The sequence below is a fragment of the Streptomyces sp. A0642 genome (assembly GCF_004795105.1).
Lineage (GTDB): Bacteria > Actinomycetota > Actinomycetes > Streptomycetales > Streptomycetaceae > Streptomyces.
Window position 1 is genome coordinate 56,293 of sequence record NZ_SSBL01000017.1, and the last position, 56,658, is coordinate 112,950.

Consider the following 56,658-nt stretch of genomic DNA (forward strand, 5'->3'; position numbering starts at 1 on the left):
GTTCGGCGGGCAGACCGGTGAGCTGGAGGAACTCCACCGCCCAGCTGATCACCAGCCCCGAGCCGGCCACGGCGAGCGGCCGGGCGCGGGGTGCGCACAGGACGACGAGGGCGCAGACCAGGACGGTGTAGAGCGCGTCCCCCGCGTACTTGGCGACAGCGCCGTCCGCCACGGTACGCACCCCGAGCCCGGCGACGACGGTGAGAAGAGCCGCGACCACCGCCAGTGCGCGCGTGCGGAGGGGATTCCGGCCGCGCCCGTTCACCCGATCCGCTCCAGTCGCCGGATCGGCCGGGCCGCCAGCAGCACCCCCACCGCCAGCATGTTGATCACCGCACCGGCGAGCAGCACTTCCGGGGCGCCCACCCGGTCCGCGACCGGGCCCGCCAGCGCGCGGCCCGCCGCCAGCATCAGCAGGGAGCCGGCCACGTCGTACGCGTGCAGCCGGTTCAGCGCCTCCGGCGGCACGTGCGTCTGAACGGTCGTCGACCACATCACCAGCCAGAACGCGAACGCCGCACCGGCCACGAACTGCCCGGCGCCCAGAGCGGCCACCGGCAGCCCGAGCCCCAGCACCACCAGGTTCACGCACACCCCGGCCAGGGCGAGGGCCCCCGCCGCCAGCGGGCGGTACGGCCGCAGCCGCAGGGCCAGCAGGCCGCCGGCGACGCTGCCCGCACCGTTCACCGCCATCATCGCGCCGTACGTCCCCGAACCGTGCGCCTCGGTGACCTCGACCGCGGTCAGCGGGAGCATGGGGCCGAGCACGGTGAAGCCGTACACCGTCCAGACCGCGATCACCCCCCACAGCCAGCTGCGCGCCCTGAACTCGCGCCAGCCGTCTGCCAGTTCCGCGACGAACGTCCCGCGCGGCGCCTCGTCCGACGGGGCGGGGGCGAGCCTCAGCAGGAAGAGGCAGACACCGGACACGAGGAACGTCGACGCGTTCGCCGCATAGACCGCCCCGGCGCTCGCCAGCCCGACGAGCGCACCCGCGAAGGCCGGGCCCGCCATCGTCATCAGCGCCTCGGACACCCGCAGCACGGCGTTGGCGCGCTGCACGTCCGTCGCCACCCTGGGCGTCGTCGACGCGACCCCCGGCTGGAAGAGCGCCGCCCCCACCCCGGCCACCGCGCTCAGCGCGTACACCGCCCACAGCGGAGGGTTGCCGGTGGCGAAGGAGACCGCGAGCACCGAGGCGCCGATCAGCCGCAGCGCATCGGCGATGATCATCATCCGGCGCGGGGTGAAACGGTCAGCCAGGACCCCGCCGAAGAGCACGAACAGAGCCAGAGGGCCCATCCAGGCCGCCAGCGCGAACCCCACCGAGGAGTGCGGCCGCCCGGCGCCCAGCAGCCCCGCGGTGAGCGCCACGGGGATCATGCCGTCGCCGAAGAGTGCCGCGGTCCGCGCGACGAAGAAGAGCCGGAAGTTGCGGTTCCAGAGCCGGTCCGGTCCGACTGGCAGACGCGGCAACGAGGGCGCGTCCACTCCGAGCGGCAGCCGCGGCGACGACGGCGCGTCCCCTCCCGTTGGCAGGCGCGGCGACGACGGCGCCCCGCACGCGACGGCTGTGTGGTCCGCGGCGGGAATGCCCGCGAGGTCTGCTGACTTTTCCTTCACACCGAGGACGTCTATCAGCTTATGGTCTACACCAGCTAGTGCGAAAGGAGTCCGTACCGTGGCGCACCGGGTCGTCGTTCTCGCCCTCGACGGGCTGCTCCCCTTCGAACTGGGCATCCCGCAGAGGATCTTCGGCCGCTCGATCGGCACCGAGCCGCTCAACCGGGGCCGCAAACTGTACGACGTCGTGACCTGCTCGATCCGCCCGCCGGGTCCGGTCAGCACCGACGCGGACTTCACGATCACCGTCGAGAACGGCCCGGAGATACTCGCCACGGCCGACACCGTGGTGATCCCCGCCAGCTACGAACTCGGGCCCGTCTACACCGAGGGCCGGCTGACCGACGAACTCGCCGCGGCGTTCGCGCACATCCGGCCGGGCACGCGCATGGTCTCCATCTGCACCGGCAGCTACGTTCTCGCCGCAGCCGGATTTCTCGACGGGCGGCCGGCCACCACCCACTGGTCCTCCGCCGACCACTTCCAGCAGCTGTTCCCCGCCGTCCGGGTCGACCCCGACGTCCTGTTCATCGACGACGGCGACGTTCTGACGTCCGCCGGGGTCGCCGCCGGCATCGACCTCTGCCTGCACATCGTGCGCCGCGACCACGGCGCCGCCGTCGCGAACGACGTCGCGCGGCGCACCGTCGTACCGCCGCACCGCGACGGGGGCCAGGCCCAGTACATCCAGCGGCCGGTCCCCGACCCGGGGACCTCCGCCACGGCCACCGCCCGCGCCTGGGCGCTCGGACGGCTGGAATCCCCGATCCAGCTGCGCGACATGGCGCAGCAGGAGTCGATGAGCGTACGGACGTTCACCCGGCGGTTCCGCGAGGAGGCCGGGATCAGCCCGGTCCAGTGGCTGACCCAGCAGCGGGTGGAGCTGGCCCGCCGGCTGCTGGAATCGACCGACCTGTCGGTCGACCGCATCGCGCGGGACGCCGGCTTCGGCACCGCCACGTCACTCCGGCAGCATCTTCAGGCGGCCCTGGGGGTGTCGCCGACCATGTACCGGCGAACGTTCCGGTCGACGTCGGCCGGGGTCCCGGGACGCTAGAAGACCAGCACCCCCCGGGCCACCCGCCCGTGGTGCGCGTCGTCCGCCGCCTTGGCGAAGTCCTCCACCGGGTAGGTCTCGGTGACCAGTTCGTCCAGCAGCAGCCGGCCCTCCCGGTACAGATCGGCGTACAGCGCGATGTCGCGCTGCGGGCGCGAGGAGCCGTAGCGGCAGCCGAGGATCGACTTGTCCAGGTACATCGACGAGACGAGGAACGACGCCTCGGCCGTCGCCGCCGGCACCCCCAGCAGGATCGCCTGGCCGTGCCGGTCGAGCAGGTCGATCGCGGTACGGATCAGCTCGGTGCGGCCCACGCACTCGAAGGCGTGGTCGGCGCCGTGCGGCAGGACCTCCCTGACCCCCTTCGCCGAGGTCAGGAAGTGCGTGGCGCCGAACTGCCGCGCCACGGCCTCCTTGCCGGGGTTGGAGTCGACCGCGACGATCGTCAGCGCACCGGCGATCCGCGCGCCCTGGATCACGTTGAGCCCGATGCCGCCGGTGCCGATCACGACGACGCTCTCGCCGCGGTCGACCTTGGCGCGGTTCAGTACGGCCCCCACTCCCGTCAGCACCCCGCAGCCGATCAGGGCGGCCGAGGTCAGGGGCAGGTCTGCGGGGATCCTGACCGCCTGCACGGCCTTGACCAGGGTCCGTTCGGCGAAGGCCGAGTTGGATGCGAACTGGTACAGCGGTGTGCCGCCGCGCGAGAACGGCTGACCGGGCATCCCGATCGCCTTGCGGCACATCGTGGGCCGGCCCCGGTCGCACTGTGCGCAGGCGCCGCAGCTGGCGAGGGTGGACAGGGCCACGTGGTCGCCCGGCGCGACATGGCTCACGCCGGCGCCTACGGCTTCGACCACGCCCGCGCCCTCGTGGCCGAGCACGACCGGCAGGGGGAAGGGGATCGTGCCGTCGATCACCGACAGATCGCTGTGGCAGAGCCCCGCGGCGGCGATGGCGACCAGCACCTCGCCGGGGCCGGGGCCGCGTATCTCCAGGTCGTCGACGACCTCGGTCCGTTTGCCGTCGAAGACGACGCCTCTCATCCGGGCTCCCTCGCTAGGCCGAGCGACGCGCTCGGCGGTGGTGTTCCGTACTCCTGGGGCCGGAGGCCCCGTCAAGCCGCTCCACGCCCGGGACGAACGCCCACCCCGAACCCGTCCACACCCGGGACGGACGCCCCTTTTAAGCCCGTCCGGCGATTGAGGACCGGGGTTCCGGGGCAGCGCCCCGGCAACGCGCCCGCGCCCGGAAACCGGGGCGCGGCCCGCCGTAAGGGCGGAGGGCCGCAGGCCCACACAGCCCGCAAGCCACAGGACCGCAGGGCCACCGGGCCGCGGCCCGTCCGCAGGGGCGGAGGCGGGCCTGCGCGAGACAACGCCAGCCCGCCCGCGGCGACGCGGGCTACGCGTTGGGCCGCGCCGCTGCCTTCGCCGCCGCCGCCATCTCCTCCAGACGCGCCAGCATCGGCATCGGGTCCGTGCCCACCGTCCCCGGCAGGAAGTCCGCGATCCGTTCCGGTGTCCACGCCGCCCCCTCCGCGTACCCCGCGCGCAGTTCCCTCGGCTGGGCCCAGACCGCGATCTTCGGGCCCGCGATCGTGTACACCTGGCCGGTGATCTTCTCCGCGCGGGCCCGCTCGCTCAGGAGGTAGACGACGAGCGCCGCCACGTCCTCCGGCTCGCCGATCTCCTTGAGCTCCATGGGGACGTTCGCGGACATCCGGGTACGCGCCACCGGCGCGACCGCGTTCGCCGTGACGCCGTACTTGTGGAGGCCGAGCGCCGCGCTGCGGACCAGCGAGATGATGCCGCCCTTGGCCGCGCTGTAGTTCGCCTGGGCGACGCTGCCCTGGTGGTTGCCGCTCGTGAAGCCGATCAGCGTCCCGGCGCCCTCCTGCTTGCGCATGACCGCCGAGGCCGCCCGGAAGACGGTGAACGTGCCCTTGAGATGGGTGGCGACCACGGGGTCCCACTCCGCCTCGGACATGTTGAAGAGCATGCGTTCCCGCAGGATGCCGGCCACGCAGACGACCCCGTCGACGCGGCCGAACTCCGCGAGCGCGGTGTCGACGACCCGCTGCCCTCCGGCCATGGTGGAGATGTCGTCCGCCACCGCGACCGCCTCGCCGCCCGCCGCCACGATCTCCTTGACGACGGACTCGGCTATCTCACTGGCCGGTTCGCCGCCCTCGACGGAGACGCCGTAGTCGTTGACCACGACCCGCGCCCCTTCGGCCGCCGCGGCGAGCGCGACGGCTCGCCCGATGCCGCGTCCGGCGCCCGTCACGGCCACCACCTTGCCTGCCAAGAAGTTCCCCATGCCCGGCCCCTTCCCGCGGTTTCTGACGGTCCGTTAGATTCTATGGGCCATCAGGTCCGCCGGCACAAGCCCCAGGAGGCCCCATGTCTTTGCCGGACGCGTTCCACGACCTCGCCAAGCGCGTCAACAACTGGGGCCGCTGGGGCGCCGACGACGAGATCGGCACGCTCAACCTCATCACCGACGAGGTCGTGCGCGAGGCGGCGGCCACGGTCCGGTCCGGTCTGCGCGTCCCCCTCGCCCTGCCGCTCCAGCAGGACGGCGTGCAGAACGGACTGATCCCGGGACGGGTCAACCCGCTGCACACCATGGTCCAGATCAACCAGGAGCTCTTCGGCCCCGGCACCGTGGCCACCAGCGACGACAGCGTGGTCATGAGCCTGCAGACCGCCACCCACTGGGACGCGCTCACCCACGCCTCGCACTCGGGGAAGATCTACAACGGCCGGCCCGCGGCCACGATCACCGCCCACGGCGGCGCGCGGTTCAGCGGCATCGACAAGGCGCCGCACCTCGTCTCGCGCGGGGTCCTGCTGGACGTGGCCCGCGCCCACGGCGTGGACCGGCTGCCGGGTGGCCACGCGGTCACCCCCGAGGATCTGGAGGCGGCCGAGGAGCTGGCCGGGGTCCGGGTACGGTCCGGGGACGTCGTCCTCGTGCGGACGGGTCAGGTGCAGGTGTATCTCTCCGGGGACAAGAACGCCTACGGGTATCCGTCACCGGGTCTGTCGATCCGCACGCCGGAGTGGTTCCGGGCCCGCGACGCGTCCGCGGTCGCCAATGACACGCTGACCTTCGAGATCTTCCCGCCGGAGATCGAGGACCTGTGGCTGGGCGTCCACGCCCTCGACCTGGTCGAGATGGGCATGCTCCAGGGCCAGAACTGGAACCTGGAGGGCTTGTCCACAGCCTGTGCGCAGGAGGGGCGCTACGCCTTCCTGCTCTCCGCCATGCCGGAGCCCTTCGTCGGGGCCACCGGCACCCCGGTGGCCCCGGTCGCGATCCTCTGATCCCCGCCGCGCGGTGGGGGCCCGTGCCCCACGGGCCCCCCGGTGCGCGACAGCGGCGCTACGCCCGCGTGGTGCCCGCGACGACGCCCGCGCCGTCACGCTCGGGGACGGGCTGCGCGCCCACTCCGCAGGAGCCGGGCTGCAGCTGCACCTGGATCAGCGGGACGGACCGGTCGACCTCGCACCAGATGCGCTTGCCCGCGCCCTCGGGCTGCCAGCCCCAGCGGTCGGCCAGACCGTCGACCAGTTCGAGGCCGCGGCCGCCGGTGTCCTCGCCCGCCGCGTGCCGCTGCTGCGGCGGGCGGCAGCTGGTGTCGGCCACCTCGACGCGGACGGTCCCGGCATCACCCTGGGCCCCCGCCGAGCCGAACAGCATGCGCAGCACGGCCGGACATCCGGTGTGCACCACCGCGTTCGTGACGAGCTCCGAGATGAGCAGGATGAGCGTCTCGGCCAGCGGCTCGTCGTCTCCTATCCCGGACCCGACGAGCCTCGAACGCGCCCATCTGCGGGCCCGTCCGACTTCTGCGGGGTCGGGCCCGACCTCCAACTGAACCTGAAGCACCTGCACCGCTCACACCATCCGAACCGGCGGACACATCGCCTCGCGCCTCCTCAGGGTCACGGAACGTGATTCCCTTGCGAGACAGCATGGTTGACGTACAGTCACCGCAACAAGCGCTTCGGGCATATTCCAACGCGAAGGAGTACGCGTGGTGCATACTGTGCGACGCACTCTGCGGGGAGTCGAACAGAGGCGCGTCACAGTCCGGGGAACCGCTTCCCCGGCAGGCCCGGCGCTTCTGCGTGGATCACGAGCAGGGCACCTCTCGCGGACCGGAGTCGCCGCACAGGCCACATCCGGATCGCCAGGTTCCAGAAACACTCGCATCCCACGGAGCGTACCCGAGCCCGGCGCCGACTCCGGCCCGTGACGAATGACGCAAAGGACACAAGCCGGTATCGGCCCGGACCGACTCCACTGCGTCACTCCGCAGCGTGAACCTCAGGGGTCCACGGCGTCACATGCGTGCACCCGGCACCCACCTGCCCCGGCCCGGCCCAGGTCGGCCGCCAGCGCCTCCTCCGCGTCCGCCGCCGTCAGCCACTCCCCGGCCCGCAGCCAGGCCCGCTTCAGCCGCAGGTGGACGTCCGCCTCCCAGGTGAAGCCCATGCCGCCGTGCACCTGGAGGCAGTCCCGGGCGTTCTCGACGGCGGCCTCGTCGGCGAGGAGCTTGGCGCCGGCGGCCTCCACCGGGTCCGACGTCACCGCCGCCGCGTAGACGGCACTGCGGGCCGGTTCGGTCCGCACGAGCATGCCGGCGCACAGGTGCTTGACCGCCTGGAACGACCCGATGGGCGCTCCGAACTGTTCCCGCTCACCGGCGTGTTGGACGGCCCCCTCCAGGCTGCGGGCAGCACTGCCGAGCTGCTCGGCCGCCGCCAGCAGCGCACCTTCGCAGCGCACCCGCGCCCCGTCGGGCAGCGCCTCGCCCTCGCAGGCGGACAGGTCCGGAACCCGCCACAGCGGCGTACCGGGATCGAGCGACCGGACGGGGCGGGCCGCGCACGCCAGCCGGCGCAGCGCCTCCCCCGTCACCACCCTCGCCCCGCCCCCGTCCAGGATCAGCAGCGCGTCGGCCCCCTCCAGGTGGCCCACGGGCCGCCCCGCCTCGGCCAGGGCCACCACGGCCTCGCCCTCCGCCGCCCCCTCCACCACTCCGGCGGCGAGCTGGGTGGCGGCCAGCGGCCCGGGCAGCAGGGCCCGCCCCACCTCCTCGAACAGGAGTACGGATTCGGCCAGCGCGAGACCGGCGCCCCCCGCCGCCTCCGGCAGCCGCAGCGCGAAGAACCCGGCCGCGCCGAGCTCCCTCCAGAGCGCCCGGTCCACACCCCCGCCCCGCTCGTGCGCCGCCCGCATCCGGTCCCTGTCGAACCGCCCCGCGAGCAGGTCCCGCATCCCCGTCCGCAGGGCCCGCTGATCCTCCGAGAGCTGGAAGTCCACCCTCCGCTCACCGCCCCTTCGGCAGGCCGAGGATCCGCTCGGCGACGATGTTCCGCTGGATCTGCGACGTACCGGCGGCGATCGTGTACGAGAGCGAGGACAGCCGGTCCAGCACCCACTCCCGGTCCAGGTCCAGGTCCCCGCCCGCGCCGAGCACCTCGGCCGCCGCCTCGTACAGCTCCTGGCGGGCGTGCGAGTACCGCAGCTTGAAGACCGAGCCGCCGACCCCCGGCACTCCCCCGCCGGCCTGCGCCTCGCTGACGTTCCACTGGGTGAGCCGCCACAACGCCCGGAGCTCGGCGTTGAGCCGGCCCAGCCTCCGCCGCAGCACCGCGTCGTCCCACCGTCCGCTCCTTCGCGCCTCGGCGGCCAGCGCGTCCAGCGTCCGGCGGCAGGCGACGACCTCGCCCACGAACGCCGTGCCGCGCTCGAAGGAGAGGGTGACCATGGTGACCCGCCAGCCGTCGTTCTCCGCCCCGACCCGGTGCGAGACGGGCACCCGCACCTCGTCCAGGAACATCTCGGCGAACTCGGCGGACCCGGCGAGGGTCCGCAGCGGCCGGACGGTGACGCCGGGGCTGTCCATCCGCATCGCGAGCCAGCTGATCCCCCGGTGCTTCGGCGCCATGGCGTCCGTCCGCACCAACAGCTCGCACCAGTCGGCGACCTCCGCGTGCGAGGTCCAGATCTTCTGCCCGCTCACCACGTACGCGTCACCGTCGCGCACGGCCCGGGTCCGCAGCGAGGCCAGGTCCGATCCGGCCTCCGGCTCGCTGAACCCCTGGCACCACATCTCCTCACCCCGCAGCACCGGCGGCAGCCAGCGCGCCCGCTGCCCGGCGGTGCCCTCGGCGGCGATGGTGGGCCCGGCGTGCAGCAGTCCGACGAAGTTCGCCCCGACGTAGGGCGCCCCGGCCCGCTCGGTCTCCTCCAGGAAGATCAGGTGCTGCGTGGGGGTGGCGCCCCGGCCGCCGGCGTCGGCGGGCCAGTGCAGACCCGCGTACCCGGCGTCGTACAGCAGCTTCTGCCAGCCGGCGTCGTACGCGCGCCGCCCCGGCCAGTCCCCCGGATCCGGTTTCGCCGGAAGCCCGGGCAGCACGGCGGCCAGCCACTCCCGCAGCCGGGCCCGGAAGGCTTCCTCTTCCTCCGTGTACGCGAGTTCCATGAGGCACGCGCCTACTTGTCGAGGTCGAGACCGAGCATCCGGATCGCGTTCCCGCGCATCAGTTTGTAGACGGTCTCGTCGTCCAGTCCCTTGACGTGGTCGAGGGCGACCTCCTTGGTGTGCGGGAAGGTCGAGTCGACGTGCGGATAGTCGGTCTCGAACGTGGCGTTGTCCCGTCCGACCACATCGAGCGACGCCACCCCGTGCTTGTCGCGGAAGAAGCAGCAGAACATCTGCCGGTAGTAGTACGTGGACGGCGGCTCGGGGATCAGATCGCGCACCCCGCCCCAGGCCCGGTGCTCCTCCCAGACGTCGTCGGCGCGTTCCAGTGCGTACGGAATCCAGCCCATCTGCCCTTCGCTGTAGGCCAGCTTGAGCCGGGGGAACTTCACCAGCACCCCGCTGAACAGGAAGTCCATCATCGAGGCCATCGCGTTGTTGAACGAGAGCGAGGCCTGGACGGCGGGCGGGGCGTCCGGCGAGGCCGCGGGCATCTGCGAGCTGGACCCGATGTGCATGTTCACGACCGTGCCGGTCTCCTGGCAGACGGCGAAGAACGGGTCCCAGTACCCGGTGTGGATCGAGGGCAGCCCCAGATGCGTCGGGATCTCCGAGAAGGTGACCGCCCGCACCCCCCGCGCCGCGTTCCGCCTGATCTCCGCGACCGCCAGACCGATGTCCCAGAGCGGGATGATGCACAGCGGAATCAGCCGGCCGCCGCTGTCCCCGCACCACTCCTCGACCATCCAGTCGTTGTAGGCGCGCACGCAGGCGAGGGCGACCTCCTTGTCATGCGCTTCCGCGAAGGTCTGCCCGCAGAAGCGCGGGAAGGTGGGGAAGCACAGACTCGCCTCCACATGGTTGAGGTCCATGTCCTTCAGCCGTTCGACGGGATCCCAGCACCCGCGCCGCATCTCCGCCCGGGTGATCCCCTCCAGGGTCATGTCGTCGCGGTCGAACCCCACCGCGGCGATGTTCCGCTTGTACGGGAACTTGAGGTCCTCGTAGATCCACCAATCCGTCGGCGGGCCGTCCGGATCCATCGTGATGACGTACTTCCCGCCCGTGTAGGCCAGCTCACCGATGCCCGCCGTCAGGGGCTGCGGCCCGCGTGCGCGGTATTTGGCCGGCAGCCAGGCCGAGAAGAGGTGCGGCGGCTCGATCACATGGTCGTCGACGCTGACGATCCGAGGCAGTTCCGTCATGGTGTCCCCTTCGGCGCGCATTTCTGATGACCCGTCAGATCGACACAGGCTAGCCCCGCGCCCCTGGACCGACAAGGCGCAGCGCTCTACGCTCTCCGCACGATCTGACTACCCGTCAGCTGTGAGGGGTTCGCCGTGAACGAGACCGCACACGCCCTGGGCGCATCCGGCACCTTCTGGGAGCTCATCGAACGCCGGGCCGCCCTGACGCCTGACCGCGCCTTCCTCATCCAGGACGACCGCACGCTCACCTTCGGCGACCTGCGCACCCGGGCCGAACGCGTGGCGGCCGGCCTGTACGCCGAGGGGGTGCGCCCCGGCACCGTCGTCGCCTGGCAACTGCCGACCCGGCTGGAAACCGTCCTGCTGTCCTTCGCCCTGACCCGGCTCGGCGCGGTGCAGACCCCCGTCATCCCCTTCTACCGCGACCGCGAGGTCGGCTTCGCCCTGCGCGAGGCGGGGGCCGAGCACTTCGCGGTTCCGGGCACCTGGCGCGGGTTCGACCACACGGCCATGGCCGCCCGCCTCTCGGCGGACCTCCCGCACCCGCCCCGCGTCTTCGAGGCGTACGGCACCCTCCCGGACGGCGACCCCGCGGCCCTGCCCCCGCCGCCCCCCGACGGCACCACCGTCCGCTGGATCTACTGGACCTCGGGCACCACCTCCGACCCCAAGGGGGTCCTGCACACCGACCGCAGCCTGATCGCGGGCGGCTCCTGCCTGGCCCACGCACTGCGCCTGTCGGCGGACGACGTCGGCTCCGTGGCCTTCCCGTTCGCCCACGTCGGCGGCCCGGACTACGCGGTGATGCTGCTCCTGTACGGCTTCCCCGCAGTGCTGTTCGAGCACTTCGCGATGCCGGACGCCCTCGCGGACTACCGGCGCCACAGGGTGACGGTCGCGGGCGGCTCCACCGCGTTCTACTCCATGTTCCTCACCGAACAGCGCAAGACCCCGGCCACGCCCCTCATCCCCACCCTCCGCCTCCTCGCGGGCGGCGGCGCCCCCAAACCCCCGGAGATCTACCACGCGGTCGTACGCGAGATGGGCGTCCAGCTCACCCACGGCTACGGCATGACCGAAGTCCCCATGATCACGATGGGCTCCCCCGACGACACGGTGGAACAGCTGGCCGAGACGGAGGGCCGCCCGCCCGAGGGCATGGAGATCCGGATCACCGACGAGGACGGCGCGCCTCTCCCCCACGGCACGGACGGCGAGGTCCGCCTCCGGGGCGAGGCGGTCTGCCGGGGCTACCTGGGGGCCGCCCCGCCCTTCGACGAGGACGGCTTCCTGATCACGGGCGACCTCGGGCACGTCCGGCCGAGCGGGCACCTGGTGCTCACCGGGCGGCTGAAGGACGTCATCATCCGCAAGGGCGAGAACATCTCGGCGAAGGAAATAGAGGACCTCCTGGCCCGCCACCCCCGCGTGGGCGACGCGGCGGTGATCGGCCTCCCCGACGAGTCGCGCGGCGAGCGCGTCTGCGCGGTGGTGGAACAACCCCCCGGCGCCGCCGCGCTCACCCTCCCCGAACTCACGGCATACCTGCGCGACGAGGGCCTGTCGGTCCACAAGCTTCCGGAGCAACTGGAACTGGTGGACGCGATGCCCCGGAACGAGGCGCTGCGGAAGGTCCTGAAGTACGAGTTGCGGGCCCGCTTCAGCGTGTGACCCGGTCCGGGGTGCGGGGCCCCTTGCGGGGTGCGGGTTCCCTTGGTGGTGCGGGTGCTCCGCGTTGCGCGGGGTTCCGTCCTCAATCGCCGGACGGGCTGTGGTGGTGCGGGTGCTCCGTGTTGTGCGGGCGTTCGCCTCTGTCCGGTGGGTGGGGGTGGGGTCCCTCCGGGGAGACTCCTCAGAAATGGCATGTGCGGCCCGGTGGGAAAACGACCCGAGTCGTACGCCATTTCCTGCGGGGACTCCCCTGCACGCCCCCACCCGGCCTCAGTCGCGTCTGCACACCGGCCCTGCGACTGCCGCAGACGCACGGCGGGCAGGGTTCGGGGGCGTGCAGGGGAGTCCCCGCAGGACGACGAACACCGACCCGGGTCCGCTGCGTACCGGCGGAACGTTCGTCGTTTGAGGAGACGCCCCGGAGGGACCCCGAACCCCCACCCACCGGACACGGGCGCAAAACCTCGCGGAGCACCCGCACCACCCAAGCCCGTCCGGCGCTTGAGGACGGAACCCCGAGCCCCGGACAGGGGCAACCAAAACAGGGCGCCGCGCCCCGCAACGGACCCGCACCCCGCACGGGGACCCGCACACCCCAAGCCCGTCCGGCGCTTGAGGACGGAACCCCGCGCACCGGCAAGGGGCAACCAAAACAGGGCGCCGCGCCCCGCAACGGACCCGCCCCCCGCAGGGGACCCGCACATCTCAAGCCCGTCCGGCGCTTGAGGACGGAACCCCGAGCCCCGGACAGGGGCCACCACGACAGGATGCCGCGCCCCGCACGGGACCCGCTCCCCGGCAAGGGGCAACCAAAACAAGGCGCCGCCCACCGGAAGGGCCATGCGCAACCTGCCGCCCGCCCAAGGGCTACGCGTCGGGCTCGATCACAGTGAAATACGCGGCGAACGCCGCCACCACGTCCGCCTCCGCGATGCGCCCGTCGCGGTCCGCGTCCAGGCTCTGCGCGGCGAACGCCGCCGCGTCCGGGCTGGCGCCGAGGACGCGCAGGGCCCGTTCCACCGCCGAGACCGCCGCGCCGTCGTTCTCCTGGTCGGCGACCGCGATCGCCGCCCGGAGGAAGGGGCGGGCGATCTCCGCGAAGCGTTCGGGGCTGTCGCGGAGCCGTTTCACCGCGCCGCCCACGAATTCCTCGCGGGTGACCCGCTGGTCCCCGTCCACGTCGGCGATGCCCGCCATGCCCTGCCAGAACGCCTCGGCCCCGGTGTAGAGCGCCTGGCCCTTGTCGCAGCGGGCCGTCGTACCGAATTCGGTGAGCAGACGGGCCGCGGCTGCGTTGAAATCCGCGCGATCGATGTAGCCGTTGCCGTCCTGGTCGAAGGCGGCGAAGCGGAAGGCGATCTTGCGCTCATACTCTGCGCTGTCCATGCGGGGAGCGTACGACGCCTGCGGGCGTCCCGTGTCACTTACGCGCGTCACCGGTGTGACGACTCGGCGCTCAGGCCGAGAGGGGCTGGGCCTCGTCGTCGACGGCCGAGTCCCAGTCGGGGTAGACCTCGAACAGACGGCGGACGCCGAGCGCGCCGAGCACCCGGTTGACGTGGGAGCCGTCCTCGGCGCCGCGGGAGGGCAGGATCAGGCGCAGCCGGCCGCCGCAGGAGCGCATCAGGCGGCGGGAGGCGATCAGGACGCTGACACCGCTGGAGTCGCAGAAGAAGACCTCGGAGAGGTCGAGCACGACGTCGTGGCGGCCCACGGCCACCGCGTCGTGGACGGACTGGCGGACGACGGGTGAGGTCACCAGGTCCAGTTCGCCGCGCATGTGCAGAACGGTCCACGCACCCCGTTCGGTCTCGGCCACTCTGAGTGTCACGCGACTGGGCCTCTCGTTCCGGGGATCCCAGGGGATTCCAGCGATCCGGAAGTTTGCGTTCCTCCTCGCGGCTGCCCCGGTGTACCGCCCATGAAACACCGCCTCACACAGGAAGGCCCAGAACACTTTCGGGCAGAAATGATCACTTCGGGTCCGATTCCGCTGCCGTGGGGTGCCGCATTCCCTACCATCCAGGGCGATCGTGGGGACGTACTTGCTGTAAAGGGGCGTGCTCGGTCAGCCTGGCCGACTACATTCGGTGTGACGAGGGGTACAGGGCGAGCGGCCCTGACGGCACAGGGCTGGGGGTCGGATGGCTAAAAACGCACCACCCCGCTGGGACCGCAGGATGCAGCAGCGGCTGGCGCGCGGCGAGGCGGCGGCCCTCGGCGAGCTCTACGACCGGTTCGCCTCCCTCGTGCACAGTCAGGCCAACCGGATGCTCGACGACGAGAGCGCCGCGGACCTCGTCACCCGCGCGGTGTTCGGTTACGTGTGGGAGAACCCCGACGCGTACGACCCCAAGCAGGGCTCGATGCGCTCCTGGGTCGCCCGGCTCACGCACCGCGAATCCGTGCAGCGGCTGCGCCGGGAGTACGGGGCGGACGAGGGGCACGAGGAGGCCGGCCTGGAGGAGCGGGTGCGGCGGGCCACGGCCGCGGCACGGGCCGACTACATCGTCGCGTCCATGCCCGCACCGCTGCGGGCCGCGTTGGAGCTCGCGTACATCCAGCGCCGCGACTACCGGCAGACCGCGACCGATCTCGGGGTCACCGAGGACGAGGCGCGGCGCCGGCTGCGGCTCGGGCTGCAGCTGCTGTCCACCGCGCACGCGCGTCCGCTGGAGGGCTCCCCGCCGCCCGGATACGGGCGGCCGCTGTGAGCGATGACACGGGCGGCCTCGACGAGGGCGAGGGACGGGACGACGAGGTGCGGGGCGCCCGGCGCATACCGGGCCCGCGGGCCGCCGCCGACGACCTCGACCCGAGCCGGTTCGTCCCGCCCCCGCCCGCCCGGCGACCGGAGCCCGTGCCAGAAGCCGAGCTCGCCCATGAACCCGAGCCCACCCAGGCACCCGAGCCCGCCCAGGAACCCGAGCGCGTCCAGGCACCGGAGCCGGAGGCGGCACTGGGCCGGCCGCGCGTCGACGAGGCCGGCCCGCCCGCCCTCGTGCTCCCGCACCGCGTGCTGAAGGCCCTTCTCGGCGCCTGGGCGCTGACCGCGTGCTCGGCCGCGGAGACGGAGGCCGTGGAGGCGCACCTGACGGAGTGCGCCCCCTGCGCGGACGAGGCGCTGCGGCTGCGCGACGCGGTGGGCCTCCTGCACACCGATCGCAGCCTGGACCTCGATCCGATGCTCCGGACCCGCGTGCTGGGGAACTGCCTGAAGCGCCGGCCGGCCACGATCCCGGTTCCGGAGTGGGCCGCCCCGTACGACGCGGAGACGGCCCGGCTCGACGCGCTGCTGCGCGACATCGGCGGCTCGGAGTGGCACGCGCCGGTGCGGCTGAAGTGGTTCGAGGGCGAGCGCGGGGTGAACCGCAAGACGACGGTCGCCGGTGTCATCGGTCATCTGATGGCCGTGGACGGCCTGGTCAGCGCGGCGCTCGGGCTCGAGGACCCGCTGGCCGAGAGCGTTCCCGGCGCCCCGCGCCGTAGCTCCGGACTGCCGCTCGCGCCCACCCGGCGCACCGAGACGTACTGGTCGGCCGCCCGGCGTCCGCTGACCCGCGGCATCCGCGAACCGTGGCGCGACCAGAGCCACGCCCTGATCCGCACCGTGTCCTTCGTGGGGCGCGACGTCTCGGAGCTGTCCGTCTCCTACGGTGACTTCGCCCTGCCGCTCCAGGACGCGCTGCTGGACCGCGCCTTCGAGTGCTGGGTGCACGCCGGTGACATCGCCGAGGCGGTCGACTATCCGTACGAGCCGCCCTCCGCCGCCCATCTGCACCGCATGATCGACCTGGCGGCGCGGCTGCTGCCGGCCGCGCTGGCCGTGCGCCGCCGGGCGGGACTCGCCGGTCCGGCCCGTCAGCTGGTGACGGCGGGGTCCCCGGGGCGTTCGCTCCATCTGGAGGTCGAGGGTTCGGGCGGCGGCGACTGGTACATCGCGCTGGACTCCCCCGCCGCCCTCGGCTCCGCCGAGCACACGGTGGCGCAGGTCGCGCTGGACGGCGTGGAGTTCTGCCAGCTGGTGGCGGGGCACGTCCCGCCCGTGGAGGCGGCGGCCGGCCAGCGCGGGGACCGCGAGGCGATCCGGGACGTGCTCTTCGCGGCGGCCTCGCTCAGCAGGCTCTGAGCCGCCTGCTACGCGAAGACCACCGTGCGGCGGCCGTTCAGGAGGATGCGCCGCTCCGCGTGCCACTTCACCGCACGGGCCAGGGCCTGGCACTCCACATCGCGTCCGATGGCGACCAGCTGGTCGGGCGTCACACCGTGGCCCACCCGCTCGACCTCCTGCTCGATGATCGGCCCCTCGTCGAGGTCGGCCGTGACGTAGTGCGCCGTCGCCCCGATCAGCTTCACACCGCGGGCGTGCGCCTGGTGGTACGGCTTGGCGCCCTTGAAGCTCGGCAGGAACGAGTGGTGGATGTTGATGATCCGGCCGCTGAGCTGCTTGCACAGGTCGTCCGAGAGGACCTGCATGTAGCGGGCCAGGACGACCAGCTCCACGTCCTCCTCGCGAACCAGCTCCAGCAGCTGCGCCTCCGCCTCCGCCTTGTTCTCCCTGGTCACGGGGATGTGGCGGAAGGGAATGCCGTACGAGGCGACCAGCTCGGCGAAGTCCGTGTGGTTGGAGACGACTGCCGCGATCTCGACCGGCAGGGCCCCGATGCGGGAACGGAACAGCAGGTCGTTGAGGCAGTGGCCGAACTTGCTGACCATCAGCACGATCCGCATCCGGTCCGAGGAGCGGTGGATCTGCCAGTCCATCCGGAAGGAATCGCCGATGGCCGCGAAGCTCGCCCGCAGCTTGTCGAGCGTCACCGGGCTGTCGGCCGAGAAGTGGACGCGCATGAAGAACAGGCCCGTGTCGTGGTCCCCGAACTGCTGGCTGTCCTCGATGTTGCAGCCGGTCATGAAGAGATAACTCGACACGGCGTGCACGATGCCCTGTTTGTCAGGGCACGAAAGCGTGAGGACGTACTGCTCGGGGGCGGTCTGGGCAGGCTGCGACGCGGTCATCCCCGTAGCGTGCCATACCCGTCCGCGGTTCCGCGGCGGCCTCTCAGCTCCTGGTCATGATGCGGAGCACGTCAAGGGAGCGCGGCGGGACGTCGGGCTCCTCGCCGTCGTTCGTGGCGAGCAGCACATGGGCCTCGCGGGCGGCCCGGACGGCCTCCGGCCAGCCGTGGTGCTCCAGGTAGGCGGAGACGGGGGCGTCCGCGCCGACCTGGTGCATGATGCGCAGCACCCGCAGCACGGCGACGTCGACGAGGGCGGCCTCGCCGGAGTCCCGGAAGACCGTGCCGACGTATTTCTCGGCGGACCAGTTGTCCAGCCAGGTGTCCTCGACCAGGCGGTACACGGCGTCGGTGACGTCGCCGTATCCCTCCCGGCCGGCCAGCCAGCACTCGTGGTGGAAGACGGGGTCGGAGAGCATGTGCAGCGCCGAGCGCACGTTGCTGCGCCAGCGCCACCACGGAAGGTCATTGAGCGGCATGCCGCCCATGGTGGAGGAGCGACGGCCGCGACGGGAAGAGTTCTCGGAACCTTGCTGCACGGTTGTCGATCGTACGTTCCCTTTCCGGCGTTCCGTACGGGCCCCTGCAATTCACCTGTCCGTCACCGAGCGTTGAACGGGGCACACCGCGCCGTTACCCCGGGACGGGAAGTGTCTGTGTCCATGACCGGACGGCGACGCCCCACCTCCCTCCGCCCTTTCAGGCTGCTCACCGGTGCGGTGGCGGCAGGGGCTCTGCTGATGACCGGCTGCGGCGCACTCCCTGGAGCATCGGGGGGCTCCAGGGAGCCCGTCACCGTCGTGACCTGGGCGCCCGGCGGCGCGTCGGGACCGGATGCCGCCAACATGGCCGGCATGACCGCGATGGCGCAGGCGTACGCCCGCTGGATCAACGGCGAGGGCGGGATCGACGGGCACGAGCTGCGCGTGGTCACCTGCGACGAGCAGGACACCTCGGTCGGCGCGGGCAACTGCGCCCGCCGGGCCGTCAAGGAGAAGGCCGTCGCCGTCCTCGGCTCGTACAGCCGGCACGGGCGGGCGTTCATGGCACCGCTCGAAGTCGCCGGGATTCCGTACATCGGCGGCTACGGCGCCTCCGAGGAGGAATTCCGCAGCTACATGTCCTACCCGGTCACCGGCGGCCAGTCGGCCCTCCTGGCGGGCAACGCCAAGCAGCTGGCCGCCACCTGCGAACGCGTCTCCCTGGTGCGTCCCGACACCCTGAGCGGTGACACCCAGGCATGGCTCCTCAACACCGGACTCACCGAGGCCCGCCGGCCGGCCCCGGTCGACGTCCGGGCCGCGGAGGAGACCACGTCGTACGACGAGGCGGCCGGGCGCGCGCTGACGGGGGCGGGCAGCGACGGGGGCTGTGTGACGGCGGTGCTCGGCGACCGCACGGAGACCTTCTTCGACTCCTTCCGGCGGCTGGAGCCGGCCGGCGGATCGGTGCGGATCTCCTCGGTCCTCGGCAGCATCGGCCAGCCGCTCATCGACCGCACCGGCGGCCGCGAGAGCCCGTTCGAGGGCGCGTACGTCACCGGGTGGTACCCGGCCCCCGGAGACGCCCGCTGGGACCTGATGCGGAAGGTGATCAGCGAGCACGCCTTCGCGGACAACCGCATCGACCCGGATGACACGGGGGTGCAGACGACGTGGATCGCCTACACCGCCCTCAAGTCGATCGTCGAGTCGCTGGACGAGGCGGAGATCACCTCCCGGGAGGTCACCAAAGCCCTCAACCACGGCACCCGGGTGGACACCGGCGGTCTGACCCCCGTCCTGCGCTGGCGCTTCGAGGACATGATCGGCTCGTCCGCGTATCCGCGCATCGTGAACAGCAAGGTGACGTTCCAGGTCGTCCGCGACGGCCGGCTGGTCGCCGACAGGAAGGGCTTCGTGGACGTGACGAACACGCTGTCGGACGCCAGCGCGACCGGCTGAGTCCCCGGGCGCCCGGGGACTCCCGCACCGCGCTCAGAGCGCGGTGGACGCGCGCTTCGTCAGGCCGTACTTCACCGCGATGGCGTTCCACAGCCTGGACGCCTGCTTCTTGGCGTTGGTCGCCTCGCCGCTCTGCACATTGGCCTGCTGGTAGTGCGAGGTCGGGCGGGCCTTGCCCTTCTTGCACACCTTCTTGCTCTTGGCCTGCGCCGCCCACGCCGCGTAGTGGTCGTCCGCCGAGGCGGACGCCTGCCAGGCCTTGGTGAGGGAGGCGGTCAACCCGGCGTTGTCCGGCAGCTTGTCGACCGACAGCCCCTTGAGCCGGGTCACCAGGTCGCGACGCTGCTGGGCGGCGCCCTTGAGATCGGCCACGGCCTTGTCCAGGTCGGTGCAGTTCTTGGCCTTCTCCACCGCGCCGATGACCGCGGCCCGACTGTTGTTGCTGTCCGCGAGGAGCTTGTCGAGCGCCTCCGCCTGCGGCTTCGCCGGGTCCTCGGCGGCCTGGGTGGACGGCTGCGGCGCGGTCGAACTCGCCGATGCCACCGGCTGCTTGGCGTCCTCCCCCTTGTCGTCGCCGCCGCTCATCAGGGCGCCGGCCCCGAGCCCGATCACGGCGCAGCCGACGACGACCGCGGCGATCAGCGGGATGTGCGCGGACTTCTTGCGCCGCCCGTCCCGCCCGTCCTGCGGCACCCCGTCCTCGGGCCCCGAGTACGGGGGCGCCTGCTGGTACGCCTGAGGGGGCGGCCCGCTCCGGTACGGCTGCCGGCCGCCCGGGAACTGCTGCTGGTGTTGCTGCGCCGGGTCGAACCGGGGCATCTGCTGGGTCGCGCCCGCCGGTTCGTCGCTGCGGAAGAGGTTGTCGAACTCGGCGGGGGGCTGCCGCTCACCGGGCGCCCCGGGCCGTATGCCGTACGGGGCGCCCCCGGGCACGGGCGGTATGTACTGGGTGGCGTCGGCGTCCTGGCCGCCCTGCGCGGGCGGCGGCCCGCCGTGGGAGCCGGGCTGCTGGTACGCCTGCTGCTGGGACTGGCCGAGGAACTGCGTGGACTCGGCGGGGGATTCCGGCGGCAGACCGCCCGGGCCGGGACCGGCCGGCACCGGGGCGATGTACTGCGTGGCGTCCGCGTCGCCGCCCCCGCCGGGCACCGCCTCGGGAGGCAGCGGCTGGGCGTACGGCGACGGCGGGGGCTGCTGCGCGTGCTGCTGGGCGGGCGGCTGCGGGTCCTGGCCGTACCCGGGAGTCTGCGGCCCCTGGCCGTACTGCCCGTGCTGCGCCTGCTGCCCGTACTGCTGCTGCCCCGGCCCGTACGCGTCCTGCCCGTATCCGCCCTGGTGCTGGGCCTGCTGAGCCTGCTGGGCAGGGTCCTGAGCCGGCGGCTGCGGCCCCCAGGGCTGGCCCCACGGCTGACCGCCGGCCGGGACCGCCTGGTCCGCGGGTCCCCCCGGCGTCCAGGGCTCGCCGCCGCCCGCGGGCAGCACGACGCCCTCGTGCGCGGGTCGTACAGCAGGGAGCTGCTGCTCGTCACCCTGTCCGCTCTGTGTCACCGGGACTCCTACGTGTGAACCTATGGAATCGTCGGCTCACGCTATCGGGTGGTCCCCGCCGTTCGCCAAGTGCGTGTGGTCGCGCACGCTCTCTTCACGCCGGCTGTAACGCCCGGCGCGCCCGGGACGCAGTTAAGGGGGCGCGCCCACCACGCCCCGGCCCGCGCGACGGCACCGGCCCCGGAACGCCCTCCCGTCAGGCCGCCTGCAGTTCCAGCCGGGCGCCGAACTCGCGTACCGCCGGCTCGTCCCCGTACGGCACCAGGCGCTGCTGCAGATCGTCCAGATACTCCGTCCCCCGGCTGGAGCGCACCGTGCCCAGCAGCTCCATCGCCCGCGTCCCGGTGTGGCAGGCCTGCTCCACCTCCCGCAGCTGCACCTGCGCCGCGGCCAGCAGGGCCAGCCCGATGCCCCGGCGGCGGGTCCGGGACTCCGGGAGGCCGCCGAGGGCCTCCTTCGCCCGGCGGGCGGCCGCCTCCGCCTGGCCGAGGTCGCGGTGGCAGTGCGCCAGCTCGTCGGCGAGATAGGCGTGGTCGAAGTGGGCGATCCAGTCGGGATCGTCACCGCTGTCCGGATCGGCCTGCTCCAGCGCCGCCAGCGCCCGGGCCGCCACCGCCTGCGTGGTCCGCGCGTCCCCGAGCAGCGCGTGGCCGCGGGCCTCCGCCGCGTAGAACATCGCCTCCGCACGCGGCGTGACCCGCCCGCGCGCCCCCTCCTGCGCCGCCCTGGCCAGCTGGGCGATCTCCCGGGGATTGCCGAGCTGCGCCGCGAGATGGCTCATCGAGGCGGCCAGCACATAACCGCCGTAGGCGCGGTCGCCCGCCGCCTGGGCGAGGCGCAGGGCCTGGATGTAGTAGCGCTGGGCGAGACCCGGCTGGCCGGTGTCGATCGCCATGTACCCGGCGAGCTCGGTGAGCCGCGCGACCGCGGCGAAGAGCTGGCGCCCGGTCGACTCGCGGTACGCCCCCGAGAGCAGCCCGGAGACCACGCTGTTCAGGTAGTGCACCAGCACCGGCCGCACATGACCGCTCCCGAAGCGGTGGTCCAGATCGACCAGCGCCGCCGTCGTCGCCCGCACCGCCTCGACGTCCGGCATCCCCACCCGGGCCCCGGCCGCCCGCGCCACCTGCGGGTCCGCACCGGAGATCAGCCAGTCGCGGCTGGGCTCGACCAGCGCCGAGGACGCGACCGTGGAACCGGACAGGAAGTCACGGCGGCCGGCGTCGCTGCGCCACAGCTCGCTGACCTGCTCGATCGCCCCGGTCACCGTGGGGGCGAACTGCAGACCGACCCCGGACGCCAGGTTCTTGCCGTTGGCCATGCCGATCTCGTCGATCGTGACCGTGCGTCCGAGCTTGCGGCCGAGGGCCTCGGCGATGATCCCCGGCGCCCTGCCGCGGGGTTGCTGTCCTCGCAGCCAGCGGGCGACGGAGGTCTTGTCGTAGCGGAGGTCGAGCCCGCGCTCGGCTCCGACCATGTTGACGCGGCGGGCGAGGCCCGCGTTGGAGCATCCCGCTTCCTGAATGAGCGTCTGGAGCCGTTCGTTCGGCTGGCGTGCGACGAGAGGCCTGGCTGACATGTATCTCCCCCTGAGGCCGCAGTGATCGTGGAAGGAATCACTGCCCGACATATGCCTGAGAAATTCGCTGATTTCTCGTGTTGGTCACTTTTGGCGCGTCTCCACCCCTTTCGCCCGGCACGCGCCCTAGGATGCCGAGCGAACTCTGCCGGATTTCCCGTAGGGGGCTACCCGCCACCCGCCTCCGTCCCTCCCGCGCGCCCCCGCCCGTGCATCGATGCGCCCCGTATGCGTGAGCGCCGGTCGCAACCGCGCCCGCCGCGCCCGTAACCCCAGGTGGCGGCGGGAGTTGTGCTGTGCGTGGAAGAGCCCATCGGAGTCATGGAAGCCGCACAGATCCCCCAGCAGCGTGCCGAGCACCTGCTCGACGCGGCGGTGCGGTACGCGGAGGAGCGGCACTGGGACGTGTGCCCGGGCGCCTGGCTGGAGGCGGCCGGCGGCATGGAGCGGTGCTCGTGCGGCGAGGCGGACTGCGCGGCGCCCGGCGCCCATCCGGTCCTGGCCGACTGGGCGGAGCGGGCCACCGGCAGCGGTGCGGCGGCCCGCCGGATGTGGTCGCAGCAGCCCCGGGCCTCGATCCTGCTGCCGACCGGACGCGCCTTCGACGCGATCGACGTACCGGAGTCGGCGGGCTTCCTGGCACTGGCCCGGATGGAGCGGATGAGCCTGCCGCTCGGACCGGTCACCCGCACCCCCGACCGCCGGATGCAGTTCTTCGTCCTTCCGGGCTCCGCGGCCAAGGCCGACGGTCTCGTCCGGCGGGTGGGCTGGGACGCGGCCGCCATCGGCCTGCGCGGAATCGGCGAGGGCCGCTACGTCGCCGCCCCGCCGACCCGCGTCGGCGGCGCCGGAGCGGTGCAGTGGGCCCGCAGCCCCTCCACCGCCAACCGCTGGCTCCCCGAGGTGGAGGAGCTCATCAGCCCGCTCGCCTACGCCTGCGGGCGCGAGGCCGCCGACGCCCGGAGCCGCCGTTCGTAGGCCGCCTTTCGTAAGGTGGCCCCCATACAGGGGACTTCGAAGGGCGTGGACATGCCGGACCGCACAGAGACCGACGGAGCCGACCGGACCGACCGGACCGCCGAGCCCGATGCGCCGGGGGCGGCGCCGCCCGCCGTGCGGGTGGAAGGGCTGTGGAAGCGGTTCGGCGGCCACACCGCGGTCGCCGGAATCGATCTGGTGCTGCCCGCTGGCAAGTTCATCGGCCTGGTGGGGCCCAACGGCGCCGGAAAGACCACCACGCTGTCCATGGTCACCGGTCTGCTCCGCCCCGACCTGGGCCGGATCGAGATCGGCGGCCGCGACGTCTGGCGCGACCCCGTCGAGGTGAAGGCCCGGATCGGCGTCCTGCCGGAGGGGCTGCGGCTCTTCGAACGCCTCTCGGGCCGCGAACTCCTCGCCTACACCGGCCGGTTGCGCGGCCTTCCCGGTGCCGAGGTGGACAGCAGGGCCACGCAGCTGCTGGACGTCCTGGACCTCGCGGGCGCCCAGCACAAGCTCGTCATCGACTACTCGACGGGCATGCGCAAGAAGATCGGGCTCGCCGCCGCGCTGCTCCACAACCCCGAAGTGCTCTTCCTCGACGAACCGTTCGAGGGCGTCGACCCGGTGTCGGCGCAGACCATCCGCGGGGTCCTGGAGCGCTACACCGGCTCCGGGGCCACCGTCGTCTTCTCCAGCCATGTGATGGAACTCGTCGAGTCGCTCTGCGACTGGGTGGCCGTCATGGCGGCGGGCACCATCCGCGCCCAGGGCACACTCGGCCAGGTGCGCGGCGAGGCGTCCTCGCTGCAGAACGCGTTCCTGGAACTCGTCGGCGCGGGCGACCGCGACAACGGAGCCGCTCTGGACTGGCTCGGCGGTGCGCGATGAGCGTCCTCGACGCCCCGGCCGGTCCCGGCTCCCCGGCATACCGCCCGGCAGGCGGCAGGGACCTCGTCCCCGTCCTCGTACGCCTCAAGCTCGCCCTGCTCCGCAACGGGCTGCGGCAGTCGGCCGGCCGACGGGCGGTGTACATCGCGTCCCTCGTGGGCGCCCTGCTGCTCGCCCTGGGCCAGCTGATCGGGCTGATCGCCCTGCGCGGCCACGCCCACGCGGGCTCCCTGGTCGTGCTGCTGGCCGGGGTGCTGGCGGTCGGCTGGGCCGTGATGCCGGTCTTCTTCGCCGCCGGCGACGAGACCCTCGATCCGAGCCGCCTGGTCATGCTGCCGCTGCGGCCCCGCCCCCTGGTCACGGCCCTGCTGGTGTCCTCGCTCGTCGGCATCGGTCCGCTGTTCACGCTCTGCCTGGCGGCCGGTTCGGTGGCCGCGGTGGCGCACGGGGCGGGCGCCGTCGCGTTCGCGGTGGTGGCGGCCCCGCTGACCCTGCTGGTGTGCGTCGCGCTGGCGCGGGCCGTCGCCACGGCCAACACCCGGCTGCTGACCTCGCGCAAGGGCCGTGATCTCGCGGTGCTCAGCGGGCTCGTGATCGCCGTCGGGGTCCAGGCCGTCAACTTCGGCGCGCAGCAGCTCGGCCGGGCGGGCGGCCTGTCCGCTCTCGACCCTGCGGCGGACGTGGTGCGCTGGCTGCCGCCCGCCTCGGCGGTCGGCTCGGTCGACTCCGCGTCCCAGGGGGCGTACGGACGGGCCGCCGCGCAACTCCTCCTCTCCGCGGCCGCGCTGGGCCTGCTGGTGGTGCTGTGGCGGCGCAGTCTGGAGAAGCTGATGACGGCGCCGGACGGCTCCACGCTCTCCGCCGCCGAGCCGGCCCGCACGACGTCCGGCGGCGGCGCCACCGGCCTCTGGTCCCTGTTCCCCGAGGGGCGCACCGGCACGGTGATGCAGCGCAGTCTGCGGTACGTCGCCCGGGACCCGAAGACCAAGGCCGCCTGGGTGACGGCGCTGGCGATCGGGCTGATCGTGCCGCTGTTCAACGCGCTGCAGGGCACGGGGTCGGTCTACTTCGCGTGCTTCGGGGCGGGGATGCTCGGCATCCAGATGTACAACCAGTTCGGGCAGGACACCTCCGCGTTCTGGATGGTGGCGCTGACGATCTCCTCGACCCGTGACGCGTACCTCGAACTGCGGGCCCGGGCCCTGGCTCTGCTGCTGATCACCCTGCCGTACACGGTCCTCGTGACCGTCCTGACGGCTGCGGTGATCGGGGACTGGGAGGTCCTGCCGGGGGTCATGGGACTTTCCTTCGCCCTGCTGGGCGCGATGCTGGCGACGGGCGCGGTGGCCTCGGCGAACTTCCCTTACTCGATCCCGCAGGACGGGGCGTTCAAGAACGTGGCGCCCGGGCAGGCGGGGCTCGCCTGGATCTCGGTCTTCGGCGGCATGGTCTCGGCGGCGCTGCTGTGCGCCCCTGTGATCGGTCTGACGATCTGGCTGCATCTCGCCGACGCGGAAGGCCTGCTGTGGCTGCTGCTGCCGGTGGGCGCCGTGTACGGGACGCTGATCGCCTGGGGCGGGCTGCGGGTCGCCGCGCCCCGCACGGCGGACCGCCTGCCGGAGATCCTTGCGGCGGTCAGCAAGGGGTGAGGTGCGGGACGGGCGTTGCCGGACAGGTCGCGCCGGGCGCGACGGCACGGGGCCCGGGCGTCACGGGGCCACCGGTTCCCGGTCGTCCTCGGTGTCCTCGGCGAGCTGCTCCAGGAAGGGTTCGACCGCGGCGCGCCAGCCCTCGGGCTGGTCGTAGTGGACGAGATGGCCGGCGTCGGCCACCTCCGCGTACTGCCCGCGGGGCAGCACCCGGACCATCTCCTGGGCCTCCGCCCGGCCCAGCTCGCCGTCCAAGCCGCGGAGCACCAGGGTCGGGCATCTGACCTGTGCCAGCTCCTCCCAGTGCGCGTCGTGGACCCACGTCGCGCGGGAGGTGAGCATCTGCCGGCGGGAGAACACGGGCCGCCATCCGTCGGCCCGCTCGGCCATCACCTCGGCGAAGAACTCACCGCGGGCCGGGTTGGGGCGCTCCACCCAGGGGTCGTCCTCGCCGAACCACTTCCGCACGTCGGACAAGGTGGCGAAGGGAACCGGCCAGGACCTGAACCAGTCCTCCCACTCCCGCTGCGAGGCCGCCCCCAGGGCGGAGGCCCGCATGTCGCAGATGACCACGGCCCGGACGAGGTCGGGGCGCTTCGCGGCGAGCTGCCAGGCGGTGAGCGCTCCCATCGAGTGCCCGACGAGGGTGACGGGGGCGAGGCCGAGCTGCTCGATCGCGGTCTCGGCGTCGGCGACGTACGCCTCGCGGGTGTAGGGACCCTCGGCCGGCTTCTCGCTGCGGCCGTGTCCGCGCTGGTCGAGGCCGACCGCCCGGTGCCGCTCGGCGAGCCAGCGGGCGGTGGAGGCCCAGTGCGAGGCCCGGCCCATCAGTCCGTGGAGCAGTAAGACGCCCCCGGCGCGTGCGCCCTCCGCGCGCTCCTTGGGCGGGTCGGCGAACTCCCAGGCCGCGAGGCGTACGCCGTCGGTTCCGGTCACATCGATGCGCCGCACCATCGTTTCTGGCACCCCCTTCAGGTCCCTCGATCACCCCGTGGTCGCGTCGCCCAGACTATCGAACTTGTATTCGAAAACCGGGTTCCGGCGCACAACACCGCTCGTTCGAGTGACCGCCTCCCAGGATTGACGTCCGCCACGGAGGGGAGATCTTCTCCGGGAGGCGGGCCACTCGGGGATGAGGGCTCGCGGGAACCGACCTAGAGAGCTCGGGGCTCCAGGTCGGAACAGGGGAGGACAGGCCCCGGTGCCTTGCGGCGCCGGGGCCATCCGTCGTCTCCGGGCCCCCGGCCGAACGGGACGCGAGGGCCGGGGCGGGGGCGTGCGCCGGAGCGGACCGCGACAGCGCGACCGCGGCTCCCCGGTGCGCAGGCCGGACAGCCCCGTACGACGGGCGCATTCCCTGCTCCCCTCCCCGACGGCGCGGCCAGAGGCCGGCACTCTCAGGCATCCCTCCGCCACAGACTGGCACGCGATCCGGCCGGGCGCTGCGATTCCGGACGGAAAAACGGAAAACGGACGTCAGCACCCGCTGATCGTCCGCCACCCGCACTTCGGCGCTCGCCCCACGTCCGGAGCTACGCCGTGTCCACCCCTTCTCCGGGGTCCGGTCCAGGCCGGCCCCGCCCCTCTCGCCTGCTCAGCGCTTCGCCACGAAGACGTGCGAGGCGACCTCCGAGTCCAGCTCGGCCGCCTCCCCGCTGCTGCCCACCAGCACCCCGCCGGGCGACTGGGTCACGCTGACCACGGAACCGGGCTGCACGCCCGCCCGCCGCAGTGTGTACATCAGCTGGGCGTCCGTCTGGATCGGCTCCCCGATCCGGCGGACCACCACGGTCTTGCCGTCGGCGCCCGGGTCGAGCTCCGACAGGCTGACCATGCCCTCGTCGAGGAACGGGTCGGCCTCCGCCTTCTCGCCCAGTTCCTCCAGGCCGGGGATGGGATTCCCGTACGGAGACTCCGTCGGGTGGCGCAGCAGCTCCAGCACCCGCCGCTCCACGGCCTCGCTCATCACGTGCTCCCACCGGCAGGCCTCGGCGTGGACCTGCTCCCACTCCAGGCCGATGACGTCGACCAGCAGGCACTCGGCGAGCCGGTGCTTGCGCATCACGCGGGTCGCCAGCCGGCGCCCTTCCTCCGTCAGCTCCAGGTGACGGTCCCCCGCCACCTGCACCAGGCCGTCGCGCTCCATGCGCGCCACCGTCTGGCTGACGGTCGGACCGCTCTGGTCCAGCCGTTCAGCGATCCGGGCGCGCATGGGGACCACGCCTTCCTCTTCGAGTTCGAGGATGGTGCGGAGATACATCTCCGTTGTGTCGATCAGTCCGGACATTCGTGCCCCTCGATGCAGTCGTGCGCTGGCCCTCGTCCAATTCTGACGCATAGCACCGACAACCGTGCCCCGGCGTCCGAAGGAGCTCTGCCGGCGAGGCCCGGAACGGGCCCGTGCGGTATTGACACGCCACTGGTCCAGACCGCAACGTGAGCGGCGGCAAGGACGTTCCGTGTACCTCCCCATCCCGCCGGAAAGGCCCTCCCCGATGAGCGAAAGCAAGCTGGCCGGTCAGTTCTTCGACGCAGCGATCGGCCTGCTGGAGCGCGTGCGGGACGAGGAGTCCGGCTCCATCGCGGCCGCCGGCGACGTGATCGCCGACGCCGTCGTGGCCGGTGGCCGGCTCTTCGCCTTCGGCGCGGGCCACTCCTCGCTGGCCGCCCAGGACGTCGTCTACCGCGCGGGCGGGCTCGCGCTCATGAACGTCCTGGCCGTCCCCGGCACCCTCGGCGTCGACGTCATGCCGGCGACGCTGGGCTCGGCCCTGGAACGGGTCGACGGCCTGGCCGGCGCGGTGCTCGACTCCAGCCCCGCGACGTCGGGCGACGTCCTCGTGATCATCTCCCTCTCCGGGCGCAACGCCCTCCCGGTGGAGATGGCGCTGAACGCCCGCGCGCTGGGCCTGAAGGTCATCGGCGTCACCTCCGTCGCGTACGCGGAGGGCACCCGGTCCCGGCACAGCTCGGGCGGATTCCTGCGGGACCACTGCGACATCGTGCTCGACAGCAAGATCTCCATCGGCGACGCGGAACTGGACGTCGAAGGCATCGAGGCGCCGTTCGCCCCCGCGTCGACGGTCGTCACCAGCGCGATCATGCAGGCGATGATGGCCGCCGCGGCGGAGGGCCTGCTGGAGCGCGGCGTCGAGCCGCCCCTGCTGAGGTCCGGCAACGTCGACGGGGGCCACGAGTGGAACGGCCGTGTGATGACGGAGTACGCGGACCGCATCTTCTACCGGCACTGAGCGTCCGGCCGGTGGGGACGCGGGGCCGCCGGGACCGCCCGGGACCGCCCGGTGAGCGCCCGCCCCCGGCGGGGGGTGCGTCCTCAGGCGCCGGACGGGCCGGGAGCGCCTCCCAGCGCCTGATACAGGTCCACCGACGCCGCCACCCGGTCCGCCACGCCCTCCGCGTACACCGCGTCCGGGCGCTCGAAGGCGGCACGGTGGGCCGCGCGCAGGAACGTCACCACGCCCAGCGTCCGCCCCCGGCTGCGCAGCACCACGCACAGGGCGTGCACCGCGTCGGCCGGCCACTGCCGCTCCCTGGCCCACTCCCCGGCCTGCCCCGGCCCGGCACCCGCCGAAGCCCGCACCGAGCCCGTGCGGTCCACCGCCTGCAGGGCCGGGTGCCCCGGGGCGTACCGCAGCGGGATGCCGCCCCCGGCCCCCGGCAGGCACGGGCCCGGGGCGTCGGAGGGCGTCCCCGCGGCGCGCACCAGGCGCTCACCGGCCACCAAGTCGATCAGGGCGTGGTCGGCGAAGCCCGCGAGCGCGTAGTCCAGCGACGACGTGGCCGCCTCCATCGGGTCCTCGCACTCGGCGGCCGACCGCGAGGCCCGGTGCAGCTGGCTGGAGCGGAACCGCACCCGGTCCGCGTCCTGGGCCGCCAGCTTCTCCGCCGTCACGTCCTGGAACAGCCAGCCCACGCCCAGCGGCACCGGCTCCTCCGCGAGGGGCGAGGCCAGCCGCAGGAAGCCGCTGCGCCAGCAGCGGCGCCGGTCGCCGTCGCCCGTGCGCAACGTCACCCACAGCTCGGCGCGCGCGGGCGGCGCGCCCTCGGCCAGTACGTGCTGGAGCGCGCCCTCCAGGTCCTCGACGCCCTGCACGATCAGCTCGCCGAGCGGCCGCCCGAGCAGGGTCGTCCGTCCACCGCCCAGCGCACGGGCCGCGTGGGCGTTGACGACGGTCGGCCGCAGGTCCACGTCCACGAGGACGACCCCCCACGACGCGTCCTCGAACAGGGCCTCGCTCAGCGCGATGGAGCGCTCCAGATCGATCTGCGCGTGGACCTCGCTGAACGCGCAGTAGACCCCGGCGGGCTTCCCGTCCGCGCTCCGCACCCCGGCCGACTGGGTCCGCACGAGGACCCGGCCGCCGTCCTTGCGCAGCAGCGCGAACTCGTGCACCTGGCGTCCGGGCCCGTCCATGACGGCCATCAGCCGCCCCTGCACCTCTCCGGCGTCCGCCCGCCGCACGGCCCACCCGGCGAAACCGGGCCGTCCCACGGCCTCCTCGGCGGACCAGCCGAGGATCCGCTCGGCCTCACGGTTCCAGTGGGTGACGGTCCCGTCCGCGTCGAAGGCGCACAGCGCGGCGTCCATCCCGTCGAGGAGGGCCGCCAGCAGCTCGGCCCCGGGCACCGGGCCCGGGCCGTCGGGACCGAGAGCGTCGGTCGTTCCGCTCGTCGTGGAAGCACTCATCCCGGACCCCCTGCAGGACGTGTCCGCCATTGCCGCACGTCAGACCATTGAACTCGAACGTGACCCGGCACACAGCGACTTCCGCGAATCCTGCCGGAAATCCATGACCCCGGTTATTCGGTTGTGCGGGCCCCGGGGCGGTTCCTATGGTTGTCCTACACGCTGAAAGGAGGTGATCCGAAAAGTGCAGTCTTATCGGATTCGTGAGGTGGCTGCGGGCTGACAGCCCGTCGTCGCACCCAGTGCACCTCGGCAGGCTCGTCTGCCGAAACCCAAGCAGTCACCGACCCGCAGGCTCGCCGGTAAGTCCGGCCGGCTCCTCCGCAAGGAGGGACCAGAGCCTGCGGGTTTCTGCATGCCGGGGGCCTACGGGCAGAGCCGCTCGACGCGCCACCCGGCGTCCCCGGCCTCCCTCACGTACCGCAGCCGGTCATGGAGCCGGTTCTCGTGGCCCTGCCAGAACTCGATCGCGTCGGGGACGACGCGGAAGCCGCCCCAGTGCGGGGGCGCCGGGACCTTCTCGCCCTCCGGGTAACGGGCGGCGAGGTCCTCGTAGCGGTGGGTCAGCTCCTCGCGGGAGCCGATCACCGTGGACTGGTCGCTGGCCCAGGCGCCGAGCTGGGAGCCGTGGGGGCGGGTGCGGAAGTAGGCGACCGTCTCCTCGCGGGGGACGCGGAACGCGGTGCCGGTCACGATGACCTGGCGGGCCAGCGGGTGCCAGGGGAAGAGCAGCGAGGCGTACGGGTTCGCCGTCAGTTCGCGGCCCTTGCGGGAGCCGTAGTTGGTGAAGAACACGAAACCGCGCTCGTCGTACGTCTTCAGCAGGACCGTGCGGGAGGACGGGCGGCCCTCGGGGGTCGCCGTGGACACCACCATGGCGTTCGGCTCGTGGAGCATGCCGCCGGCGGCGACCTGCCGGAACCAGCGGGCGAACTGCCGCATCGGGTCGGCGGCGAGGCTGTCCTCGGTGAAGGCCTCGGAGCGGTACTGCTCGCGCATCGCGGCGGGATCGGTGGTGGAATCGGAGGAGGAGTCTGCGGTGGGCACGGTGCCATCCTGCCGCAGCGGCCGGGCACGAAGGAGGTCCGCCCACCGTTCAGCGGTGGAACGGGGAGGCTGTGCCGGATGTCACGCTTCCCGGTCGCGTCGGAACCCGCCAGTATCTTGGGTGGGCCCTGGGCCCGCTCGCAGCCGCCGATCCGAGGGAGCCGCCTGATGTCCGACTTCGTACCCGGACTCGAGGGAGTCGTCGCGTTCGAAACGGAGATCGCCGAACCCGACAAGGAAGGCGGTTCGCTCCGCTACCGAGGCGTCGACATCGAAGACCTCGTCGGTCATGTCTCGTTCGGCCATGTGTGGGGCCTGCTGGTCGACGGCGCCTTCAACCCCGGCCTGCCGCCCGCAGAGCCGTTCCCCATCCCGGTGCACTCCGGTGACATCCGGGTCGACGTCCAGTCGGCCCTGGCGATGCTCGCGCCCGTGTGGGGCCTGAAGCCGCTGCTGGACATCGACGAGGCCACCGCGCGCGACGATCTGGCGCGGGCCGCCGTCATGGCGCTCTCGTACGTCGCGCAGTCCGCGCGCGGACAGGGCCTGCCGATGGTCCCGCAGAGCGAGATCGACAAGGCCGGATCCGTCGTGGAGCGGTTCATGATCCGCTGGCGCGGCGAGCCGGACCCCCGCCATGTGAAGGCCGTCGACGCGTACTGGACGTCGGCCGCCGAGCACGGGATGAACGCCTCGACGTTCACCGCCCGGGTCATCGCCTCCACCGGCGCCGATGTGGCGGCCGCGCTGTCCGGCGCGGTGGGCGCCATGTCGGGCCCGCTGCACGGCGGCGCCCCGTCCCGCGTCCTCGGCATGATCGAGGAGATCGAGCGCACCGGGGACGCCACCGCGTACGTGAAGCAGGCCCTGGACCGGGGCGAGCGGCTGATGGGCTTCGGCCACCGGGTCTACCGGGCCGAGGACCCGCGGGCGCGCGTCCTGCGCCGGACGGCGGAGGAGCTGGGCGCTCCCCGCTTCGAGGTGGCACAGGCGCTGGAGAAGGCCGCGCTGGAGGAGCTGCACGCGCGCCGCCCCGACCGGGTGCTGGCGACGAACGTGGAGTTCTGGGCGGCGATCATGCTGGACTTCGCGGAGGTTCCGGCGCACATGTTCACGTCGATGTTCACCTGCGCCCGTACGGCGGGCTGGTCGGCGCACATCCTGGAGCAGAAGCGGACGGGGCGCCTGGTCCGGCCGTCGGCGAAGTACGTCGGACCGGGGACGCGGAGCCCGCGGGAGATCGAGGGGTACGAGCAGCTGGCGGACCTGGGGAACTGAGGCCCGAACGCCTGGAGTCATAGGGGCCGGCGGCTCGTTTCCTGTGCGGTATCGCCGGGACGCGCAGCCGGCCCGACCCCGTCGACGGCATCCGGTCACTGCCGCGGCGCGGCCGGTGCGGGCCCCGTTGACTCGTCCGTGCCGCCCGGTAAGCATGGCCCGATGACAGACCAGGCAGGACCATCACCGTTACGGGCCATCGCCCTGCTCGCCGTCCTGGCGGGAGCAATCGGCCTCTCCGGCTGCGGCGGCGGTGACAGCGGCGACGCCGCCGCCCCGGGCGCCTCCTCGGTCACGTCCGCGAGCCGGCCGCCTTCCGGCGCGGCCGGCCCCACGACGCCTCCGTCCCCCACGCCTTCCTGTGTCCAGGGTGACAAGAGCTGGCTGGACAGCAATCTGGGCGGGCGCAGCGTGACCGCCTACCTGCCCATCGAGTTCGGCGGGCCGCCGAAGCTCTGCAAGCCCGTGACCGTCCACGTCGGATATTTCGACGTCTCGTTCACCACCGTCCTCGACGGGGCGAAGCAGAAGCAGGGCTACACGGTGGAAACGGTCGACCAGCAGAAGCTCACCATCGACGGATCGGCATTGGTCACGGCGAACCCGCCCTCCGGCGGCGGCAGTTCCACGTCCTCATGCACCGGGCGTCTGATGGTCATGTCGCTCGGCAGGCAGGTGGGGCCCGGCGACATCAAGACCATCAGCTGGTCGCAGTACGAGGGGAGCGGCGCCATCGGGAACGTGGGGATCTCGTTCAAGGAGAACGTGAGCATCGCCCGCTACGAGCTGCTGTCCCCGACCGACGCCGCAGCCTGCTGATCCGTCGGCCCCGCGCGGGGCCGACGAATCCGGAGGACCGGGACCACCTGGGCGGGGTGCCGCATCAACTGCTCCCCGGGTGACTCGGCACGCCGCGACTTCACCACCAAGGGCGCGTCGTACGAGACCTGCTCGCTCAGCGCCAAGACCGATCCCCTCGCGGTCGCCTCGTTCGGGGAGGGCGACGCGTACAGCGACAGCCCCGTCGTCTGGAGCCGCTGACCGCCCGTCCCCGTGTCCGCGCGCCGGGCGTTCCGTCCCCGACGGAACGCCCGGCCGCCGGCCCGGACCTCTACAGCTTTCCGGCGAGGAGCACGGTGCGGTGCCCGCCCAGCCTGCGGCCCACCTCACGGGTGAAGGCGGACGTGAGCTCGGCCCAGCCCCAGAACGTGAACCCGAGGTGCCCGCACGCGTAGGCGTCGTCCTCCCAGCTCCACCGGTCGATCCCCGACGGCTGGGCGCAGGACGGGCAGTGCACGATCCCCTCACCGCCCTCGGCCCAGTCGTGGAACCTCCCCTCGAAGGGCTCCCAGGCGGACTCGATGGGCTCCCACACCTCGTCGACCAGCCGGATCCCGGTCCGGCAGAGCGGGCAGGTGGCCGCACCCACGTCTCCCTGGCCGCTGTCGAAGACCGTACGGCCGGTCTGGATGTGAAGCCCGTTGGACCACAGGTCGACCGGGTCCAGGTCACCGACGGCCTTGGTGAAGTGCGGGCCGGGCGGATGGCCGTATCCGTCGCCGCCCAGGACGCAGTCGGTGCGCTCGGCGGCCACGATCCCTTCCGCGATCAGCCAGTCCAGGACCCGGGCCCCGCACTCCTGGGCCTCCCGCTCGGTGGCGTCGAGGTCGACGATCGTCTGGAAGTAGTCCCCCATGATTCCCCCTGTTCCTCTTCCTCGGCTTCAGCGGCACGCCCCCACTCCGTCCCACGGGCGGCCGTCCCGCGGCGTCGCCCGTGTCAGGGGCGGTCCAGCCCCCACGTCTGAAGGACGAACGGACGCCCCTTCTCCTGGCCCTGGATCAGGGGCACGTCGAGGAGGCGGAAGCCCGTCTTCGCCGCCACCGCGACGCTGGACGCGTTCTCGGCCTCCACTTCCAGGATCACCCGTTCCACGCCCAGCTCCTCGAAGGCGTAGGCGGCCATCCTGCGCACCGCCCGCGCGGCCAGCCCCTGACCCCGGTGGGCGGGGCCGACCGCGTAGCCGATCTCCGTGCCCTCCGGGGCGCGGCGCAGCATCACCTCACCGAGCGGTGCGCCGCCGTCGGTGGTGATGGCGAGCAGAATCGTCGTGCCCTCCGCCCGCAGCTGCCGGGCCCGGTCCAGCCGCACCCGGGCGGCCTTCTCGTCGAAGGGGGAGACGATCGGCGTCCAGTACGCGATGTCCGGGTGGTCGAACAGCTCCGGCATCGCGGCCAGGTCCTGCTCGGTCCAGTCGCGCAGCACGAGGCCGTCGCCCGTGAGCTCCATGCGAGCCGGAAAAGGTGCCGCGGTGCTGCTCATGGTGAAGGACCTCCTTGGCCTGTTCAGGACGACGAAGGATAGCCGTGGTCGCGGACGCCCCGGGGCGGGAGGTTCACCCCAGCGCCTCCTCCACCATCGCCGCCCATTGCGCCACGACCCTGCGGCGGCGGGCCGTGTCGTCGGTGAGGACGTTGGCGAGGCCGAGGCCGCGGGCCATGTCGAGGAGGCCCTGGACCGTTTCGCGTACGCCGGGGCGGGATTCGTCGGCGTTCAGGAGGCCGACGGCGATGCGGTGGGTTTCGCGGCCGACCCGGGCTTCGAGTTCGGTGACGCGGGGGCGGAGCTGGTCCTCGTTGGAGGCGGCGACCCAGAGCTGGAGTGCGGCGCGGAACAGCGGGCCCGTGTAGAGGTCGACGAGGGCGGCGACGACGGCGGCACGGTCCTGGACGGGGACGGCGCGCAGGGCGGCGGAGCGTTCCTCGGCGACGTATTCGACGGCTGCCGTGAACAGGTCCTCACGGGTGGGGAAATGGTGCTGGGCGGCGCCGCGGGAGACGCCGGCGCGTTCGGCGACGGCGGAGACGGTGGAGCCCGCCCAGCCGTGTTCGGCGAGGCAGGCGACCGCGGCTTCGAGGAGTCTCTGCCGGGTGGCACGGCTGCGGTCCTGCTTGGGCGGTGTCACAGCAGCCATGCGGGGTCCCGTCGTTCCAGGAAGGCCGTCATCCCCTCCCGTGCCTCGTCGGAGGCGAAGAGTGCCGCGGAGCGGGCGATGAGGTCTTCGGCGTACTGGTCGAAAGTCTCCCGCACAGTAGCCGTGACCAGCTCCTTCGATGCGGCCAGCCCCTGGGGCGAGGCTCTGCGCAGTCCGTCGAGCACCGGGACGAGCGCCGTGTCCACGTCGTCGGCGGCGATGCTCACGAGGCCGGCCCTGGCGGCTTCGGCCGCGTCGAAGCGTTCGCCGGTGAGGTAGTAGCGGGCCGCCGCGCGGGGATCGAGGCGGGGCAGCAGGGGCAGGGAGATCACGGCGGGGGCGAGGCCCAGCCGTGATTCGGTGAGGGCGAAGGAGGAGCCGGGGCCGGCCACCGAGATGTCGCAGCACCCGAGCAGGCCGAGGCCGCCGGCCCGGACGTGGCCGGTGACCCGGGCGACGACCGGTTTGGGGAGCGTGATGATCCGTCGCATGAGGGCGACGAAGGCGTGCGGGTCGGCCGGCGCCTTGAGGTCGGCGCCCGCGCAGAACGTGTTGCCGGTGTGGGTGAGGAGCACCGCCCGGGTGTCCTCGTCGGCCGCGCAGGCGTCCAGCGCCCCGGTCAGGGCCGCCACCAGCTCGGCGCTCAGCGCGTTGCGGTTGGCCGGGGAGTCGAGCGTGAGGGTGGTGATGCCCCGCTCGTGGGCGGGTGGGGCGAGGGTCATCGGGGCTTCTCCCTGTCACGCAGTTCGCGGCGCAGTATCTTGCCGGAGACCGCGCGCGGTACGGCGTCGACGAACTCGACGCGGCGGATCTTCTTGTACGGGGCGACGCGCTCGGCCACGTACGCCATGACGTCGTCGGCGGTGAGGCCGGGCGCGGCCGGCTGACGTACGACGAAGGCCTTCGGGATCTCGTTGCCGTCCGTGTCGTACACACCGATGACGGCCGCGTCGGCGATCGACGCGTGGGTGAGCAGGAGCGCTTCGAGTTCGGCGGGGGCGACCTGGTAACCCTTGTACTTGATCAGTTCCTTGACCCGGTCGACGACGAACAGCCAGCCGTCCGCGTCGACCCGTCCCACGTCGCCGGTGTGCACCCAGCCGTCGCCGTCGATCATGGCGTCGGTCTCTTCCGGGCGGCCTAGGTAGCCCTTCATCACCTGGGGGCCGCGGATGAGGATCTCGCCGTCGGCGCCGATGCCGAGGTCCGTTCCGGGGTCCTCCAGGGACACGATCCGCATCTCGGTGCTGGGCAGCAGCTTCCCCACGGCTCCGGGCGGCGGGTCCTCGGCGTCGAGCGGCACGACGTGGGTGCCGGGCGAGAGTTCCGTCATGCCGTACGCCTGCCGGACGGGCGGCACACCCAGGCGGGCGGAGCAGGCGGCGGCGAGGCCGGCGTCCAGGGGCGCGGCGGCGCTGACGATGTACTCCAGCGAGGACAGGTCGTAGGCGCCGACGGCCGGGTGCTTGGCGAGGGCCAGGACGATCGGCGGGGCCACGTACAGCCCGGTGATGCGGTGTTCCTGGATCACGCCCAGGAACTGCTCCAGGTCGAAGCGGGGCAGCACGACGACGGTGGCGCCGCAGCGCAGTGGCACGTTCATGAGGGCGGTGAGCCCGTAGATGTGGAAGAAGGGGAGGACGGCGAGGATGCTGTGGCCGGGCTCCATGGGGATGAAGGGGCGCAGCTGCTCCAGGTTGGTGCCGATGGAGCGGTGGGTGAGCATGACGCCCTTGGGGGCTCCGGTGGTTCCGGAGGAGTACGGGAGGGCGGCGATGTCCTCGGGGCCGAACTCGATCTCGGGTTCGGGGGCGGTGGAGCCGAGCATGTCGAGGACGGAGGTGTGGCCGTCGGCCTGGTCGCAGACGAAGATCTCCTGGATGCCGCCGGCGAGTGCGGCGGCCCGGCGCGCGACGTCGAGGAACAGGGAGACGGTGACGATCCACCGCGCCTCGCAGTCCTTGAGCTGTTTGGCGAACTCCTCGGCCGTGGCCAGCGGGTGCACGGTCGTGACGGACGCTCCGGCGCGGGTGGCCCCGTAGAAGACGGCGGGGTAGGCGATCGTGTTGGGGCTGTGCAGGGCGAGGACGTCGCCCTTGCGCAGTCCGGCCCCGGCGAGGTGGGCGGCGATGCGGCGGTGGAAGGTGTCGAGCTGGGCGTACGAGACGGTGAGCCCGTTCGTCCCGTCGATCAGGGCGGCGGTGTCACCGAAGGCCGCGGCCCCGCCGAGGACCGTTTCGTGGATGGGTGTTCCAAGGGCCGGAACGTCTGCGTACTCGCTGTGGAAGACCATGGCGGTTCCCTTCGACGCGGGTACGGCCTGCCGGGTCGCCCTGCCGTGCCCGCGCTGGGCGGTGACGGCGGGAGCGCCGGGCGGCCGTTCGGTGGTGGAGAGGGCCGGCATCGCCGCTGACGGCGGGTCGGGAGGGGTCCGTCCGGCCGGACGGACGGACCGGACGGACCGGACGGACCGGACGGACCGGACGGACCCCTAGGTCGTGCTCAGTACGACTTGGGGAGCCCCAGCGACTGGTGCGAGACGTAGTTCAGGATCATCTCGCGGCTGACCGGCGCGATCCGGGCCACCCGGGAGGCCGTGATCAGCGACCCGAGGCCGTACTCGCGGGTGAGGCCGTTGCCGCCGAGGGTGTGGACGGCCTGGTCGACCGCCTTGACGCAGGCCTCGCCGGCGGCGTACTTCGCCATGTTGGCGGCTTCGCCCGCGCCGATGTCGTCGCCGTCGTCGTAGAGCCGGGCGGCCTTCTGCATCATCAGGCGGGCCAGTTCGAGCTCGATGTGGGCCTGGGCGAGGGGGTGCGCGATGGCCTGGTGGGCACCGATGGGCTCCTTCCACACCTGGCGGGTCTTCGCGTACTCGACGGCGCGTCCCAGGGCGTAGCGCCCCATGCCGATGCCGAAGGCGGCGGTCATGATGCGTTCCGGGTTGAGTCCGGCGAAGAGCTGGAGGAGCCCCGCGTCCTCGTCCCCCACGAGTGCGTCGGCGGGCAGGCGTACGTCGTCGAGGACGAGCTCGAACTGCTTCTCCGCGGCCTGGAGTTCCATCTCGATGTGTGAGCGCTGGAAGCCGGGCGCCTCGCGCGGGACGATGAACAGGCAGGGCTTCAGCCTGCCGGTCCTGGCGTCCTCGGTCCGCCCGACGATGAGGGTGGCGTCGGCGATGTCGACGCCGGAGACGAACACCTTGCGCCCGGTGAGGACCCAGCCGTCGCCGTCGCGGCGGGCGGTGGTGGTGATCCGGTGGGAGTTGGAGCCGGCGTCGGGTTCGGTGATGCCGAAGGCCATGGTGAGGCTGCCGTCGGCGAGACCGGGGAGCCATTGCCGCTTCTGGTCGTCGGTGCCGAAGCGGGCTATCACGGTGCCGCAGATGGCGGGTGAGACGACCATCATCAGCAGCGGGGAGCCCGCCGCGCCCAACTCCTCCAGCACGATGGAGAGTTCCGCCATGCCGCTGCCTCCGCCGCCGTACTCCTCGGGGAGGTTCACGCCGAGGTAGCCGAGCTTGGCGGCTTCGGCCCACAGCTCGTGGGGGTGGGCGCCGTCGCGGACGAGGGAGGTGATGTAGTCGCGCCCGTAGCGCTTTCCGAGGGCGGCGACGGCGGCGCGCAGCGCCTGGTGCTCTTCGGTTTCGAGGACGGTGCTCATGCGTTCTCCTCAGCAGGGTGTACGGCGGGGGCCGCGGTTTCGGTGACGACGGCGAGCAGGGCGCCGACCTCCACCTGGAGGCCGGGTGCGGCGTGCAGGGCGGTGAGGGTGCCGGAGGCGGGGGCGAGGATGCGGTGCTCCATCTTCATCGCCTCCAGCCAGATCAGTGGCTGCCCGGCCTCGACGGCGGCCCCGGCCACGAGCCCCTCGGCGAGACGGACGACGGTGCCGGGCATCGGGGCGAGCAGGGAACCGGGCTGGGTGCGCTCGGCGGGGTCGGTGAAGCGGGGCAGGGCGGTGAAGGCGTACGAGCCGGTGGCGGTGTCCACGTACACCCGGTCGCTGCCTCCGGTCGTCACGGCGAAGTGCCGGGTGACGCCGCCGGTTTCGAGGGTGACGCGGTCGGGACGGGCGGCGACGAGTCCGATGCCCTCGTCCGGCACGAGGCCGTCGCGGGTGGTGCGGTAGGTGACGTCGTGCTCCCGCCCGTCCGGTTCGCTGCGGTAGCGCCTGAGCCGGGGCTGGGAGGGGAGGTTGCGCCAGGCGCCGAAGCGGGCGACGCCCCCGGCGGAGGTGCGGCGGGCGGCCTCGGCGAGAGCGGCGGCGGTGGCGGCGAGCCGCTGGTCCGCCTCGTCGGCCCCGGCGGTCAACGCGGCCAGGTGCCGGTCGTAGAAGCCGGTGTCGAGGCGGGCGGCGACGAAGTCCGGGTGGCGCAGGGAGCGTACGAGGAGCTCGCGGTTGGTGACGGGGCCGTGGACGCGAGCGCGTTCCAGGGCCCGGGCGAGGAGGCGCACGGCTTCGGTGCGGGTGGGGGCGTGGGCGATGACCTTGGCGAGCATCGGGTCGTAGTGCACGCCGACGGTGTCGCCGCCGGTGTACCCGGTGTCCAGGCGCAGCCCGGGCTCGTCCGGCACATCGAACGAGAGCAGCGCTCCGGTCTGCGGCTGCCAGTCCCGGGCGGGGTCCTCGGCGTAGAGCCGGGCCTCGACGGCGTGTCCGGCGGGCTGCGGGGGCGTGAGGGAGGGCAGGGGTTCCCCCTCCGCGACCCGTATCTGGAGTGCGACGAGGTCGATCCCGAACACGGCCTCGGTGACGGGGTGTTCGACCTGGAGGCGGGTGTTCATCTCCAGGAAGTACGGCCGCCCGTCGGCGGCGACCAGGAATTCGACGGTTCCGGCGCCCCGGTAGCCGACGGCCCGTGCGGCGGCCGTCGCGGCCTCGTGCAGCGTGTCCCGGACCGTGTCGTCGAGGCCGGGCGCGGGGGCCTCCTCGATGACCTTCTGGTGGCGGCGCTGGAGCGAGCAGTCGCGGGTGCCGAGCGCCCACACGCCGTCGTGCTCGTCGGCCATGATCTGGACCTCGACGTGCCGGCCGCGCTCCACGTACGGCTCCGCGAAGACCTCGCCGTCCCCGAAGGCGGACAGCGCCTCGGCCGCCGCCGCCGTCAACTCGCCCGGCAGGTCACCCAGTTCCCGTACGATCCGCATCCCGCGGCCGCCCCCGCCCGACGCGGCCTTGAGCAGCAGCGGCAGGTCCTCGGCGCGGGCGGCGCCCGGTTCGACGGGCGCGAGCAGCGGCACTCCGGCCGCCGCCATCAGCTCCTTGGCGCGGGTCTTCGACGCCATCAGCTCGATGGCCTTGACCGGCGGACCGACCCAGACCAGCCCCGCGTCCTGGACGGCGGCGGCGAATCCGGCGTTCTCCGAGAGGAAGCCGTACCCGGGGTGGACGGCGTCGGCGCCCGCCGCGAGGGCGGCGGCGACGACGAGGTCGCCGCGCAGATACGTGGCGGAGGGTGAGGCCCCCGGCAGCCGGACGGCGGTGTCGGCCTCCCGCACGTGCAGCGCGCCGGCGTCCGCGTCGGAGTACACGGCCACGGTGGCGATGCCGAGCGCGCGGCAGGTCCGGAAGATCCGGCAGGCGATCTCGCCCCGGTTGGCGACCAGGAGTGTGTGAATCGTGGCTGTCAAGGGAGGACTCTTTCCACTAGGACACCGCAACCGTCGATCGAGGGACCCGCCGGCGGGGAACCGCTGCCACGGGGGCGGCGGTCGAGCCGCGCAGGGAGGTGCTCCTCACATCCGGAAGACGCCGAAGCCGCCGCGGACGCCTTCGACCGGTGCGGTGTGGAGGGCGGACAGGCACAGCCCGAGGACGGTCCTGGTGTCGCGCGGGTCGATGACCCCGTCGTCGTAGAGCCGCCCGGACAGGAACATCGGCAGGGACTCGGACTCGATCTGCTGCTCGACCATGGCGCGCAGCCCGGCATCCGCCTCGTCGTCGTACGGCCGTCCCTTCGCGGCGGCCGAGGCGCGGGCGACGATCGACAGGACCCCGGCGAGCTGCTGCGGGCCCATGACCGCGGACTTGCTGCTGGGCCAGGCGAAGAGGAAGCGCGGGTCGTAGGCCCTGCCGCACATGCCGTAGTGCCCGGCGCCGTAGGAGGCGCCCATCAGGACGGACAGGTGCGGGACCCGGGAGTTCGACACCGCGTTGATCATCATCGCGCCGTGCTTGATGATGCCGCCCTGCTCGTACTCCTTGCCGACCATGTAGCCGGTGGTGTTGTGGAGGAACAGCAACGGGATGTCGCGCTGGTTGGCGAGCTGGATGAACTGGGCGGCCTTCTGCGACTCCTCGCTGAACAGCACGCCCTGCGCGTTGGCGAGGATGCCCACGGGGTAGCCGTGCAGCCGCGCCCACCCGGTGACCAGGCTGGTCCCGTACAGCGGTTTGAACGCGTCGAAGTCCGAGCCGTCGACCAGCCGGGCGATGACCTCGCGCGGGTCGAAGGGAACTTTCAGGTCACCGGGCACGATGCCGATCAGCTCGTCCTCGTCGTACTTGGGCGGCTCGGCGGGGCCCGGGTCGGGGTGCGCCTTGCGCCAGTTGAGGCGGGCGACGATGCGGCGGGCCTGGCGCAGGGCGTCGTGCTCGTCGACGGCGAAGTGGTCGGCGAGACCGGAGGTGCGGGCGTGCATCTCGGCGCCGCCCAGCGACTCGTCGTCGCTCTCCTCACCGGTGGCCATCTTCACCAGGGGCGGTCCGCCCAGGAAGACCTTGGACTGTTCCTTGATCATGACGGTGTGGTCGGACATGCCGGGGACGTACGCGCCTCCGGCGGTGGAGTTGCCGAAGACGACGGCCACGGTCGGGATGCCGGCGGCGGACAGCCGGGTGATGTCGCGGAAGAGCGCCCCGCCCGGGATGAAGATCTCCTTCTGCGACGGCAGATCGGCGCCCCCGGACTCGACCAGGCTGATGCAGGGCAGCCGGTTGGCGAAGGCGATCTCGTTGGCGCGCAGGGCCTTCTTCAGCGTCCACGGGTTGGAGGCGCCGCCGCGTACGGTCGGATCGTTGGCGGTGATCAGGCACTCGACGCCCTCCACCACGCCGATGCCGGTGACGAGCGAGGCGCCGACCGCGTAGTCACTGCCCCAGGCGGCGAGCGGCGACAGCTCCAGGAACGGGCTGTCCTCGTCCACCAGGAGCTCGATCCGCTCCCGGGCGAGCAGCTTGCCCCGCGAGCGGTGCCGCTCGACGTACTTCTCGCCGCCGCCGCCCAGGGCGGAGGTGTGTGCGGCGTCGAGTTCGGCGAGCTTGTCCAGCATGGCGGCGCGGTTCGCGCGGTATTCGGGGCTCGCGGTGTCTAGCCCGGTGGGCAGGACGGTCATGCGTGCACCTCCGGTGCGGTCGCGCTGTCGAGCAGGGACACGGGTATCTCCAGGCGGCGCGCGCGCAGCCACTCCCCCACGGCCTTGGCCTGCGGGTCGAAGCGGTGCTGGGCGGCGACGCCCTCGCCGAGGAGCCCGTGGACGGTGAAGTTCAGGGCGCGCAGGTTGGGCAGGACATGGCGTACGACGGTGAGCGCGGCGGTCTCCGGAAGGAGTTCCCGGAAGCGGTCGACGGTCAGCTCGTGGGCCAGCCACCGCCAGGCCTCGTCGCTGCGGACCCAGACCCCCACGTTGGCGTCGCCGCCCTTGTCGCCGCTGCGGGCTCCGGCGACGAGCCCGAGCGGGGCGCCGCGGGTGGGCCCGCCCTCGGGCGGCGGGGGCAGCGGCGGCTGCTCGACGTCCTCCAGGGCCCGTGTCCGGGCGGCCGGCTCCTGCGCCTCGCGCCGCCCGTCGGGGAGCACGGCCACGTGGCGCACGTCCCCGGCCGGTACGTACCGCGCCTCGAACACCCCGTAGGGCGCGCCCTTTCCGGGCGGGGCGGTGACGTGGAAGCCCGGATAGCTGCCGAGGGCCAGCTCGATGGCGGCGCCGGACAGGGCGCGCCCCACGGCGTCGGGGTCCTGGTCGCGGACGACGAGCCGCAGCAGGGCGCTCGCCGTCTCCTCGGTCGCGGCATCGGCCCGGTCGGTGCGCGCGAGCTCCCACCGCACCTCTTCCGGCTGCCGCCCGGCCCGGGCGAAGGCGTCCCCGATCTGGTCGCGGACGAGCTGTGCCTTGGCCTCGATGTCGAGCCCGGTGAGGACGAAGACGACCTCGCCCCGCCAGCCGCCGAGCCGGGTGAGCCCCGCCTTGAGCGTGGGCGGCGGGGCCTCGCCGCGCACCCCGGAGATCCTGACCCGGTCCGGGCCGTCGGGGGACAGCCGCACGGTGTCGAGCCGGGTGGTGACGTCGGGGCCCGCGTACCGGGCGCCGCCGGTCTCGTACAGCAGCTGGGCGGTGACCGTGCCGAGGTCGACGACGCCGCCGGTGCCGTCGTGCTTGGTGATGACGGAGGTTCCGTTGGCGTGGATCTCGGCGAGGGGGAAGCCGGGGCGGCGGATGTCGTGGCCCCGGAAGAAGGAGTAGTTCCCGCCGGTGGCCTGGGTGCCGCATTCCAGTACGTGCCCGGCGACGACGGCTCCGGCGAGCGCGTCGTGGTCCTTCGGCCCCCAGCCGAAGTGGGCGGCGGCGGGTCCGGTGACGAGGGCGGCGTCGGTGACCCTGCCCGTGACGACGACGTCGGCGCCGGCCCGGAGACAGGCGGCGATGCCCGCCCCGCCGAGGTAGGCGTTGGCGGTGAGGTAACCGTCGGGCACGGGGAGGCTGTCGCCCTCGACGTGCGCCACCCGCACGGGCACGCCCACCTTTCCGGCCAGGTCCCGCACGGCGTCCGCGAGTCCGGCGGGGTTGAGCCCGCCCGCGTTGGTGACGATCTTCACGCCGCGTTCGTGGGCGAGCCCGAGCCCTTCCTCCAGCTGGCGCAGGAACGTGGTGGCGTAGCCGCGCCCGGGGTCCTTGAGCCGGCTGCGGCCCAGGATGAGCATCGTCAGTTCGGCGAGGTAGTCGCCGGTGAGGACGTCGAGGGGGCCTCCGGTGAGCATCTCGCGCAGGGCGTCGAAGCGGTCGCCGTAGAACCCGGAGGCGTTGCCGATCCGCAGCGGCCCGGTCATCGGCCCGCCCGCGGCGCGCGCCCCACCCCTGCGGGCCCCGCGAAGGCCTGAGCGATGTCCAGCCAGGTGTCGGCGTCGGCCCCTTCGGCCCGGACGGCGAGGTCGTCACGGTGGGCGCGCTGCGTGACGAGCAGACAGAAGTCGTGCAGCGGGCCGGTGACGCGCTGGGCGGCGTCCTCGGGGCCGTACGCGACCGACTCACCGTCCGGGCCCTCCAGTTCCACCCGGAACTCCTCGCCGGGCGCCTGGATCCCCCGGACGAGGAAGGCGTAGTCACGGGCCCGCACCCCGATCCGCGCGACGTGCCGCAGCCGGGCGGTGGGGGCGCGGGTGACCCCGAGGGCGTCGGCGACGTCCTGGCCGTGGGCCCAGGTCTCCATGAGCCGCCCGGTCGCCATGGAGGCCACGCTCATCGGCGGCCCGTACCAGGGGAACCGCGTCCCCGCAGGCGCCGCCCGCAGGGCCTCCTGGAGCCGCTCCCGGCCGGTGCGCCAGCGGACGAGCAGCGCGTCCGGGGCGTACGCCGCGACGACCTCATCGGCGGCCCGGTCGACGAAGCCCTCGGGGTCCTTCATCGCCCTGGCGACCTCGTCGCCGAACCGGTCGGGTTCCGTCACGGAGAGCAGCGCGACCTCGTCGGTCCAGCTGAGATGGGCCACCTGGTGGGCGATGGTCCATCCTTCGGCGGGGGTCGCCCCCGCCCACTGGGCGGCGTTCAACCCGGCTACGAGCAGGTCGAGTTGATTGCTTTCGCTGCGCAGATCGTCGAGCACGGATGCGGCATCGGACACGGTGCGCTCCCCTCGGGGCGTGGCGGTGTGCCGTGGAGCCTGCCAGTGGGACGTAAAACAATCAAGCACGCTTGCATGATTTTTTCGCACGGGTCCGGCCTTAAGTGCGGGACGGCCCTTAGGCTTCCGCCGTGGACTACGAGACGGCACGTGCCATACGGATCAGGCCGGGCGGCCCGGCCGACGCGCCCGCGATTCTGGACATGCTCGACGGGGCGGTGGCCTGGATGAACGGGCGCGGCAACACCCAGCAGTGGGGCACGACACCGTATTCGCGGAAGCCCGGCGGGGTGGAGCGGATCCAGCGCTACACGACGGAGTGCGCCCCGTACATGGCGGAGCTGGACGGCGTCCCCGTCGGAACCCTGGTCCTGGGCGACGGCCCCAGCCCGCAGGTGCCCATCCCGACGTCCGAGGAGCCCGAGCGGTACGTACGGCTGCTGGTCTCCGACCGGCGGCACGCGGGCCTGGGGATCGGCGCGGCCCTGCTGGCCCATGCCGCCGAGGAGACCCGGCGGGCCGGTGTCCCGCTGCTGCGGGTCGACTGCTGGGCGGGCGGCGGGGGCGAGCTGGTCGCCTTCTACGAGCGCAACGGCTTCGCCCCCACCACTCGCTTCCTGGCCGGGGAATGGCCGGGTCAGGTACTGGCCCGGCGGATCGGCTGACCCTCACGCGCCGGACGGCGGGAGGACCGACCGTCACTCGCCCCGGTGACGGGCGGACGACGGGGGACCGAACGTCACTCGCCCCGGGACGCCGCCTCGGCCATCTTCGCCGTCGTGCTGGCGCCGTCCAGCGCCTCGCGGATGATGTCGGCGTGGCCGCTGTGGTGGGCGATCTCGCGGAAGATGTGCCAGAGGATGCGGCGGACCGACCAGACGACGGGCTCCGGGGGCGACCACGGGTACGCCGGCAGCGTGACCTCACGGTCGAGGTCGGCCTCCTCGCGCACCGTACGGTCGAACGCGGCCGCAGCGGCGTGGAAGGCCTCCAGCAGTCCGGGCAGCGTGTCGGCGTCGGTCATCCGGTTGCCGTCGGGGTCGAGGTCGGCCCACTCGACCTTGGCAGGGGCGGTGCCCGCGATCACGTCCAGCCAGCTGCGCTGCACGAGGCCGAGGTGCTTCAGCAGTCCCCCGAGCGTCAGCTCGCTGACGGTCGTGCGGGCGCGCGCCCCGGCCTCGTCGAGTTCCGCGACGGTGTAGAGGAAATTGGTGCGCTGATCGGTCACGAGTGCGAGCAGATCGTCGCGTTCGGGCATGTGTGCCTCCCGTTCGGGTGTGGCGACCACCCTAGGTTCGGCCGCCCGGTTCAGGGGCCGGTTGCCGGAAGTGGCGGGCCGTGTCGTCGTCCGCCGGGTAGTACAGCTCGATCGCGACCTCGTCCAGGGTGATGTCCATCGGCGTGCCGAACGTGGTGATGGTCGAGAACAGCCGTAGCTCTCGCCCGCCGAAGCGGAGGACCATCGGGATCACGACGTCGGCGTCGGACGCGATCGACCGGCGCGAAGGGTCCTCCGGCCCGGGACCGGCCTCCAGCAGTTCCTCGTAGAGCGCGCTGAGCCGGGCGTCGGGGGCCACGGCGAGCTGACGCCCGACCCGGGAGCGGAACAGCGTGCGCACATCCGCCAGGTTCACGACCAGAGGCGCGAATCCGCGCGGGTCCAGTCCCAGCCGCAGCAGGTTCACCGGCGGTCTGAGCAGTTCGGGGTCGACGCCGGCGAGGAACGGCTCGAGCGCGCGGTTGGCCATCACGATGTCCCACCGCCGGTCGAAGGCCACCGCCGGGTACGGCTCGTGCGCACGGAGCACCCTCGCGACGGCGTCCCGGGCGGCCGACAGCGCCTCGTCTCCGAGGGGGCGCTCGGCGTACCGGGGTGCGAAGCCGGCCGCGAGCAGCAGCCGGTTGCGCTCACGCAGGGGCACGTCCAGCTGTTCCGCGAGCCGCAGGACCATGGCGGCGCTCGGGCGGGACCTGCCCGTCTCGACCAGGCTGACGTGACGGGCCGAGACGCCGGCCGCGATCGCCAGATCGAGCTGGCTGACGCGCCTGCGGCGCCGCCACTGCCGTAGGAGCTCTCCCACCGTCCGCACGGTCAGCGATCCTAGTCGTCCCGGAGCCGCGCGCCATGACATGCGACTTCATCGACAAGCCCCCCGTTGCGGCGCGAGCATGCGTCCATGACCACGGAGAACGAGAACAAGGACATCGTCCGGCGGGCGCTGGCGACCCTGCTGGAGACCGGGAGCACCGACGGGCTCGGGACCTTGCTGAGCGACGACTTCGTCCATCACCGGCCGGACTCGGCCTCTTCGGCCAAGGCGCAGTGGCTGGCCGCCGTGGAGAGGGCCCTCGTACCCCTCGCCGGTATGCGCGTGGAGATCAGCCATCTGCTGGCCGACGGTGATCACGTGGTGGTGCACTCGCGGCGCCGGCTCCCCGGCGCCGGGCCGGAGATCGCCGTGGTCGACATCTGGCGGATCGAGGACGGGCTGATCGCGGAGGGCTGGGAGATCATCGAGCCGGTGTCCGAGGCGGCCGCCCACCTGACGTGGTGGGAGCCCGGCGCACACTGAGCGCCCCGCGGGCCCGGCGCACGAGCGTGCCGGGCGCGTCCCGTCACACCTTCCGGGCGCCCCGCACCTGGCTGCGTACCGCGCCCATGCTCGCGCCGATGACGAGCGCGATGGCCAGGGCGTCCGTCGTGGACAGGGCCTGGTCCAGGACGAGGAAGCCGGCCGTGGCCGCGATCGCCGGTTCCAGGCTCATCAGGATCGCGAAGGTGGGCGCGGGCAGCCGGCGCAGTGCCATGAGTTCGAGGGTGTAGGGGAGGACCGAGCTCAGCAGCGCGACGGCGGCGCCGAGGCCGAGCGTGGACGGGACGAGGAGTTTCGAGCCGGACTCCATGATGCCGAGCGGCAACGAGAGGACGGCCGCCACCACCATCGCCAGGGCCAGCCCGTCGGCCTGGGGGAAGCGGCGGCCGGTGCGGGCGCTGAAGACGATGTACGCCGCCCACATGGCACCGGCGCCGAGGGCGTACGCGGCGCCCACCGGATCGAGCCGGTCGAAGCCGCCGCCGCTCAGCAGCAGCACACCGCCCAGCGCGAGGCCGGCCCAGACCACGTTGACGAGGCGGCGCGAGGCGAACACCGAGAGGGCGAGCGGGCCCAGCACCTCCAGGGTCACGGCGGCGCCCAGCGGGATGCGGTCGGCGGCCTGGTAGAAGAGCGTGTTCATGCCGCCCATGGCGAGGCCGAAGGCCACCACCGTGCCCCAGTCCGCGCGGGAGTGGCCGCGCAGCTTCGGGCGGCAGACGACGAGCAGGACGAGGGCCGCGGCGGCGAGCCGCAGGGTGACGACACCGAGCGCGCCGGCCTTCGGCATCAGCAGCACCGCGACCGCGGAACCGAACTGCACGGAGAGCCCGCCCGCGACCACCAGGGCGACCGGGGCGAGCGCCGCCCGGCGCCCACCGGCGCGGGCGCCGTCCTGCTCACCGAGGGCGCTGACCGCCTCGGGGACGGCGACCGCGGCCGCGGCCGGTTCTGCGGAGGTGCCCTGGTCGTTCACCTGTGGCCTGTCCTTCTGCGTTCACGCGGTACGGGTTCGTCGGGATCATCGGGGCGGCGGTCCAGCAGACTGCACTACGAAATCGAAGATACTGCACTCGCTCCGTGCGGCGCACCCCACCACGGTAAAGCTGCGCAGCCGGCGCGCGGCGAATGGGCCGCGATCCCGCCCACCGCCGCACCCGCCACCGCTTCGGGCCGCCGGTGCGGGCGGCGGCGGACATCGAGCGGCAGGCAGCGGCGGACTCGGGCTGCCGGTGCACGCACCCGCTCAGCGAGCGCGCAGTGGCGTCCGCCCCTCCAGCCCCTCCGCCAGCACCTCCGCCAGGTGCCTCGCCCGCACGTCCCCCAGCTGGGCGAGCTGCGTCCGGCAGGAGAAGCCGTCCGCCAGGACCACCGCATCCTGGGACGCGCCCCGCACCGCGGGCAGCAGCTGGTCCTCCGCGCAGGCCGCCGACACCTCCGCGTGGCCGCGCTCGAAGCCGAAGTTGCCCGCCAGGCCGCAGCAGCCGCCCACCAGGTCCCCCTCCAGTCCGGCACGCTCCCGCAGGCGCCGGTCCGCCGCATCGCCCAGCACCGCGTGCTGGTGGCAGTGGGTCTGGCCGGTGACCGGGCGGTCCAGGCGCGGGGGCTGCCAGTCGGGGGCGTACTCCTCCAGGTACTCGGCCAGCGTGCGGACGGACGCGGCGAGTCCGGCGGCTCTCGGGTCGTCCGGGAGGAGTTCCGGGAGGTCCGTCCGGAGCGTCGCCGCACAGCTCGGCTCCAGGACGATCACGGGGCTGCCGGGCACGCCGCCCAGCCGGTCCAGGGTGCGGCGCATCACCCTGCGCGCCCGGTCCAGCTGCCCGGTCGACACGTACGTGAGGCCGCAGCACAGGCCGCTCCCGGGCGTCAGCGCCGTCCGCCCCGCCGCCTCCAGCACGCGGACCGCCGCCCGGCCCACCTCGGGTGAGAGATGTTCGGTGAAGGTGTCGGGCCACAGGAGCGCCACCGGGCCGGCGGAGGGGAGGGACGTCCCCCCGCCCTGGCGCCGCAGCAGCCACCGCGTGAACGTCTCCCGCGCCAGGACCGGGATCCCCCGCTCCGGCGCGATGCCCGCCGCCCGTCTGGCCAGGGCCGCGAGCGGGCGCATCCGGGCCAGCGCGTTCAGCGCGCCCGCGAAGGGGGACGCGAGGCGCAGCCACCGCGGCAGCCACCCCAGCGCGTAATGCGCGGCCGGGCGCAGCCGGCCGCGGTAGTGGTGGTGCAGGAATTCCGCCTTGTACGTGGCCATGTCGACGCCCACCGGACAGTCGCTGCGGCAGCCCTTGCAGGACAGGCACAGGTCGAGCGCGTCCCGTACCTCCGTCGAGCGCCAGCCGTCCGTGATCACCCCGCCCGCGGTTCCGGCGAGCATCTCGTGGAGCAGCCGTGCCCGGCCGCGGGTGGAGTGGGCCTCCTCGCCGGTCGCGCGGAAGGAGGGGCACATCACGGACGGGCCGGAGACCGTCTCCGTACGGCACTTGGCGACTCCGACGCACCTGCGCACGGCGGCGGAGAAGTCGCCGCCGTCGTGCGGGTAGCCGAAGGCGACGTCGACCGGCTTCTTCGGGAGCACCTCGAAGCGGAGGTTCTCGTCGAGGCGGGCCGGGCGGGCGAGGATGCCCGGGTTCATGCCGCCGTCGGGGTCCCAGAGGTCCTTGAACCGGGCGAAGAGGGAGACGAGTTCGTCCCCGTACATCCGGGGGAGCAGTTCGGCGCGCGCCTGGCCGTCGCCGTGTTCGCCCGACAGGGAACCGCCGTGGGCGACGACGAGCGAGGCGAGGTCTTCGGAGAAGCGGCGGAACCGGGCCACGCCGGCGCCGGTCAGCAGGTCGAAGTCGATGCGGACGTGGATGCAGCCGTCGCCGAAGTGCCCGTAGGGCGTGCCGCGCAGGCCGTGCTCGGTGAGCAGGGCCCGGAAGTCGCGGAGGTAGGGGCCGAGCCGGGCGGGCGGCACGGCGCAGTCCTCCCATCCGGGCCAGGCCTCCGTGCTCCCCCCGGAGACTCCGTCGTGGGGGGACCCCCAGATCCGGGTGGCGGTGCCGGCCGCGTCCTCCCGGATCCGCCACAGGGCGCGCTGCCCGGCCGGGTCGGTGACGACGGCGGCGTCCACCGCGTCGGCGGAGGCGGCGCGCACCAGGCGTTCGGCGTGGGCGCGGGCCTCGGCCGGGGTGGCGCCGCCCGTCTCGGCGAAGAGCCAGGCGCCGCCGCGGGGCAGCCCGGCCGGTTCGCGTACGAGGTCGGCGGCCATGCCCTCGACGGTCAGCGGGCGGTACGGGAGGAGGCCGGGGGCGGCCTCGGCGGCGGCCGGCTCGTCGGCGTAGCCGAGGACGGCGAGCGCGCGGGCGGCGGGCGCCTCGACGAGCCGGAGCGTCGCCTCCGTCACCACGCCGAGCGTGCCCTCGCTGCCGCAGAAGGCCCGGGCGGGGTCGGGCCCGTTCTCGGGCAGCAGGGCGTCGAGGGCGTATCCGGAGATGCGGCGCGGGAGGTCGGGGAAGCCGGTGCGCAGGAGGGCGAGGTTCGAGGCGACCACGTCGCGGATTCCGGCGGGGCCCTCGGCGCCCCGCTCCAGGCGCAGGATGTCGCCGCCGTAGCGGGCGACGGTCAGTGCGTGCACGTTGTCGGCGGTGGTGCCCCAGGCGACCGAGTGGGAGCCGCAGGAGTTGTTGCCGATCATGCCGCCGATGGTGCAGCGGCTGTGCGTGGAGGGGTCCGGGCCGAAGGTCAGCCCGTGCGGCGCGGCGGCGGCCCGCAGATCGTCCAGGACGACGCCCGGCTGGACCACGGCGGTACGGGAGGCGGCGTCCAGGTCCACGACGGTGCGCAGGTGGCGGGTGAGGTCGAGGACGACGCCGGTGCCCGTGGCCTGCCCGGCGATGGACGTCCCGCCGCCGCGCGGCACGACGGGCACCCCGTGCGCGCGGCAGACGGCGAGCGTGGCGGCGATGTCGTCGGCGTCGCGCGGGGCGACGACGCCGAGCGGGACCCGCCGGTAGTTGGAGGCGTCCATCGTCGTCAGGGCCCGCGCCGTGGCGTCGAACGCGACCTCGCCCCGTACGGAAGCCCGCAATGCGGCGCGCAGTTCACGGGCGAGTGCGGTGGGGGCGGTGGCGTGCGGGGCGTCGTCGGGTGCCATCCGGCCAGCATGCCCCCGGACCGGCCGCCTCGCCCGGCGGACCTGACCGGGGGGTCCGGACAGTTGCGCCGATGTGTGCGGATGAACGCCGATTGAACGTCAGTCGACCGGAACTGCCCGGGCTGAACACACAAATGAAACAGAGAACACCACAAGTTCTTCCCAAATAGATCGTCAATTCTCATATAGTGACCCAGACTTGTCTGGGAATCTTCTGTTCCAGTTGTCGCATTTGATCACCACTCGTACGTCCCACCCCCGTCATACGACCGCACGCCCCGCTCCGACCGTCCTCCGCCCCTCTCCGTTCGCCCGCCTCCCAAGGACTCCGCTTGCGCCCCTCAACCCGGCCGACCGCACTGGCCCTGCTGGTCACCGTGGCCCTCACCGGATCCCTGTGCCTGTGGGCGACCGCCGTCGCTCCCGACTCGGCCAGGACGGCAGTGGCCTGGGGGTCGAGCGCCGCAGCGCTGCTGCTCTCCGCCGCCGTCGCCACCGCCGTCCACGCCCGCATCACCGCGCGCCGGCTGCGCGAACTGCTCGCCGCCGAGACCGGCCGGTTCACCGCGGAGACCTCGCGGATGGTGTCGGCGTCCGCCGCCGACGCCCAGCGGTTCACCGCCGAGACCGCCCGCATCAAGGCCGCGGCGGCCGCCGAGACGGCCCGCGTCGCCCAGGAGGCCGCGGCCACCGCCGAGCGGCTCACCGCCGACAACGCGCGCCTCAAGGCCCGCGCCGCCCGCAGTGACACCGAACGCTCCGCCGCCGTCGCCGCCTGCGCCAACGCCGCGGGCCGGATGCAGGCGCTGGCCACCAGCATGCTCGCCGACCTGCGCGACATGGAGCACCGGCACTCCGCCGAGGACGTCCTCGGCGACCTGCTGCACCTCGACCACCGCACCGCCCAGGCGGGCCGGCTGGCCGACTCCATCGCCGTGCTGACCGGCGCCCGCTCCGGACGGCGCTGGGCGAAGCCGATCGTGATGGAGTCCATCCTGCGCGGCGCGATGGGCCGGATCAGCGGATACCAGCGGATCCGGCTCCACTCGACCAGCGACGTCGCCATCGCCGGCCACGCCGCCGAGGGCGTCATGCACGCCCTGGCCGAACTCCTCGACAACGCCGCGAACTTCTCGCCGCCCACGGCCGAGGTCCATGTGTACGTGGAAGAGGTGCCGGCCGGCATCGTGCTGACCGTCGAGGACAGCGGACTCGTCATGAGCGACGTGCAGCTGCGCCGCGCGGAGCGCGCCGTCTCCGCGACCGACCAGGACCTGACCGGCCTGTCCGGCACCCGCCTCGGCCTCGCCGTCGTCGGACGCCTCGCCCGCAAGCACGGTCTGACCGTCTCGTTCCGGCCCTCCGCGCGCGGCGGCACGGGCGCGCTGATGATGCTCCCCCATGAGATCATCACCCGCGCCCCGGTATCGGCCCCCGAGCCCGCCGCCGCGCCTGCCGTGCCCGCCCCGCGCGAGCCCGAACCGGTCCACACCTCCGGCTCCGACCGCCCCGGCGACGCGCCCGCCCCCACCGCCCTGCGCACCCAGGAGCCCCTGCGCTCCGACTCCGGCTCGGAGACCACCGGCGGCCTCCCCCGGTTCGGCGAGAGCGGCCTGCCCAAGCGCTCGCGCGGCCGCACCCTGGCCGCCGCCGAATCCCGCGCCCGGGCGGCCGTCGACTCCGACGCGTCGTCGGAGCCCGGAACGACGGACGGGACCGCCCCCCGGCCCCGTGCCGCCGATGCCAGAACCCAGGCAGCGCGCTTCAGCAGCTTCCGCCAGGCCGTACGCCCCACCTCCCCGCACCCGGAAGGCAACACCCGATGACCGCGACCACCGACGAGAAGCTCAACTGGCTGCTGGAGGGGCTCCTCGAGCGCACCCCCGGCGCCCGTCACGCCCTCGTGCTGTCCAGGGACGGCCTCAAGCTGTGCCGTACCCCCGAGCTCTCCGTCGACCAGGCGGACCAGCTGGCCGCGATCTCGGCCGGAATCCAGAGCCTCTCGCACGGCGCGTCCGTCGAGTTCGGTGACGGCACCGGCGGCGTGCGCTCGGCGATGGCCGAGTTCTACGGCGGCGTGCTGTTCATCGTGGAGGCGGGGGCGGGCGCCCACCTCGCGGTCGTCGCCTCCGAGGACGCCGACGTCGGCCTCGTCGGCCACAACATGAGCGAGCTCGTCGAACAGCTCGGCGAGCACCTCGTCGCCCCGCCCCGCGAGCCCGCCGAGGCCGCCGAAACCGCGGCCGTATGACCCCGCGCCCCCGCCCCGGCCGGGACGACGACCCGGACCGGCTGTACACCCTCACCGGTGGCCGCAGCCGGTCCGATTCGGCCGCCTTCGACCTGGTGACCCTGGTCGTCTCCGAATGCGAGCCGTCCCCCGGCATGCAGTCGGAGCACGTCACGATCCTGCGGATGTGCGAACGGCCCACCGCCGTCGTCGAACTCGCCGCCGGACTGAACCTGCCCGTCAGCATCGTGCGCATCCTGCTGTGCGATCTGCTCGACACCGGCCGGATCAGCGCCCGCCACCCCCGTACCGCCCGTGTCGCGGACCGGCTCCCCGACCCCGACATCCTGGAACAGGTGCTCGTTGGACTCCGCAACCTCTGACCGTGCCGCCCTGCAGGCCACGGCCGACAACGGACTGAAAATAGTCGTCGTCGGTGGCTTCGGGGTCGGCAAGACCACCATGGTCCGATCCGTGAGCGAGATCCGTCCGCTCAACACGGAGGAGACGATGACCCGCGCGGGCGAGGCCGTCGACCACCTCGACGGGGTGCAGTCGAAGACGTCCACCACGGTCGCCTTCGACTTCGGCCGGATCACGCTCGACGCACGCTCGGTGCTCTACCTCTTCGGCGCACCCGGCCAGGAACGCTTCTGGTACCTCTGGGACCGGCTGTTCTCCGGCACCCTCGGCGCGGTCGTCCTCGTCGACACCCGCCGCCTCGCCGACTCCTGGTACGCCATCGACCGGCTGGAGCACCACGGCACCCCGTTCATCGTGGCGTGCAACGACTTCGGCGGCCCGCTCCACACCGAGCAGCAGATCCGTGAGGCGCTCGCCCTCTCGGACGACGTCCCGCTCGTGGAGTGCGACGCCCGCGACCGGTCGTCCAGCAAGTACGTCCTGATCACGCTCGTGGAGCACCTCTACGCCCTCTCGCGGCGCACCGCACCCGCCCTCGCCGCCGCCCGTCCGGAAACCGCTCCGGAGAAGACCCCGGAGCCCACCCCGTGACCCAGCCCCCCGAACCGCCCCCGGGCTGCCCCGCGCATGGCCGCGTGCCCCTGTCCGGGCCCCGGTTCCAGAGCGAACCCACCCAGCTGTACCGGGAGATGCGCCGCGACCACGGCGCCGTCGCACCCGTCGTCCTGGACGGCGACGTCCCCGCCTGGCTGATCCTCGGCTACCGCGAACTGCACCAGGTCACCAGCGACCCCGTGCTGTTCAGCCGCGACTCCGACCTCTGGAACCAGTGGGAGCACATCCCCGGCGACTGGCCGCTGCTCCCGATGATCGGCCGCAAGCAGCCGTCGATCCTCTACACGGTCGGCCCCCGGCACGTCGAGCGCGCCCGGATGATCAGCAACGCCCTGGAGGCGGTCGACCCGTTCGCCCTCAAGCGGTACGCGGAGGAGTTCGCCGACGAACTCATCGACCGGTTCTGCTCCAAGGGCTCGACCGACATCATCGCCGAGTACGCGATGCTGCTCCCCGCCCGCGTCCTGGCCAGGATCTACGGCGTCAGCGACGAGACCGGCGACGCGCTCGTCGGCTCGATCAACGACATGATCGACGGCCGGGAACGCGCCCTGGCCGGCCAGCAGCACCTCGCCACCACGATGTTCCAGCTGCTGGCCGACAAGCACGCCGCACCCGGCGACGACGTCGCCACCCGGATGCTGGCCGACCCCGGCGGCTTCACGGACGAGGAGATCGCCCAGGACCTCATGGTCATGATGGCCGCCGGCCACCAGCCCACCGCGGACTGGATGGGCAACTCCCTGCGGCTCATGCTCACCGACGACCGCTTCGCCGCCTCCCTCTCCGGCGGCCGGCACAGCGTCGCCGAAGCCATGAACGAAGTCCTGTGGGAGGACACCCCGACGCAGAACGTCGCCGGCCGCTGGGCCTCGCGCGACACCCACCTCGGGGGCCGGCACATCCAGGCCGGCGACCTGCTGCTCCTCGGCATCGCGGCCGCCAACGCCGACCCGCAGGTCCGCACCGACGGCTCCGCCCTGACCGGCGGCAACAACGCCTTCCTCTCCTTCGGCCACGGCGAGCACCGCTGCCCGTTCCCCGCCCAGGAGACCGCCGAGGTCATCGCCCGTACCGGCATCGAGGTCCTGCTGGACCGCCTCCCGGACATCGACCTCGACGTCCCCGCCGAGCAGCTCACCCGCCGCCCCTCCCC

At 73.1% G+C, this 56,658-nt stretch carries 51 protein-coding genes (2 of these 51 cut by a window edge); 19 read left to right on the forward strand and 32 right to left on the reverse strand.

Annotated features, from left to right (window positions below; all coding sequences use genetic code 11):
- Both E6R60_RS24980 and E6R60_RS24985 read right to left on the reverse strand, forming a co-directional pair.
- Positions 1-265 carry the 5' portion of a DUF2809 domain-containing protein gene (locus E6R60_RS24980; protein WP_136328885.1) on the reverse strand. 155 nt of this gene lie to the left of the window's left edge, so the window shows 265 of its 420 coding nt (coding positions 1-265); the start codon lies at positions 263-265; its stop codon lies beyond the left edge, outside the window.
- Positions 262-1,476, reverse strand: a complete 1,215-nt coding sequence (locus tag E6R60_RS24985) for an MFS transporter (RefSeq protein ID WP_136328886.1) — start codon at positions 1,474-1,476, stop codon at positions 262-264. The genes E6R60_RS24980 and E6R60_RS24985 overlap by 4 nt, the downstream gene beginning before the upstream one ends.
- Before the next feature lie 205 nt (positions 1,477-1,681).
- Between E6R60_RS24985 and E6R60_RS24990 the strand changes: the two genes are divergently transcribed.
- On the forward strand, positions 1,682-2,680 hold the full coding sequence (locus E6R60_RS24990) for a helix-turn-helix domain-containing protein (RefSeq protein ID WP_136328887.1): 999 nt from the start codon (positions 1,682-1,684) through the stop codon (positions 2,678-2,680).
- Here the strand turns inward: E6R60_RS24990 and E6R60_RS24995 are convergent.
- Positions 2,677-3,726, reverse strand: a complete 1,050-nt coding sequence (locus E6R60_RS24995; RefSeq protein WP_136328888.1) for a Zn-dependent alcohol dehydrogenase — start codon at positions 3,724-3,726, stop codon at positions 2,677-2,679. The two genes, E6R60_RS24990 and E6R60_RS24995, sit on opposite strands and share 4 nt — an antisense overlap.
- 358 nt (positions 3,727-4,084) lie before the next feature.
- The gene (locus E6R60_RS25000) at positions 4,085-5,002 is read right to left on the reverse strand and encodes an SDR family oxidoreductase (protein WP_136328889.1); all 918 of its coding nucleotides are present in this window, start codon (positions 5,000-5,002) and stop codon (positions 4,085-4,087) included.
- A gap of 83 nt (positions 5,003-5,085) precedes the next feature.
- Between E6R60_RS25000 and E6R60_RS25005 the strand changes: the two genes are divergently transcribed.
- Entirely contained in the window at positions 5,086-6,012 is a 927-nt protein-coding gene (locus E6R60_RS25005) for a cyclase family protein (protein ID WP_136328890.1), read from the forward strand.
- Between the two features lie 58 nt (positions 6,013-6,070).
- Here E6R60_RS25005 and E6R60_RS25010 read toward each other — a convergent pair whose 3' ends face one another.
- The 4 genes from E6R60_RS25010 to E6R60_RS25030 all read right to left on the reverse strand — a co-directional run bounded on the left by E6R60_RS25010 (position 6,071) and on the right by E6R60_RS25030 (position 10,387).
- Positions 6,071-6,583: an ATP-binding protein gene (locus E6R60_RS25010; RefSeq protein ID WP_240802673.1), complete on the reverse strand. Its 513-nt coding sequence runs from the start codon at positions 6,581-6,583 to the stop codon at positions 6,071-6,073.
- A gap of 435 nt (positions 6,584-7,018) precedes the next feature.
- Positions 7,019-8,017, reverse strand: coding sequence for an acyl-CoA dehydrogenase family protein (locus E6R60_RS25020; RefSeq protein WP_136328892.1), 999 nt, complete (start codon positions 8,015-8,017; stop codon positions 7,019-7,021).
- 7 nt (positions 8,018-8,024) lie between these two features.
- Positions 8,025-9,182: an acyl-CoA dehydrogenase family protein gene (locus E6R60_RS25025; protein ID WP_136328893.1), complete on the reverse strand. Its 1,158-nt coding sequence runs from the start codon at positions 9,180-9,182 to the stop codon at positions 8,025-8,027.
- Between the two features lie 11 nt (positions 9,183-9,193).
- A complete protein-coding gene (locus E6R60_RS25030; protein WP_136328894.1) occupies positions 9,194-10,387 on the reverse strand; it encodes an amidohydrolase family protein in 1,194 nt (397 codons plus the stop codon).
- A gap of 135 nt (positions 10,388-10,522) precedes the next feature.
- Between E6R60_RS25030 and E6R60_RS25035 the strand changes: the two genes are divergently transcribed.
- Entirely contained in the window at positions 10,523-12,061 is a 1,539-nt protein-coding gene (locus E6R60_RS25035) for an AMP-binding protein (protein ID WP_136328895.1), read from the forward strand.
- 867 nt (positions 12,062-12,928) lie between these two features.
- Here E6R60_RS25035 and E6R60_RS25040 read toward each other — a convergent pair.
- Both E6R60_RS25040 and E6R60_RS25045 read right to left on the reverse strand, forming a co-directional pair.
- On the reverse strand, positions 12,929-13,447 hold the full coding sequence (locus E6R60_RS25040; RefSeq protein WP_136328896.1) for an EF-hand domain-containing protein: 519 nt from the start codon (positions 13,445-13,447) through the stop codon (positions 12,929-12,931).
- A gap of 70 nt (positions 13,448-13,517) precedes the next feature.
- Entirely contained in the window at positions 13,518-13,892 is a 375-nt protein-coding gene (locus tag E6R60_RS25045) for an STAS domain-containing protein (protein WP_136328897.1), read from the reverse strand.
- Positions 13,893-14,205: 313 nt separating this feature from the next.
- On the opposite strand from E6R60_RS25045, the gene E6R60_RS25050 reads away from it, so the two are divergent.
- Positions 14,206-14,775, forward strand: coding sequence for a sigma-70 family RNA polymerase sigma factor (locus tag E6R60_RS25050; RefSeq protein WP_136328898.1), 570 nt, complete (start codon positions 14,206-14,208; stop codon positions 14,773-14,775).
- On the forward strand, positions 14,772-16,190 hold the full coding sequence (locus E6R60_RS25055) for a zf-HC2 domain-containing protein (protein ID WP_136328899.1): 1,419 nt from the start codon (positions 14,772-14,774) through the stop codon (positions 16,188-16,190). The genes E6R60_RS25050 and E6R60_RS25055 overlap by 4 nt, the downstream gene beginning before the upstream one ends.
- An 8-nt stretch (positions 16,191-16,198) precedes the next feature.
- Here the strand turns inward: E6R60_RS25055 and purU are convergent, their stop codons facing one another.
- Together purU and E6R60_RS25065 are read right to left on the reverse strand one after the other, a co-directional pair.
- The gene (gene purU, locus E6R60_RS25060; protein ID WP_136328900.1) at positions 16,199-17,077 is read right to left on the reverse strand and encodes a formyltetrahydrofolate deformylase; all 879 of its coding nucleotides are present in this window, start codon (positions 17,075-17,077) and stop codon (positions 16,199-16,201) included.
- A gap of 43 nt (positions 17,078-17,120) precedes the next feature.
- Positions 17,121-17,564 (reverse strand): hypothetical protein, encoded by a 444-nt coding sequence (locus E6R60_RS25065; RefSeq protein WP_136328901.1) that lies wholly within the window; start codon positions 17,562-17,564, stop codon positions 17,121-17,123.
- A gap of 174 nt (positions 17,565-17,738) precedes the next feature.
- On the opposite strand from E6R60_RS25065, the gene E6R60_RS25070 reads away from it, so the two are divergent.
- Complete coding sequence (locus tag E6R60_RS25070) at positions 17,739-19,019, forward strand: ABC transporter substrate-binding protein (RefSeq protein WP_136328902.1); 1,281 nt, start codon at positions 17,739-17,741, stop codon at positions 19,017-19,019.
- Between the two features lie 33 nt (positions 19,020-19,052).
- Here the strand turns inward: E6R60_RS25070 and E6R60_RS25075 are convergent, their stop codons facing one another.
- Positions 19,053-20,567, reverse strand: a complete 1,515-nt coding sequence (locus E6R60_RS25075) for a hypothetical protein (RefSeq protein WP_206309509.1) — start codon at positions 20,565-20,567, stop codon at positions 19,053-19,055.
- 196 nt (positions 20,568-20,763) lie between these two features.
- Positions 20,764-22,146 carry a transcriptional regulator gene (locus E6R60_RS25080; protein ID WP_136328903.1) on the reverse strand — a complete coding sequence of 461 codons (1,383 nt, stop codon included), beginning with the start codon at positions 22,144-22,146 and terminating at the stop codon, positions 20,764-20,766.
- A 321-nt stretch (positions 22,147-22,467) separates the two neighbouring features.
- On the opposite strand from E6R60_RS25080, the gene E6R60_RS25085 reads away from it, so the two are divergent.
- The 3 genes from E6R60_RS25085 to E6R60_RS25095 are packed head-to-tail and all read left to right on the forward strand — an operon-like array spanning position 22,468 to position 25,664.
- Entirely contained in the window at positions 22,468-23,124 is a 657-nt protein-coding gene (locus E6R60_RS25085) for a bifunctional DNA primase/polymerase (protein ID WP_136328982.1), read from the forward strand.
- Positions 23,125-23,175: 51 nt separating this feature from the next.
- Positions 23,176-24,015, forward strand: coding sequence for an ABC transporter ATP-binding protein (locus E6R60_RS25090; RefSeq protein ID WP_240802674.1), 840 nt, complete (start codon positions 23,176-23,178; stop codon positions 24,013-24,015).
- Positions 24,012-25,664: a transporter gene (locus E6R60_RS25095; protein WP_136328904.1), complete on the forward strand. Its 1,653-nt coding sequence runs from the start codon at positions 24,012-24,014 to the stop codon at positions 25,662-25,664. The genes E6R60_RS25090 and E6R60_RS25095 overlap by 4 nt, the downstream gene beginning before the upstream one ends.
- A 60-nt stretch (positions 25,665-25,724) precedes the next feature.
- Here E6R60_RS25095 and E6R60_RS25100 read toward each other — a convergent pair whose 3' ends face one another.
- Positions 25,725-26,618 carry an alpha/beta hydrolase gene (locus E6R60_RS25100; protein ID WP_136328984.1) on the reverse strand — a complete coding sequence of 298 codons (894 nt, stop codon included), beginning with the start codon at positions 26,616-26,618 and terminating at the stop codon, positions 25,725-25,727.
- A 640-nt stretch (positions 26,619-27,258) separates the two neighbouring features.
- Complete coding sequence (locus E6R60_RS25105) at positions 27,259-27,951, reverse strand: metal-dependent transcriptional regulator (protein ID WP_136328905.1); 693 nt, start codon at positions 27,949-27,951, stop codon at positions 27,259-27,261.
- Between the two features lie 208 nt (positions 27,952-28,159).
- Here E6R60_RS25105 and E6R60_RS25110 point away from each other — a divergent pair, with 208 nt between their 5' ends.
- Entirely contained in the window at positions 28,160-28,915 is a 756-nt protein-coding gene (locus E6R60_RS25110; RefSeq protein ID WP_136328906.1) for an SIS domain-containing protein, read from the forward strand.
- Positions 28,916-28,998: 83 nt separating this feature from the next.
- Here the strand turns inward: E6R60_RS25110 and E6R60_RS25115 are convergent, their stop codons facing one another.
- Both E6R60_RS25115 and pdxH read right to left on the reverse strand, forming a co-directional pair.
- The gene (locus E6R60_RS25115; protein WP_136328907.1) at positions 28,999-30,372 is read right to left on the reverse strand and encodes a PAS domain-containing protein; all 1,374 of its coding nucleotides are present in this window, start codon (positions 30,370-30,372) and stop codon (positions 28,999-29,001) included.
- Between the two features lie 366 nt (positions 30,373-30,738).
- The gene (pdxH, locus tag E6R60_RS25120) at positions 30,739-31,371 is read right to left on the reverse strand and encodes a pyridoxamine 5'-phosphate oxidase (protein ID WP_136328985.1); all 633 of its coding nucleotides are present in this window, start codon (positions 31,369-31,371) and stop codon (positions 30,739-30,741) included.
- A gap of 216 nt (positions 31,372-31,587) precedes the next feature.
- On the opposite strand from pdxH, the gene E6R60_RS25125 reads away from it, so the two are divergent.
- On the forward strand, positions 31,588-32,697 hold the full coding sequence (locus E6R60_RS25125; RefSeq protein ID WP_136328908.1) for a citrate synthase 2: 1,110 nt from the start codon (positions 31,588-31,590) through the stop codon (positions 32,695-32,697).
- Between the two features lie 162 nt (positions 32,698-32,859).
- Positions 32,860-33,516, forward strand: a complete 657-nt coding sequence (locus E6R60_RS25130) for a hypothetical protein (RefSeq protein ID WP_136328909.1) — start codon at positions 32,860-32,862, stop codon at positions 33,514-33,516.
- A 292-nt stretch (positions 33,517-33,808) separates the two neighbouring features.
- Here the strand turns inward: E6R60_RS25130 and E6R60_RS25135 are convergent, their stop codons facing one another.
- From E6R60_RS25135 to E6R60_RS25180, 10 genes are all read right to left on the reverse strand, one after another.
- Complete coding sequence (locus tag E6R60_RS25135) at positions 33,809-34,393, reverse strand: hypothetical protein (RefSeq protein ID WP_136328910.1); 585 nt, start codon at positions 34,391-34,393, stop codon at positions 33,809-33,811.
- Positions 34,394-34,476: 83 nt separating this feature from the next.
- Positions 34,477-35,019 carry a GNAT family N-acetyltransferase gene (locus E6R60_RS25140; protein WP_136328911.1) on the reverse strand — a complete coding sequence of 181 codons (543 nt, stop codon included), beginning with the start codon at positions 35,017-35,019 and terminating at the stop codon, positions 34,477-34,479.
- 73 nt (positions 35,020-35,092) lie between these two features.
- Positions 35,093-35,671, reverse strand: coding sequence for a TetR/AcrR family transcriptional regulator (locus E6R60_RS25145; RefSeq protein ID WP_136328912.1), 579 nt, complete (start codon positions 35,669-35,671; stop codon positions 35,093-35,095).
- On the reverse strand, positions 35,659-36,393 hold the full coding sequence (locus E6R60_RS25150) for an enoyl-CoA hydratase family protein (RefSeq protein WP_136328913.1): 735 nt from the start codon (positions 36,391-36,393) through the stop codon (positions 35,659-35,661). The genes E6R60_RS25145 and E6R60_RS25150 overlap by 13 nt, the downstream gene beginning before the upstream one ends.
- Positions 36,390-37,964: a 4-coumarate--CoA ligase family protein gene (locus tag E6R60_RS25155; RefSeq protein ID WP_136328986.1), complete on the reverse strand. Its 1,575-nt coding sequence runs from the start codon at positions 37,962-37,964 to the stop codon at positions 36,390-36,392. The genes E6R60_RS25150 and E6R60_RS25155 overlap by 4 nt, the downstream gene beginning before the upstream one ends.
- A 209-nt stretch (positions 37,965-38,173) precedes the next feature.
- Positions 38,174-39,334, reverse strand: a complete 1,161-nt coding sequence (locus E6R60_RS25160) for an acyl-CoA dehydrogenase family protein (protein ID WP_136328914.1) — start codon at positions 39,332-39,334, stop codon at positions 38,174-38,176.
- The gene (locus tag E6R60_RS25165) at positions 39,331-41,304 is read right to left on the reverse strand and encodes a biotin carboxylase N-terminal domain-containing protein (RefSeq protein ID WP_136328915.1); all 1,974 of its coding nucleotides are present in this window, start codon (positions 41,302-41,304) and stop codon (positions 39,331-39,333) included. Before E6R60_RS25165 ends, E6R60_RS25160 begins: the two co-directional genes overlap by 4 nt.
- A gap of 105 nt (positions 41,305-41,409) precedes the next feature.
- Positions 41,410-43,008, reverse strand: coding sequence for a carboxyl transferase domain-containing protein (locus tag E6R60_RS25170; RefSeq protein WP_136328916.1), 1,599 nt, complete (start codon positions 43,006-43,008; stop codon positions 41,410-41,412).
- Positions 43,005-44,717 carry an acyclic terpene utilization AtuA family protein gene (locus E6R60_RS25175; protein WP_136328917.1) on the reverse strand — a complete coding sequence of 571 codons (1,713 nt, stop codon included), beginning with the start codon at positions 44,715-44,717 and terminating at the stop codon, positions 43,005-43,007. The genes E6R60_RS25170 and E6R60_RS25175 overlap by 4 nt, the downstream gene beginning before the upstream one ends.
- Entirely contained in the window at positions 44,714-45,508 is a 795-nt protein-coding gene (locus E6R60_RS25180; protein WP_136328918.1) for a TIGR03084 family metal-binding protein, read from the reverse strand. The genes E6R60_RS25175 and E6R60_RS25180 overlap by 4 nt, the downstream gene beginning before the upstream one ends.
- Positions 45,509-45,711: 203 nt before the next feature.
- On the opposite strand from E6R60_RS25180, the gene E6R60_RS25185 reads away from it, so the two are divergent.
- Positions 45,712-46,173 (forward strand): GNAT family N-acetyltransferase, encoded by a 462-nt coding sequence (locus E6R60_RS25185; protein ID WP_240802678.1) that lies wholly within the window; start codon positions 45,712-45,714, stop codon positions 46,171-46,173.
- Between the two features lie 74 nt (positions 46,174-46,247).
- Here the strand turns inward: E6R60_RS25185 and E6R60_RS25190 are convergent, their stop codons facing one another.
- Positions 46,248-46,766 carry a DinB family protein gene (locus E6R60_RS25190; protein ID WP_136328920.1) on the reverse strand — a complete coding sequence of 173 codons (519 nt, stop codon included), beginning with the start codon at positions 46,764-46,766 and terminating at the stop codon, positions 46,248-46,250.
- A 31-nt stretch (positions 46,767-46,797) separates the two neighbouring features.
- Entirely contained in the window at positions 46,798-47,598 is an 801-nt protein-coding gene (locus E6R60_RS25195; protein WP_136328921.1) for a helix-turn-helix transcriptional regulator, read from the reverse strand.
- A gap of 87 nt (positions 47,599-47,685) precedes the next feature.
- Here E6R60_RS25195 and E6R60_RS25200 point away from each other — a divergent pair, with 87 nt between their 5' ends.
- Complete coding sequence (locus tag E6R60_RS25200; RefSeq protein ID WP_136328922.1) at positions 47,686-48,081, forward strand: nuclear transport factor 2 family protein; 396 nt, start codon at positions 47,686-47,688, stop codon at positions 48,079-48,081.
- 43 nt (positions 48,082-48,124) lie between these two features.
- Here E6R60_RS25200 and E6R60_RS25205 read toward each other — a convergent pair whose 3' ends face one another.
- Together E6R60_RS25205 and E6R60_RS25210 are read right to left on the reverse strand one after the other, a co-directional pair.
- Positions 48,125-49,078 carry an EamA family transporter gene (locus E6R60_RS25205; protein ID WP_136328923.1) on the reverse strand — a complete coding sequence of 318 codons (954 nt, stop codon included), beginning with the start codon at positions 49,076-49,078 and terminating at the stop codon, positions 48,125-48,127.
- Positions 49,079-49,348: 270 nt separating this feature from the next.
- Positions 49,349-52,234, reverse strand: coding sequence for an FAD-binding and (Fe-S)-binding domain-containing protein (locus E6R60_RS25210; protein ID WP_136328924.1), 2,886 nt, complete (start codon positions 52,232-52,234; stop codon positions 49,349-49,351).
- A 332-nt stretch (positions 52,235-52,566) separates the two neighbouring features.
- Here E6R60_RS25210 and E6R60_RS25215 point away from each other — a divergent pair, with 332 nt between their 5' ends.
- The 5 genes in view from E6R60_RS25215 to E6R60_RS25235 are tightly spaced (each overlapping or abutting the next) and all read left to right on the forward strand, a layout consistent with a single transcriptional unit that may run on beyond the window.
- Positions 52,567-54,060, forward strand: a complete 1,494-nt coding sequence (locus E6R60_RS25215) for an ATP-binding protein (protein WP_136328925.1) — start codon at positions 52,567-52,569, stop codon at positions 54,058-54,060.
- Positions 54,057-54,485 carry a roadblock/LC7 domain-containing protein gene (locus tag E6R60_RS25220; protein WP_136328926.1) on the forward strand — a complete coding sequence of 143 codons (429 nt, stop codon included), beginning with the start codon at positions 54,057-54,059 and terminating at the stop codon, positions 54,483-54,485. The genes E6R60_RS25215 and E6R60_RS25220 overlap by 4 nt, the downstream gene beginning before the upstream one ends.
- Complete coding sequence (locus E6R60_RS25225; RefSeq protein ID WP_136328927.1) at positions 54,482-54,847, forward strand: DUF742 domain-containing protein; 366 nt, start codon at positions 54,482-54,484, stop codon at positions 54,845-54,847. The genes E6R60_RS25220 and E6R60_RS25225 overlap by 4 nt, the downstream gene beginning before the upstream one ends.
- On the forward strand, positions 54,828-55,478 hold the full coding sequence (locus tag E6R60_RS25230; RefSeq protein WP_136328928.1) for an ATP/GTP-binding protein: 651 nt from the start codon (positions 54,828-54,830) through the stop codon (positions 55,476-55,478). Before E6R60_RS25225 ends, E6R60_RS25230 begins: the two co-directional genes overlap by 20 nt.
- On the forward strand, positions 55,475-56,658 hold the 5' portion of the coding sequence (locus tag E6R60_RS25235; RefSeq protein ID WP_136328929.1) for a cytochrome P450. Its footprint extends 82 nt past the window's final position; only the first 1,184 of its 1,266 coding nucleotides appear in the window; its start codon is at positions 55,475-55,477; its stop codon lies off the right edge, out of view. The genes E6R60_RS25230 and E6R60_RS25235 overlap by 4 nt, the downstream gene beginning before the upstream one ends.

Bases quoted from the DNA above. Each gene is read 5' to 3' on its own strand.
- E6R60_RS24995 (WP_136328888.1), bottom strand. From the start codon at position 3,726: ATGAGAGGCGTCGTCTTCGACGGCAAACGGACCGAGGTCGTCGACGAC.
- E6R60_RS25000 (WP_136328889.1), bottom strand. From the start codon at position 5,002: ATGGGGAACTTCTTGGCAGGCAAGGTGGTGGCCGTGACGGGCGCCGGA.
- E6R60_RS25005 (WP_136328890.1), top strand. From the start codon at position 5,086: ATGTCTTTGCCGGACGCGTTCCACGACCTCGCCAAGCGCGTCAACAAC.
- E6R60_RS25025 (WP_136328893.1), bottom strand. From the start codon at position 9,182: ATGGAACTCGCGTACACGGAGGAAGAGGAAGCCTTCCGGGCCCGGCTG.
- E6R60_RS25030 (WP_136328894.1), bottom strand. From the start codon at position 10,387: ATGACGGAACTGCCTCGGATCGTCAGCGTCGACGACCATGTGATCGAG.
- E6R60_RS25040 (WP_136328896.1), bottom strand. From the start codon at position 13,447: ATGGACAGCGCAGAGTATGAGCGCAAGATCGCCTTCCGCTTCGCCGCC.
- E6R60_RS25050 (WP_136328898.1), top strand. From the start codon at position 14,206: ATGGCTAAAAACGCACCACCCCGCTGGGACCGCAGGATGCAGCAGCGG.
- purU (WP_136328900.1), bottom strand. From the start codon at position 17,077: ATGACCGCGTCGCAGCCTGCCCAGACCGCCCCCGAGCAGTACGTCCTC.
- E6R60_RS25065 (WP_136328901.1), bottom strand. From the start codon at position 17,564: ATGGGCGGCATGCCGCTCAATGACCTTCCGTGGTGGCGCTGGCGCAGC.
- E6R60_RS25070 (WP_136328902.1), top strand. From the start codon at position 17,739: ATGACCGGACGGCGACGCCCCACCTCCCTCCGCCCTTTCAGGCTGCTC.
- E6R60_RS25080 (WP_136328903.1), bottom strand. From the start codon at position 22,146: ATGTCAGCCAGGCCTCTCGTCGCACGCCAGCCGAACGAACGGCTCCAG.
- E6R60_RS25085 (WP_136328982.1), top strand. From the start codon at position 22,468: ATGGAAGCCGCACAGATCCCCCAGCAGCGTGCCGAGCACCTGCTCGAC.
- E6R60_RS25090 (WP_240802674.1), top strand. From the start codon at position 23,176: ATGCCGGACCGCACAGAGACCGACGGAGCCGACCGGACCGACCGGACC.
- E6R60_RS25095 (WP_136328904.1), top strand. From the start codon at position 24,012: ATGAGCGTCCTCGACGCCCCGGCCGGTCCCGGCTCCCCGGCATACCGC.
- E6R60_RS25100 (WP_136328984.1), bottom strand. From the start codon at position 26,618: ATGGTGCGGCGCATCGATGTGACCGGAACCGACGGCGTACGCCTCGCG.
- E6R60_RS25105 (WP_136328905.1), bottom strand. From the start codon at position 27,951: ATGTCCGGACTGATCGACACAACGGAGATGTATCTCCGCACCATCCTC.
- E6R60_RS25110 (WP_136328906.1), top strand. From the start codon at position 28,160: ATGAGCGAAAGCAAGCTGGCCGGTCAGTTCTTCGACGCAGCGATCGGC.
- E6R60_RS25115 (WP_136328907.1), bottom strand. From the start codon at position 30,372: ATGAGTGCTTCCACGACGAGCGGAACGACCGACGCTCTCGGTCCCGAC.
- pdxH (WP_136328985.1), bottom strand. From the start codon at position 31,371: ATGCGCGAGCAGTACCGCTCCGAGGCCTTCACCGAGGACAGCCTCGCC.
- E6R60_RS25125 (WP_136328908.1), top strand. From the start codon at position 31,588: ATGTCCGACTTCGTACCCGGACTCGAGGGAGTCGTCGCGTTCGAAACG.
- E6R60_RS25130 (WP_136328909.1), top strand. From the start codon at position 32,860: ATGACAGACCAGGCAGGACCATCACCGTTACGGGCCATCGCCCTGCTC.
- E6R60_RS25135 (WP_136328910.1), bottom strand. From the start codon at position 34,393: ATGGGGGACTACTTCCAGACGATCGTCGACCTCGACGCCACCGAGCGG.
- E6R60_RS25140 (WP_136328911.1), bottom strand. From the start codon at position 35,019: ATGAGCAGCACCGCGGCACCTTTTCCGGCTCGCATGGAGCTCACGGGC.
- E6R60_RS25145 (WP_136328912.1), bottom strand. From the start codon at position 35,671: ATGGCTGCTGTGACACCGCCCAAGCAGGACCGCAGCCGTGCCACCCGG.
- E6R60_RS25150 (WP_136328913.1), bottom strand. From the start codon at position 36,393: ATGACCCTCGCCCCACCCGCCCACGAGCGGGGCATCACCACCCTCACG.
- E6R60_RS25155 (WP_136328986.1), bottom strand. From the start codon at position 37,964: ATGGTCTTCCACAGCGAGTACGCAGACGTTCCGGCCCTTGGAACACCC.
- E6R60_RS25160 (WP_136328914.1), bottom strand. From the start codon at position 39,334: ATGAGCACCGTCCTCGAAACCGAAGAGCACCAGGCGCTGCGCGCCGCC.
- E6R60_RS25170 (WP_136328916.1), bottom strand. From the start codon at position 43,008: ATGACCGTCCTGCCCACCGGGCTAGACACCGCGAGCCCCGAATACCGC.
- E6R60_RS25175 (WP_136328917.1), bottom strand. From the start codon at position 44,717: ATGACCGGGCCGCTGCGGATCGGCAACGCCTCCGGGTTCTACGGCGAC.
- E6R60_RS25185 (WP_240802678.1), top strand. From the start codon at position 45,712: ATGCTCGACGGGGCGGTGGCCTGGATGAACGGGCGCGGCAACACCCAG.
- E6R60_RS25190 (WP_136328920.1), bottom strand. From the start codon at position 46,766: ATGCCCGAACGCGACGATCTGCTCGCACTCGTGACCGATCAGCGCACC.
- E6R60_RS25200 (WP_136328922.1), top strand. From the start codon at position 47,686: ATGACCACGGAGAACGAGAACAAGGACATCGTCCGGCGGGCGCTGGCG.
- E6R60_RS25210 (WP_136328924.1), bottom strand. From the start codon at position 52,234: ATGGCACCCGACGACGCCCCGCACGCCACCGCCCCCACCGCACTCGCC.
- E6R60_RS25220 (WP_136328926.1), top strand. From the start codon at position 54,057: ATGACCGCGACCACCGACGAGAAGCTCAACTGGCTGCTGGAGGGGCTC.
- E6R60_RS25225 (WP_136328927.1), top strand. From the start codon at position 54,482: ATGACCCCGCGCCCCCGCCCCGGCCGGGACGACGACCCGGACCGGCTG.